At 72.7% G+C, this 56,640-nt stretch carries 49 protein-coding genes and 2 pseudogenes (1 of these 51 only partly in view); 33 read left to right on the forward strand and 18 right to left on the reverse strand.

Features of this window, described 5'->3' with window-relative positions; all coding sequences use genetic code 11:
- Nucleotides 1-75 precede the first annotated feature (75 nt).
- Nucleotides 76-300 (reverse strand): hypothetical protein, encoded by a 225-nt coding sequence (locus ABT095_RS31485; protein WP_350532969.1) that lies wholly within the window; start codon nucleotides 298-300, stop codon nucleotides 76-78.
- 126 nt (nucleotides 301-426) lie between these two features.
- On the opposite strand from ABT095_RS31485, the gene ABT095_RS31490 reads away from it, so the two are divergent.
- The 5 genes from ABT095_RS31490 (at nucleotide 427) to ABT095_RS31510 (ending at nucleotide 5,598) form a co-directional block, all read left to right on the forward strand.
- Nucleotides 427-951: a PadR family transcriptional regulator gene (locus tag ABT095_RS31490; RefSeq protein WP_350532970.1), complete on the forward strand. Its 525-nt coding sequence runs from the start codon at nucleotides 427-429 to the stop codon at nucleotides 949-951.
- 23 nt (nucleotides 952-974) lie between these two features.
- Nucleotides 975-1,715 (forward strand): ABC transporter ATP-binding protein, encoded by a 741-nt coding sequence (locus ABT095_RS31495; RefSeq protein ID WP_350533015.1) that lies wholly within the window; start codon nucleotides 975-977, stop codon nucleotides 1,713-1,715.
- On the forward strand, nucleotides 1,712-4,021 hold the full coding sequence (locus ABT095_RS31500; RefSeq protein WP_350532971.1) for an FtsX-like permease family protein: 2,310 nt from the start codon (nucleotides 1,712-1,714) through the stop codon (nucleotides 4,019-4,021). Before ABT095_RS31495 ends, ABT095_RS31500 begins: the two co-directional genes overlap by 4 nt.
- Nucleotides 4,022-4,163: 142 nt before the next feature.
- Nucleotides 4,164-4,355 (forward strand): ferredoxin, encoded by a 192-nt coding sequence (locus tag ABT095_RS31505; RefSeq protein ID WP_350532972.1) that lies wholly within the window; start codon nucleotides 4,164-4,166, stop codon nucleotides 4,353-4,355.
- Nucleotides 4,356-4,404: 49 nt separating this feature from the next.
- On the forward strand, nucleotides 4,405-5,598 hold the full coding sequence (locus tag ABT095_RS31510) for a cytochrome P450 (RefSeq protein WP_350532973.1): 1,194 nt from the start codon (nucleotides 4,405-4,407) through the stop codon (nucleotides 5,596-5,598).
- Here ABT095_RS31510 and ABT095_RS31515 read toward each other — a convergent pair.
- Nucleotides 5,482-6,756, reverse strand: a complete 1,275-nt coding sequence (locus ABT095_RS31515) for an MFS transporter (RefSeq protein ID WP_350532974.1) — start codon at nucleotides 6,754-6,756, stop codon at nucleotides 5,482-5,484. The genes ABT095_RS31510 and ABT095_RS31515 overlap by 117 nt on opposite strands.
- A complete protein-coding gene (locus tag ABT095_RS31520) occupies nucleotides 6,756-7,373 on the reverse strand; it encodes a helix-turn-helix domain-containing protein (protein ID WP_350532975.1) in 618 nt (205 codons plus the stop codon). The genes ABT095_RS31515 and ABT095_RS31520 overlap by 1 nt, the downstream gene beginning before the upstream one ends.
- 167 nt (nucleotides 7,374-7,540) lie before the next feature.
- On the opposite strand from ABT095_RS31520, the gene ABT095_RS31525 reads away from it, so the two are divergent.
- Complete coding sequence (locus ABT095_RS31525) at nucleotides 7,541-9,073, forward strand: helix-turn-helix domain-containing protein (RefSeq protein WP_350532976.1); 1,533 nt, start codon at nucleotides 7,541-7,543, stop codon at nucleotides 9,071-9,073.
- A 68-nt stretch (nucleotides 9,074-9,141) separates the two neighbouring features.
- Here ABT095_RS31525 and ABT095_RS31530 read toward each other — a convergent pair whose 3' ends face one another.
- Together ABT095_RS31530 and ABT095_RS31535 are read right to left on the reverse strand one after the other, a co-directional pair.
- Nucleotides 9,142-9,942, reverse strand: coding sequence for a hypothetical protein (locus ABT095_RS31530; protein WP_350532977.1), 801 nt, complete (start codon nucleotides 9,940-9,942; stop codon nucleotides 9,142-9,144).
- 147 nt (nucleotides 9,943-10,089) lie between these two features.
- Nucleotides 10,090-12,390 (reverse strand): Dyp-type peroxidase, encoded by a 2,301-nt coding sequence (locus ABT095_RS31535; protein ID WP_350532978.1) that lies wholly within the window; start codon nucleotides 12,388-12,390, stop codon nucleotides 10,090-10,092.
- Between the two features lie 250 nt (nucleotides 12,391-12,640).
- Here ABT095_RS31535 and ABT095_RS31540 point away from each other — a divergent pair, with 250 nt between their 5' ends.
- The gene (locus tag ABT095_RS31540; protein ID WP_350532979.1) at nucleotides 12,641-14,539 is read left to right on the forward strand and encodes a galactose oxidase early set domain-containing protein; all 1,899 of its coding nucleotides are present in this window, start codon (nucleotides 12,641-12,643) and stop codon (nucleotides 14,537-14,539) included.
- Between the two features lie 61 nt (nucleotides 14,540-14,600).
- Here ABT095_RS31540 and ABT095_RS31545 read toward each other — a convergent pair whose 3' ends face one another.
- A complete protein-coding gene (locus ABT095_RS31545; RefSeq protein ID WP_350532980.1) occupies nucleotides 14,601-15,134 on the reverse strand; it encodes a DoxX family membrane protein in 534 nt (177 codons plus the stop codon).
- 303 nt (nucleotides 15,135-15,437) lie between these two features.
- Here ABT095_RS31545 and ABT095_RS31550 point away from each other — a divergent pair, with 303 nt between their 5' ends.
- The 3 genes from ABT095_RS31550 (at nucleotide 15,438) to ABT095_RS31560 (ending at nucleotide 20,175) form a co-directional block, all read left to right on the forward strand.
- Nucleotides 15,438-16,382, forward strand: coding sequence for an RluA family pseudouridine synthase (locus ABT095_RS31550; protein WP_350532981.1), 945 nt, complete (start codon nucleotides 15,438-15,440; stop codon nucleotides 16,380-16,382).
- 90 nt (nucleotides 16,383-16,472) lie between these two features.
- Nucleotides 16,473-19,280, forward strand: a complete 2,808-nt coding sequence (locus ABT095_RS31555) for a penicillin acylase family protein (protein WP_350532982.1) — start codon at nucleotides 16,473-16,475, stop codon at nucleotides 19,278-19,280.
- A gap of 112 nt (nucleotides 19,281-19,392) precedes the next feature.
- Nucleotides 19,393-20,175 (forward strand): SGNH/GDSL hydrolase family protein, encoded by a 783-nt coding sequence (locus ABT095_RS31560; protein ID WP_350532983.1) that lies wholly within the window; start codon nucleotides 19,393-19,395, stop codon nucleotides 20,173-20,175.
- A gap of 38 nt (nucleotides 20,176-20,213) precedes the next feature.
- On the opposite strand, the gene ABT095_RS31565 is transcribed toward ABT095_RS31560, so the two are convergent.
- Complete coding sequence (locus tag ABT095_RS31565) at nucleotides 20,214-21,908, reverse strand: penicillin-binding transpeptidase domain-containing protein (RefSeq protein WP_350532984.1); 1,695 nt, start codon at nucleotides 21,906-21,908, stop codon at nucleotides 20,214-20,216.
- A 102-nt stretch (nucleotides 21,909-22,010) separates the two neighbouring features.
- Entirely contained in the window at nucleotides 22,011-23,201 is a 1,191-nt protein-coding gene (locus ABT095_RS31570) for an erythromycin esterase family protein (protein ID WP_350532985.1), read from the reverse strand.
- Nucleotides 23,202-23,259: 58 nt separating this feature from the next.
- Between ABT095_RS31570 and ABT095_RS31575 the strand changes: the two genes are divergently transcribed.
- Nucleotides 23,260-23,976 carry a TioE family transcriptional regulator gene (locus ABT095_RS31575; protein ID WP_350532986.1) on the forward strand — a complete coding sequence of 239 codons (717 nt, stop codon included), beginning with the start codon at nucleotides 23,260-23,262 and terminating at the stop codon, nucleotides 23,974-23,976.
- Nucleotides 23,977-24,026: 50 nt separating this feature from the next.
- A complete protein-coding gene (locus ABT095_RS31580) occupies nucleotides 24,027-24,593 on the forward strand; it encodes a chloramphenicol phosphotransferase CPT family protein (protein WP_350532987.1) in 567 nt (188 codons plus the stop codon).
- A gap of 2 nt (nucleotides 24,594-24,595) precedes the next feature.
- On the opposite strand, the gene ABT095_RS31585 is transcribed toward ABT095_RS31580, so the two are convergent.
- Both ABT095_RS31585 and ABT095_RS31590 read right to left on the reverse strand, forming a co-directional pair.
- Nucleotides 24,596-24,991, reverse strand: a complete 396-nt coding sequence (locus ABT095_RS31585) for an Imm50 family immunity protein (RefSeq protein ID WP_350532988.1) — start codon at nucleotides 24,989-24,991, stop codon at nucleotides 24,596-24,598.
- On the reverse strand, nucleotides 24,978-25,493 hold the full coding sequence (locus ABT095_RS31590) for an Imm50 family immunity protein (RefSeq protein WP_350532989.1): 516 nt from the start codon (nucleotides 25,491-25,493) through the stop codon (nucleotides 24,978-24,980). The genes ABT095_RS31585 and ABT095_RS31590 overlap by 14 nt, the downstream gene beginning before the upstream one ends.
- A gap of 177 nt (nucleotides 25,494-25,670) precedes the next feature.
- Here ABT095_RS31590 and ABT095_RS31595 point away from each other — a divergent pair, with 177 nt between their 5' ends.
- On the forward strand, nucleotides 25,671-26,141 hold the full coding sequence (locus ABT095_RS31595; RefSeq protein WP_350532990.1) for a DUF4231 domain-containing protein: 471 nt from the start codon (nucleotides 25,671-25,673) through the stop codon (nucleotides 26,139-26,141).
- A gap of 57 nt (nucleotides 26,142-26,198) precedes the next feature.
- Nucleotides 26,199-27,161: an SMP-30/gluconolactonase/LRE family protein gene (locus ABT095_RS31600; protein WP_350532991.1), complete on the forward strand. Its 963-nt coding sequence runs from the start codon at nucleotides 26,199-26,201 to the stop codon at nucleotides 27,159-27,161.
- 60 nt (nucleotides 27,162-27,221) lie between these two features.
- Here ABT095_RS31600 and ABT095_RS31605 read toward each other — a convergent pair whose 3' ends face one another.
- Complete coding sequence (locus tag ABT095_RS31605) at nucleotides 27,222-28,118, reverse strand: AurF N-oxygenase family protein (RefSeq protein WP_350532992.1); 897 nt, start codon at nucleotides 28,116-28,118, stop codon at nucleotides 27,222-27,224.
- 134 nt (nucleotides 28,119-28,252) lie between these two features.
- On the reverse strand, nucleotides 28,253-28,786 hold the full coding sequence (locus ABT095_RS31610; RefSeq protein WP_350532993.1) for a gamma carbonic anhydrase family protein: 534 nt from the start codon (nucleotides 28,784-28,786) through the stop codon (nucleotides 28,253-28,255).
- A gap of 128 nt (nucleotides 28,787-28,914) precedes the next feature.
- On the opposite strand from ABT095_RS31610, the gene ABT095_RS31615 reads away from it, so the two are divergent.
- Nucleotides 28,915-30,423: a M1 family metallopeptidase gene (locus tag ABT095_RS31615; protein WP_350532994.1), complete on the forward strand. Its 1,509-nt coding sequence runs from the start codon at nucleotides 28,915-28,917 to the stop codon at nucleotides 30,421-30,423.
- On the opposite strand, the gene ABT095_RS31620 is transcribed toward ABT095_RS31615, so the two are convergent.
- A complete protein-coding gene (locus ABT095_RS31620; protein ID WP_350532995.1) occupies nucleotides 30,396-31,211 on the reverse strand; it encodes a hypothetical protein in 816 nt (271 codons plus the stop codon). The genes ABT095_RS31615 and ABT095_RS31620 overlap by 28 nt on opposite strands.
- A 91-nt stretch (nucleotides 31,212-31,302) precedes the next feature.
- Between ABT095_RS31620 and ABT095_RS31625 the strand changes: the two genes are divergently transcribed.
- On the forward strand, nucleotides 31,303-31,839 hold the full coding sequence (locus ABT095_RS31625; protein ID WP_350532996.1) for a GNAT family N-acetyltransferase: 537 nt from the start codon (nucleotides 31,303-31,305) through the stop codon (nucleotides 31,837-31,839).
- Nucleotides 31,840-31,846: 7 nt separating this feature from the next.
- Here ABT095_RS31625 and ABT095_RS31630 read toward each other — a convergent pair whose 3' ends face one another.
- From ABT095_RS31630 to ABT095_RS31645, 4 genes are all read right to left on the reverse strand, one after another.
- Nucleotides 31,847-32,335, reverse strand: a complete 489-nt coding sequence (locus ABT095_RS31630; RefSeq protein ID WP_350532997.1) for a GNAT family N-acetyltransferase — start codon at nucleotides 32,333-32,335, stop codon at nucleotides 31,847-31,849.
- Nucleotides 32,336-32,339: 4 nt separating this feature from the next.
- Entirely contained in the window at nucleotides 32,340-33,251 is a 912-nt protein-coding gene (locus ABT095_RS31635; RefSeq protein ID WP_350532998.1) for a bifunctional helix-turn-helix transcriptional regulator/GNAT family N-acetyltransferase, read from the reverse strand.
- 44 nt (nucleotides 33,252-33,295) lie between these two features.
- Nucleotides 33,296-34,036: a transglycosylase family protein gene (locus tag ABT095_RS31640; protein ID WP_350532999.1), complete on the reverse strand. Its 741-nt coding sequence runs from the start codon at nucleotides 34,034-34,036 to the stop codon at nucleotides 33,296-33,298.
- Between the two features lie 404 nt (nucleotides 34,037-34,440).
- Nucleotides 34,441-35,655: an MFS transporter gene (locus ABT095_RS31645; RefSeq protein WP_350533000.1), complete on the reverse strand. Its 1,215-nt coding sequence runs from the start codon at nucleotides 35,653-35,655 to the stop codon at nucleotides 34,441-34,443.
- A 175-nt stretch (nucleotides 35,656-35,830) separates the two neighbouring features.
- Here ABT095_RS31645 and ABT095_RS31650 point away from each other — a divergent pair, with 175 nt between their 5' ends.
- The 10 genes and pseudogenes from ABT095_RS31650 to ABT095_RS31695 all read left to right on the forward strand — a co-directional run bounded on the left by ABT095_RS31650 (nucleotide 35,831) and on the right by ABT095_RS31695 (nucleotide 48,175).
- The gene (locus tag ABT095_RS31650) at nucleotides 35,831-36,754 is read left to right on the forward strand and encodes an ROK family protein (RefSeq protein ID WP_350533001.1); all 924 of its coding nucleotides are present in this window, start codon (nucleotides 35,831-35,833) and stop codon (nucleotides 36,752-36,754) included.
- Nucleotides 36,755-36,837: 83 nt separating this feature from the next.
- On the forward strand, nucleotides 36,838-37,305 hold the full coding sequence (locus ABT095_RS31655) for a VOC family protein (protein ID WP_350533002.1): 468 nt from the start codon (nucleotides 36,838-36,840) through the stop codon (nucleotides 37,303-37,305).
- A gap of 250 nt (nucleotides 37,306-37,555) precedes the next feature.
- Nucleotides 37,556-41,242, forward strand: a complete 3,687-nt coding sequence (locus ABT095_RS31660) for a SpoIIE family protein phosphatase (RefSeq protein ID WP_350533016.1) — start codon at nucleotides 37,556-37,558, stop codon at nucleotides 41,240-41,242.
- Between the two features lie 21 nt (nucleotides 41,243-41,263).
- A complete protein-coding gene (locus ABT095_RS31665) occupies nucleotides 41,264-43,384 on the forward strand; it encodes an MMPL family transporter (RefSeq protein ID WP_350533003.1) in 2,121 nt (706 codons plus the stop codon).
- 42 nt (nucleotides 43,385-43,426) lie between these two features.
- Nucleotides 43,427-43,640 (forward strand): annotated as a pseudogene (locus tag ABT095_RS31670) (IS630 family transposase); the annotation flags it as partial.
- Between the two features lie 6 nt (nucleotides 43,641-43,646).
- Nucleotides 43,647-44,153, forward strand: coding sequence for a GNAT family N-acetyltransferase (locus ABT095_RS31675; RefSeq protein WP_350533017.1), 507 nt, complete (start codon nucleotides 43,647-43,649; stop codon nucleotides 44,151-44,153).
- Between the two features lie 244 nt (nucleotides 44,154-44,397).
- Complete coding sequence (locus tag ABT095_RS31680) at nucleotides 44,398-44,790, forward strand: SseB family protein (RefSeq protein WP_350533004.1); 393 nt, start codon at nucleotides 44,398-44,400, stop codon at nucleotides 44,788-44,790.
- Nucleotides 44,790-45,401: a hypothetical protein gene (locus tag ABT095_RS31685; protein ID WP_350533005.1), complete on the forward strand. Its 612-nt coding sequence runs from the start codon at nucleotides 44,790-44,792 to the stop codon at nucleotides 45,399-45,401. Before ABT095_RS31680 ends, ABT095_RS31685 begins: the two co-directional genes overlap by 1 nt.
- Entirely contained in the window at nucleotides 45,401-47,716 is a 2,316-nt protein-coding gene (locus tag ABT095_RS31690) for a putative T7SS-secreted protein (RefSeq protein ID WP_350533006.1), read from the forward strand. The genes ABT095_RS31685 and ABT095_RS31690 overlap by 1 nt, the downstream gene beginning before the upstream one ends.
- 15 nt (nucleotides 47,717-47,731) lie before the next feature.
- On the forward strand, nucleotides 47,732-48,175 hold the full coding sequence (locus tag ABT095_RS31695; RefSeq protein ID WP_350533007.1) for a hypothetical protein: 444 nt from the start codon (nucleotides 47,732-47,734) through the stop codon (nucleotides 48,173-48,175).
- A 63-nt stretch (nucleotides 48,176-48,238) separates the two neighbouring features.
- Here ABT095_RS31695 and ABT095_RS31700 read toward each other — a convergent pair whose 3' ends face one another.
- Nucleotides 48,239-50,770, reverse strand: coding sequence for a hypothetical protein (locus ABT095_RS31700; RefSeq protein WP_350533008.1), 2,532 nt, complete (start codon nucleotides 50,768-50,770; stop codon nucleotides 48,239-48,241).
- 376 nt (nucleotides 50,771-51,146) lie between these two features.
- Here ABT095_RS31700 and ABT095_RS31705 point away from each other — a divergent pair, with 376 nt between their 5' ends.
- From ABT095_RS31705 to ABT095_RS31735, 7 genes and pseudogenes are all read left to right on the forward strand, one after another.
- Complete coding sequence (locus ABT095_RS31705; RefSeq protein ID WP_502885073.1) at nucleotides 51,147-52,685, forward strand: sensor histidine kinase; 1,539 nt, start codon at nucleotides 51,147-51,149, stop codon at nucleotides 52,683-52,685.
- On the forward strand, nucleotides 52,682-53,089 hold the full coding sequence (locus ABT095_RS31710) for a roadblock/LC7 domain-containing protein (protein ID WP_350533010.1): 408 nt from the start codon (nucleotides 52,682-52,684) through the stop codon (nucleotides 53,087-53,089). Before ABT095_RS31705 ends, ABT095_RS31710 begins: the two co-directional genes overlap by 4 nt.
- Nucleotides 53,086-53,439 (forward strand): DUF742 domain-containing protein, encoded by a 354-nt coding sequence (locus tag ABT095_RS31715; RefSeq protein WP_350533011.1) that lies wholly within the window; start codon nucleotides 53,086-53,088, stop codon nucleotides 53,437-53,439. Before ABT095_RS31710 ends, ABT095_RS31715 begins: the two co-directional genes overlap by 4 nt.
- Entirely contained in the window at nucleotides 53,420-54,037 is a 618-nt protein-coding gene (locus ABT095_RS31720; protein WP_350533012.1) for a GTP-binding protein, read from the forward strand. The genes ABT095_RS31715 and ABT095_RS31720 overlap by 20 nt, the downstream gene beginning before the upstream one ends.
- A 55-nt stretch (nucleotides 54,038-54,092) precedes the next feature.
- On the forward strand, nucleotides 54,093-55,493 hold the full coding sequence (locus ABT095_RS31725; RefSeq protein ID WP_350533013.1) for a cytochrome P450: 1,401 nt from the start codon (nucleotides 54,093-54,095) through the stop codon (nucleotides 55,491-55,493).
- 118 nt (nucleotides 55,494-55,611) lie between these two features.
- Entirely contained in the window at nucleotides 55,612-56,247 is a 636-nt protein-coding gene (locus ABT095_RS38925) for a transposase (protein WP_502885074.1), read from the forward strand.
- A 360-nt stretch (nucleotides 56,248-56,607) separates the two neighbouring features.
- Nucleotides 56,608-56,640 (forward strand): annotated as a pseudogene (locus ABT095_RS31735) (MMPL family transporter); its annotated part runs 294 nt beyond the window's last position; the annotation flags it as partial.

Consider the following 56,640-nt stretch of genomic DNA (forward strand, 5'->3'; position numbering starts at 1 on the left):
GGCAGCGGCGGACGGCTCTGGTAGTGCCCCCGGCAGATCAGCGCGTCGGGCACCCGGCCGCTCAGGATGCGGGGGTCAGTGGAACGGCTGCTCCGGGTGGCCTCCGGCGAGGTCGTGCGGGGCGTCGGGGGCGCCCGGGGTGTCGAGCAGGCCGAGCAGACCGCCCGAGTTGAGGACGCTGGGGGCGGACGGAACGAGGCCACCGCCGAGCCCGGACGCCGCGTGGGCGCTGGGGGCGGTGAGCGAGGCCACGACCCCGGCGGCGAGGGACGCGACGGCGAGCATGCTGCGCTTCTTCATGCCCTGCCCAACGCCCGTGCCCGGCGGAGGTCACGCAGCATCTGACCGGCCCGGCGAAACCACAGCTCAGCGCCTTGCCATCGGCACTATGCACCCCAGGTCTACACTGTGTGTATAGTCAGCGGCATGTCACTGGGTCACACGATTCTCGGGCTCCTGGAGTCCCAGCCCCGCCACGGCTACGACATCAAGCGCGCCTACGACGAGCGGTTCGGCCACAGCCGGGCGCTGCCGTACGGGCAGGTCTACGCGACGCTGTCCCGGCTGCTCAAGAACGGCCTGGTCGAGGTCGCGGGCACCGAGCCCGGGGAGGGGCCGGACCGCAAGCGGTACGTCATCACCGATGCCGGGATCACCGACGTCGCACAGTGGCTGGCCCGCCCGGAGGACCCGGAGCCGTACCTGCAGAACACCCTGTACACCAAGGTCGTGCTGGCCCTGCTGACCGGCCGCCCGGCCGTCGAGGTGCTGGACACCCAGCGGGCCGAGCACCTGCGCCGGATGCGCGAGCTGACCCGCCGCAAGTCCTCCGGCGACCTCGTCGACCAGCTGGTCTGCGACCACGCACTGTTCCACCTCGAGGCGGACCTGCGCTGGCTGGAGCTCACCGCCGCCCGGCTCGACGAGCTGGCCCGGGAGGTGCACTCCTGATGATCGAAGTGATGACCGAGGAGATGACCGGGGAGCCGACCGGGGAGCCGACCGGGGAGCCGACCGTGCCCGAGGGCGCGCTGCTCACCGCCCGGGGCCTGCACAAGCGCTTCGGCCCCACCACCGCGCTCCGCGGCGCCTCACTGCACGTGATGCCCGGCGAGCTGGTCTCCGTGATGGGGGCCTCCGGCTCCGGCAAGTCCACCCTGCTGCACTGCCTGGCCGGGATAGTCCGGCCGGACGACGGGTCCGTGACCTTCCGCGGCGAGGAGCTGACCACCCTCTCGGACAGCCGCCGCAGCGCACTGCGCCGCACCGACTTCGGTTTCGTCTTCCAGTTCGGCCAGCTGGTGCCCGAGCTGTCCTGCCTGGAGAACGTCGCCCTCCCGCTGCGGCTCGGCGGCGCCCGCCGCCGCGCCGCCGAGCGGGTGGCGCTGGAGTGGCTCGACCGCCTGGAGGTCGCCGAGCTCGCCCGGCGGCGGCCCGACGAGATGTCCGGCGGCCAGGGCCAGCGGGTGGCCATCGCCCGGGCGATGGCCACCGGGCCGGCCGTCCTCTTCGCCGACGAGCCGACCGGGGCGCTCGACTCGCTGCAGAGCGAGAAGGTGATGTCGCTGCTCACCGCCGCCGCCCGGGAGCACGGCACGGCCGTCGTGCTGGTCACCCACGACCTGCGGGTGGCTGCGTACGCCGACCGCGAGGTCACCGTCCGGGACGGCCGCACGGTGCACGCCTCCTCCGCCCTGGCGGGGGCGTGGCGGTGAGCACTCCACGACGCTGGGCGGACGAACTCGCCCTCGGCACCAGGCTGGCCTTCACCGGCGGCCGGGCCGCGCTGGCCCGCACCCTGCTGACAGCCGTCGGCGTGGGCCTCGGGGTGGCGATGCTGCTGCTCGCCTCCTCCGTCCCGGTGCTCAAGCACCACCGGGACGACCGCATCCACGCCCTGCGTGACCTGCTCAACGCCTCGGCCGACGCCCCGCGCACGCCGCACAGCCTGCTGATGACCGACCTCGGCACCACCTACCACGGCCGCGAGGTGCGCGGCCGGGCCGTCCAGCCCGACGGACCTGGCGCGGTGCTGCCGCCGGGCCTGAGCCACTACCCCGCCCCGGGCGAGCTGGCCGTCTCCCCCGCGCTGGCCGAGCTGCTCACGAGCCCGGACGGGCGGCTGCTCGCCGAGCGGATCGGCCCGCACCCGGTCACGGCGCGGATCGCCCCGGCCGGGCTGGTCGGGCCGGGCGACTACTCCTTCTACCTGGGCAGCGACCGGCTCGCCCAGGACCCGGCCGCCGTACGACTCGACCACTTCGGCGAGCAGGACCCCCCGAAGCCGCTGGAGCCCGTCCTGCTGCTGCTCAGCATCGTGGGCGTGGTGATCCTGCTGACCCCGGTCGGAGTGTTCGTCGCGGCGGCCGCCCGGTTCGGCGGCGAGGCCCGCGACCGCAGGCTGGCCGCGCTGCGGCTGGTGGGCGCCGACCGGGCCGCCATCCGCCGGATCGCGGCGGGCGAGAGCCTGGCCGGGGCGCTGCTCGGGCTCGCCGTCGGCGGGGTGTTCTTCCTGGCCGGTGGTCAGTTGCTCGAGCTGGTCACCGTCGAGGGGCTGAGCGTCTTCGCCTCGGACCTGACCCCGCAGCCCGCGCTCGCCGCGCTCGCGCTCGCCGCGGTGCCGCTGCTGGCCGTCACCGTGACGCTGGCCGCCATGCGGCGGATCAACGCCGAGCCGCTGGCGGTGACCCGGGCCGGCGCGGCCCGCCGTCAGCGGTGGTTCGCCGTACGCCTGGCACTGCCCCTGCTCGGCGGCTTCCTGCTGTACCGCAACCAGGCCGATCTGGCCGACCTCGGGCGGGCCTCCGGGCTCGCCCCGCTGATCGCGGGGCTCCTGCTGCTCCTCCTGGGGACCACGGCCCTGCTGCCCGCCGTGCTCGGCACCACCGCCCGCCTGCTCGGCCGGGCCGGGCCGGTCTCCTGGCAGCTCGCGGTGCGGCGCATCCAGTGGGCGCCGCAGGCCGCCTCCCGGCCGATCGGCGGCATCGTGGTGGCCGTCTCCGGCGCGATCGCCCTGCAGGCCCTGCTCGGCGGCATCGCCACCGATCTCACCCCGCTGCGCCCGGCCGCCACCGGAGCGCCCGTGCTCAGCGCCACCTCCTTGGCCGGCGGGGCGTCGGCCGCCTCCTACGCCTCGCGGCTGCGCGGCACGCCGGGCGTGCTCGACGCCACGGGCTACCAGGAGTTCTACGTCCAGGACGGCGGGACCACCAGCCTGGCCGTGCGGGTCTCCGACTGCGCGGGGCTCCGGATCTTCGCCAAGGTGCCGGACTGCCGGGACGGCGACCTGTTCACCTCGCCGGACGCCCTGGCCCGGCTCGGCACGCGCCCGGCGCTCTCGGCGCTGTGGCCGGGCGGCGCCATGCCCGCCTGGCGGCCGCCGGTGCCGCGCGGCAGCGCCGACGCGCTCGCGCACCCGGTCCTGCCCACGCTCCTCGACCGGGGGCCCGCGCTCTACGCGACCTGGGGTGCGCTGCCGCCCGAGGTGGTGCGGCAGCAGGACGCCCGGGTGCTGGTCCACGTCGACCGGCGCGCCCCGGACGCCGTCGAGCAGATCCGCACCACGATGGCCGGGATCGACCCCCACATCCACTTCTACGACCCGGCGGCAGCCTTCACCGACAAGACCTTCCTCGGCATCCGGCGGGCGCTGACCGCCGGTGTGGCCGCCACCCTGACACTGATCGCCGCCAGCATGCTGGTCGGCCTGGTGGCTCAGCTGCGGGAGCGGCGGCGCAGCCTCGCGGTGCTGGCCGCCTTCGGCACCCGGCGGCGCACGCTCGGGGCGGCACTGCTCTGGCAGGTCCTGCTGCCGGTGGTGCTCGGCCTGGCGCTGGCGGTCGGGGCGGGGGCGGGGCTGGCCTCGGTGCTGCTGCGCTCCGCCGGGCTGCCGGTGGTGCTCGACTGGGGGCAGGCGGGGGTCATGGCGGCGGCCGGGCTGGGGGCGGTGCTGGCGCTGACGGCGCTCAGCCTGCCGGTGCTGCGGCGGGCCACCCGGGCGGCCGGGCTCCGCCACGAGTAGCGGGGGTCGGGAACCGGCCATTCTGGCACCGACGGTGGATCACCTCTTCGTGTGCGACTGAGCGCGGGTTAGGTTGGGCAGGCATCACTTGGTTGCCCCAGGCAACCTGACTCGCGCTCACGCCTCTTGGAAGGTGGCCACGATGCCGGTCAGTGTCGACAAGGACCGCTGCTGCAGCTCGGGGCAGTGCGTCCTCACCGCCCCCACCGTGTTCGACCAGAGCGACGAGGACGGCCTCGTCGTGGTCCTCCAGGCGGAGCCGCCCGCCCACCTCGCCCCCGAGGTCCGGCTCGCCGCCACCCTCTGCCCCGGTCGAGCCATCACCGTCTCCTGACCCCCAGGACGCCCTGGAGCCCCGGAAGACCTCCGAAGGAGCCCGTGCCATGCCCCCGAACGACAAGGTCCTCGTCCTCCCGGCCCCGGCCGACCGCTGTCCCTTCGATCCGCCCTCCGCCTACCAACAGGCCGCCGCCGACGGCCCGGTGACCCGCACCGAGCTGTGGGACGGCTCGCTCTGCTGGCTGGTCACCGGCCACGAGGAGGTCCGCAGCATCCTCGGCGACCAGCGCTTCAGCGCCGAACCGCACCGCCCCGGCTTCCCCTTCCTCACCCCGGGCCGGCGCCAGCTCGTGGTCGACAACCCGGTCTTCCTGCGCATGGACGACCCCGGCCACGCCCGGCTGCGGCGGATGCTGACCACCGACTTCCTGGTCAAGCGGATCGAGGAGCAGCGCCCGGCGATCCAGCGGGTCGTGGACGACACCCTGGACCGGATGCTGGCCGAGGGCGCCCCGGCCGATCTGGTCACCGAATTCGCCTTCCCCATCCCCTCGCTGGTGATCTGCCAGCTGCTCGGAGTGCCGTACGCGGACCACGAGTACTTCCAGCAGCTGAGCCGGACCCTGCTGGACACCACCGCGACCGAGGACGCGGTCTTCGGCGCCCAGCAGCAGTTGCGCACCTTCCTGACCGAACTGGCCGACCACAAGCGGCGTGTGCCCGAGGACGACATCCTCAGCCGGCTGGCCGCCCGGGAGGACCTGACCCCGGCCGAGACCGTCTCCTCCGCCCTGCTGCTGCTCGTCGCCGGTCACGAGACCACCGCCAACATGACCTCGCTCTCCACCCTCGCCCTGCTGCGCGCCCCCGAGCAGGCGGCCCGGCTTCGCTCGGGCGAGACCTCGGCATACACGGCCGTGGAGGAGCTGCTGCGCTACCTCTCGATCGTCCAGATCGGCGTGCCCCGGACGGCGACCCAGGACCTCACCCTGGGCGGCACCCGGATCCGGGCGGGCGAGGGTGTGCTCTGCATGCTCTCCACCGCCAACCGGGACGCCGCCGTCTTCCCCGGTGGCGACGAGCTCGACCTCGACCGCGACGCCCGCCGCCACCTGGCCTTCGGCTTCGGCGTCCACCAGTGCCTGGGCCAGCCGCTGGCCCGCGCCGAACTGCAGATCGCCCTACGCACGCTGTTCGTCCGGCTGCCGGGCCTGCGGCTGGCCGTGGACGAGGCCGAGCTGACCTTCCGCACGGCGATGGTGATCCACGGCCTCGACTCGCTGCCCGTCGTCTGGTGACTCCTGCCGGGCTGTGGCGGGGAGGGTCGCGAGCAGCATCAGGAGGGCGATGACGAACAGCACCGTCCGGTAGCCGGTGAGGGTGAGCAGCCCGGCGCCGGCCGCGATCGCGACGGTCTGCGGCACGGTCAGGGCGAGATTCAGTGCCGCATCCGTCCGGCCCATCAGCCCTGCCGGGGTGCGGAGTTGAACGCAGGTCAGGATGCCGACACTGATCCACGGCAGGGCGGCGCCGATCAGCACCGAGCCGGTCAGCACGGCCGAGGTGGACGGGACGGCCTGCAGCAGGAATCCGGCCCCGGCGGCGGTCAGGCCGAGGGCGACCAGCCTGTGCTCGGCGCACCGGCGCAGCAGGGCGGGCGCCGTGACTCCGGCCAGGACGGCGCCCGCGCCCTGGCCGGAGATCAGCACGCCGAGGAACGCGTCCGGCCGGTGCAGTCCTTCGCTGACCACGTCGAACAGGACGGTCTCCGAGAGTCCGAAGGCGGTGACCGCCAGCACGCCTGCCAGCATCAACCGCCGGAGCGCGACGGTGTTCCGAAGGTGGCGGGCTCCCGCGAGCAGTTCGGCGCGCCGATTCCGGCCGGGCCGCTGTTCGCGCAGCCGCAGAGCGCGCAGCGTGGCGGTGGCCACCAGGAAGGTCAGCACGTCGCCGAGGATCACCGGCACCGGGCCCACGGCGGCGAGCAGTCCGGCGCCGAGCAGTGGCGTGACCAGCCGAAGCCCGGACTTGGCGGTCTGCACCGCACTGTTGGCCGTGCCGAGGAGCTCCGGTGCGAGCACCGCCTGTTGCAGCGAGGTCTGCGCCGGGCCGATCACGGCGGCGGAGAGGCCGTAGCCGAACATCACCGCGTAGACCAGCCACACCTGGCCCGCGTCGTGCACCAGGAGCAGCGGCAGCACCAGCGCGGCGGTGCCGAGGTTGGCGGCGATCAGCAGGGGCCGCCGCCGCACCCGGTCGGCAAGCCAGCCGCCGAGCGGGGCGGCCAGGTTGCCCAGGGTGAACGCGAAGAACGCCAGACCGGCGGCCGAGGCGCTGCCGGTGAGCTGCTTGACCCAGATGCCGAGGGCGAGCCAGAGCGCCGAGTCGCCGAGGGTGGAGAGGATCTGGCCGGCGATCAGCAGCCGGGCGTCGCGGTTCGCGCGCAACCCGCCCATCAGCCGGCCGCCTCGACCGGGTAGCTGAACAGCACCAGCTCCACCGGCAGGCTTCCGGCCGGCCTGCGCTCCGGGTCGGACAGCCGGCCCCGGTAGCGGTCGAGCACTTCGCAGAGGTCGGCGATCAGCTGCTCGCCCTCCTCCGGGGTGACGTGGGCCAGGTTCTGGCTCCCGCTGGTGACGCGCCGCCAGTGCTCGGGGAACTGCGGCCGCCGGGAGCTCGCCGCCGCGGCCCGGCCCAGCCAGGTCTCCCACAGCACCTGCCCCAGGGCCTCGGCCGCCCGGTTCGTCTCCGCGTCGCCGCCCAGGTCGTCCACCCGGAAGCCGAGGTGCTTGAGCCGCCACGGCCGTCGGCGGCCGGGTGCGTCCCCGGCCTCCTCCACGAAGTCGTACTTGGCCAGCGTGCGCAGGTGGAAGGCGCAGTTGGTCGGCGACTCCCCGACCAGCTCGGCGGCCTCCGTGGCGGTCAGCGGCTCGTGCCGGCCGAGCGCCTCGAGCAGGGCCAGCCTGGTCGGGTGGGCCATCGCACGCATCGCCCTGGGGTCGGTCAGCCGCCGGGGCGGGCGGTCGGCGGCTGACGGGCGATCAGGATCGGCCGGAGCCTCTTCGAAAGACATGTTTCGAAACACTACGCTCGACAGTCTCTTCCCGACAAGACCCGGTCGGCGACACACCACCAGCCGCATACATCTCAACCGACGTGCCCGACCGTTGACCTGCAACGTCACAGAGAGCCCACATCACCGCCACATCACTCATCTCACATGTGAGATACAGTCCTCCGGTGACCGACGACTACCTTCTGCGCATCGGCAAGCTCATCCGCGACGCCCGGCAGCACCGGGGCCTGACCCAGGCCCAGCTCGGTGAGGCGCTCGGGACCAGCCAGAGCGCCGTCAACCGGATCGAGCAGGGCAGGCAGAACATCAGCCTGGAGATGATCGCCCGGATCGGCGAGGCCCTGGACAGCGAGATCGTCTCGATCGGGTACTCCGGCCCGATGCACCTGCGCGTCACCGGCGGGACCAAGCTCTCCGGCGCCATCGACGTGCGGACCAGCAAGAACGCCTGCGTGGCCCTGCTCTGCGCCTCGCTGCTGACCACCGGCCGCACCACGCTGCGCCAGGTGGCCCGGATCGAGGAGGTCTACCGCCTGCTCGAGGTGCTCTCCAGCATCGGCGTGAAGGTCCGTTGGATCAACGAGGGCAAGGACCTCGAGCTGACCCCGCCGGCCGAGCTGGACCTGGCCTCGATGGACGTCGAGGCGGCCCGCCGCACCCGCAGCGTGCTGATGTTCCTCGGCCCGCTGATGCACCGCGCCGAGCACTTCGAGATCCCGTACGCGGGCGGCTGCGAGCTCGGCACCCGTACCGTCCAGCCGCACCTGCACGCGCTGCAGCAGTACGGCCTCGAGGTCGCCACCACCAACGGCAGCTACCACGCGACCGCCGTCCCCGGGGTCTCCCCGGCCCGCCCGATCGTGCTGACCGAGCGCGGCGACACGGTGACCGAGAACGCGCTGCTCGCCGCTGCCCGGCACGACGGCGTGAGCGTCATCCGCAACGCCAGCCCGAACTACATGGTCCAGGACCTCTGCTTCTTCCTCGAACAGCTGGGCGTGCGGATCGAGGGCATCGGCACCACCACCCTGACGGTGCACGGCCTGCCCACCATCGACCGCGACGTGGACTACTCCCCCGCCGAGGACCCGGTGGAGGCGATGAGCCTGCTGGCCGCCGCCGTGGCCACCTCCTCGGAGCTGACCATCCGCCGGGTGCCGGTGGAGTTCCTGGAGATCGAGCTCGCCGTCCTGGAGCAGATGGGCCTGGACCACGACCGCTCCCCCGAGTACCCGGCCGCCAACGGCCGCACCCGGCTGACCGACCTGACGGTCCGCCCGTCCAAGCTCACCGCGCCCACCGACAAGATCCACCCGATGCCCTTCCCGGGCATCAACATCGACAACATCCCGTTCTTCGCGGTGATCGCGGCCGCCGCGCACGGCACCACCCTGATCCACGACTGGGTGTACGAGAACCGCGCGATCTACCTGACCGAGCTCACCCGCCTGGGCGCCGACGTCAAGCTGCTCGACCCGCACCGCGTGCTCGTCCAGGGCCCCACCACCCGCTGGCGCGCCGCCGAGATGATGTGCCCGCCCGCGCTGCGCCCGGCCGTGGTGATCCTGCTCGCCATGCTCGCCGCCGAGGGCGTCTCCGTGCTGCGCAACGTCTACGTCATCAACCGCGGCTACGAGGACCTCGCCGAGCGCCTCAACTCGATCGGTGCCCGGATCGAGACCTTCCGCGACATCTGATCCGGAGCATTCGAAGGCCCCCGGCGAGAGCTTGAACCCAAGGAGCCGGGGGCCTTCGTCGTACCGCGCTACTCCCAGCGCCAGCCGTTCTTGTCCTCGCAGGTGAGGACGCGGCCGGCCGCGTCGGTGCCGGTACCGCCGTGGGCGCTATTGGGGCAGTACCGCCCCCGGACTATGCAGTTGCCCTTGGAGTCGGTGGTGCAGCCGGCCGCCTGGTGGGTCGTCGGCTCGGGCTGCGGCGGCGCCTCGGTGTGCACCGGGGCCGAGCTGGGCCGGTCGGCCACCGTCGGCGCGGGGGCCGGCGCCGGGGGCGGGGTGGGGCTCGGCGACGGGGTGGGAGCGAGTGCCTGTTCCGCCGCCAGCTCGGCGGTGACGCAGGCGGACACCCACGCCGCCGGGCTGCCGTGCAGGTCGACGTGCGGCATGAGGGTGCCACCCGTCAGGGCGGCCACGCCCTGGCCGGCCGCTCCCTGACAGGCGTTCTGCCCCGGCTCGGCTCCGGCCGCGGGCCTGAGCAGGCGCGCGTACGCCTCTCCCCAGGCCTTGCCGTCGGCCGCGGCGGCCGCCGGATCCGCGGTGGCCGACGGCGAAGGGCTGACGGTCACGACGGCCGGGGCCGGGGCGACGGATGTCGAGGGGCTCGCGGTGGCGGCCACCGGGGCCGCCGTCGGCGCGGCCGGCTTCGGCGAGAAGACCGCCACCAGCCACAGGACCGAGTACAGGCCCAGCACGACGGCGGCGTAGGTCTTCACGCCCTTGGCACGCGGGCTGCGCCACAGGAACAGGAAGCCGAGCGGGGGCAGCAGGAACGCGCCGATGACCTTGAGCCAGGTCAGGCGCGGCTTGACGGGGGTGGTGGAGGGAATCACGCGGGGGATGCTAGCGGCGGCCGCCTCCGAACGGCGGCGGAACGCCCGAACCGAGTCCTCCCCGAAGGCAGTTGGTGATGCGGCGCCCTCGCACCGCGCGGGCGGGCGGCCTCCGGGAAACCCAGGCCCCGGAGGCCGCCGGGCCGGTCAGCCCTGGGTCAGGGAGTTCCAGAGCGAGACCGGGCGGTCGGGGACCGCCACGCGGTCCTCGTGGGCGCTGCCGTCCGCGATCGTGACGATGCGGTACTTGTCGCGGTGGAAGACCCAGTAGGTGCTCAGGCCGTTGATCCGCTGCTGGTCCGGCATCGGGAGGACGGTGGTGATGCGCTCGATGCCGGCGAAGCCGTCCCACTCCGAGATGCGGCGGTCGGCGCGCTCGAGGACGTCGTTGTGGCGCAGGCCGTCGGCGATGGAGATGACGCGGTAGAGCTGTTCGCCGTCCACGGTGTGGAAGGCCCAGTACCAGCTCTTGCCGTTCTGGCGCTGCATGTCCGGCACCGGCAGGACGAAGTCCAGCCGGACCACACCGGCCAGCGAGGCCCAGCGGGTGAGCGGGCCGTCGCCGCGTTCGAGCACGTCGGTGTGGGCACTGCCGTCGGCGATCGAGACCACCCGGTAGAGCTGGCGGTTGTCGACGGTGTGGAAGACCCAGTACCAGCTCTTGCCGTTGACCCGCTGCTGGTCGGGGTAGGGCAGCCAGAGGTCGACCTGGCGGACGTCCGCCAGGGTGTCCCAGTCGGTCACCGGCCGGTCGGGCTGCTCCAGCTTGTCGGTGTGGGCGCTGCCGTCGGCGATCGAGACCACCCGGAACTGCTGCTTGCCGCCGACCGTCCGGAACGCCCAGTACCAGCTCTTGCCGTCCTTGCGCTGCATGTCCGGCACCGGCAGGAAGGCGTCCACCGGCTGCCCGATCTCGGGCTCGCCCTGCAGGGGCAGCCGCCCCTCGCCGAGCGCGCGCAGCACCGTGACCGACGGCGCGAAGGCGTACACCGCACCCTCGGTGCGGACGAACTGCTGCAGGCTCATCGGCACGGCCGGGTCGCCGTCCTGGTTGTACGTGACGGTGCCGGTGGCGCCGACCATCGCGTCCGGCCCGGGCGGCTGCTTGCGGCCCGGCGGGAAGGCAGGGCTGTCGATCCAGGACTGCTGGATGAACTCGAACTGCGTCACCAGGTCGGTCTGGTAGCTGACGAAGAGCAGCCCGCGCGGCGCGTCCGGCCCGCCGGGGCCCTCTGCGGCCGGGTCGAAGGGGTGCCCGTACGGGCTGCCGCGCCGCATGATCCGGCGGCGGTCCATCACCGGGTCCTCCGGGAACGGCGCGTCGCCCGGGCGCTCCTGCAGGCCGTCGCGCGGGTTGGTCTTGCGCAGGTGCGACCAGAGCGGGGTCAGCCTGCCGTCCAGGTCGGTGGCGAAGCTGATGTCGTTGTCATTGGCGGCGACGGTGTTGAACGGGGTGTCGGCGGCCGGGCACTTGGCCACCGGGGTGCCCGAGCGCCACCGGCCGACCAGCCTGGCGGCCAGCCACTCGACGGTGGCGTCCTGCGGCACCACCTTCCTGTCCTTGAGCAGCGGCAGCTGCCGGGCCACCTGCGCCCACCAGCCGGGTACGTCCTGGGCCAGGCGCCGCACCACCTGGAACGAGCCGTTGAAGGTCCAGGGCGGCAGCTGGGTCGGCCCGCCCAGGTCGCCGCGCTCGACCTGCGGGTGGCCGGCCACGAACTCGCCGGCCGGGATCAGCCGGGTGCCCGGGTGGCCCTTGACCCACTCGGGGCGCAGGGGGTCGGGCTCGTCGAAGCCGCGTACGCCGGGCTCGCTGACGCCGTCCTTGAAGCCGAAGTGCTCCTTGCCCCGGCGGGTGCCGGGCAGGGTGGCGCAGTCCTGCTGGAATACCACCTGGACCAGGCACTGGGCGGCCGCCTCGCGCTGCTCGGTGACGGCGGCCCGCAGGTCCTCGACGGTGTCGGCGGCGACGGTGAGCACGGCGTGCACCGCCTCCTCGGTGCCGTGGTTGCCGAACACCCAGCCGCTGGGCGAGTTGGCCGGGGTGTCGTCCCCGTTGATCCTGGCCCGGGCCACCGGGCCCTGCTGGAAGGCGCCGAGCGCGGTGCCGGCCGGCGCGTCGGGGTAGGGCGGGCGGCCGGTCAGCGCGGCCAGGCCCTGGTAGGTGAAGCTGATGCCGAGCCAGGTCGCCTTGAGGCCGCTCGGGTCGCCGCCGGCGCGCTGGCGGGCCTCGCTGAAGGCCTTGTTGAAGGTGGCCACCTGCCGGGTGGTGGCGATCCGGGGGGTGAGGCGCTGCAGCCAGCTGCGCGCCTTGAGCGGGTCCTCGAAGCGGAGGAAGAGCAGGACGGTCTGGTCCTTCTTGAAGCCGGCCAGGATGTCGCCCTGGATCTCCTCGCTCTCGCGCAGCGGGAGGTCGGTGGCAGCGGGATCGGTGGCGGGGGTCGTCATGAGCGCTCCGGGGGTGGCCAAAGGTCCGCAATGACTGCGGAGGGTCACCATCACCATAAGGTACGTATACGGATCCAGCCGCCCCGGCGACCCGTCGAATCCGCCTCCGAGCCACCGTCACCCGTCCGCTGCGCAGCACAGGACAGGGAGTTGACGATCCGACGACACTGGCACCGTCCGTCGGCCCCGCTCGTCACACCGCCGACGATCATCACTCTCCGTGGTTAAACCCCCTCCCTTACGGAGCCCCATGACCCGCATGTCCTCCTCCCGGCTCACCGCGCTGGTCGCCGCCTGCGCGGCCCTCACCTCGCTCGTCCTGGCCGCGCCGAGCCGGGCCGCCGAGCCCGCCCCGGGCGACGGCGCCTACACCACCGCCCAGCTGCGGGCCGAGCTGCGCGAGGGCGAGGTGGCCGCGCTCGGGCGCGACGAGGCCGAGTACCGCGCCTTCACCCGCCTGGTGGCGCGCGGCGTGCGCCCGGGCGGGCCCGGCAACCGGGCCGTCTCGGCGCCGTACGCGCAGTCGGTGCGCACCGCGCGCCTCGCCATGCTGACCAGCACTCAGGCCGAGACCAACAAGGGCTTCGATCCGAAGATCTTCGGCCGGTTCACCAGCTACTTCCCCTCTCCCGAGTACGGCGACCACATCGCCGCGCTGCCCACCGGCAAGGTGCTGCTGTTCTCCTTCGAGCCGGTGGAGAGCGACCCGACCAAGGAGCCCGCGCCCACCCAGATCATCGGCGCCGACAACCGCGGCCGGGCCTACCTCTGGGACCCGGCCAAGGGCACCGGGACCGATGCCTTCAAGTCCGTGCCGCCCCCGGATGTGGTGCTGGACGACGGCACCGGCGTCTCCCGCCCCGCGCCGTTCTTCTGCGCCGGGCACTCCTTCCTGCCCAACGGCATGCTGGGCGTCTTCGGCGGCAACTTCGGGGGCAACTTCGGCACCGGGGCCAAGCTCTCGCTGATCTTCGACCCGGTGAAGGAGACCTGGACCCGCAACCCGGACATGTCGGTCGGCCGCTGGTACCCCTCGGTGGTGACCGGTGAGGACGGGCGGCAGCTGATCATGTCGGGCCACTCGGAGCTGGGCTGGGGCACCCCGACCCCGGTGGTCGAGCGCTTCCCCGCCAAGTCCGCCGCCGTACCGAAGGACCCGGCCGTGGTACCACTGGCGCCGGTGGACCGGTTCGGCGCCACCGCGCCCTACTCGACCGACTATCCGCAGCTCTTCAGCCTGAACGACGGGAAGATCTACGGCTTCGGGCGGACCGCGACCGAGCAGTGGCGCTTCGACCCCAAGCTGGAGACCCGCACCGACCTGCCCGCCCGGCCGGACGCCGCCCAGCGCAACTACGGTTCGGCGGTGGCGCTGCCCGGCGGCTTCCAGGGCCCGGACTCGGTACTGCTGCTCGGCGGCAACCGGGACGATCCGAAGACCTATCTCTTCTCCGGCGGGCAGTGGAGCGAGCAGAAGCCGCGGGCATTCGGCCGCACCCAGGACGACACTCTGATTCTGCCCGACGGCACCCTGTTCACCGTCAACGGCGCCTACGACATCCGCGACTACGGAAACGGGCCGCTCAATCCCAACGGCGACCTCAAGTACCGCCAGACCGAAATGCGCGACGCCCAGGGCAACTGGCGGCTCGGCCCGGTGCAGCGGCTGCCGCGCGGCTACCACTCCAACGCGGTGATCCTCGCGGACGGGCGGATCGCCGTCACCGGCGACGAGTTGCAGCAGATCGCCGACAACCCGGACATCAAGTCGGGCATGAACGGCAGCATCGAGATCTACGAGCCCTGGTACCTGAATTCCGGTGCCCGGCCGACCCTGGACTCGGCGCCCGGCACCCCGCTGCGCTACAACTCCGCCTTCACCGTCACCACCTCCACCCCGGACCGGGTGACCAGGGCGGTGCTGCTCGCACCGATCACCTCGACCCACTCGGTGGACACCAGCCAGCGGCACATCGAGCTCCAGGTCACCGGCCGCAGCGGCGGTCAGCTGACCCTGCAGACCCCGCCGGTGGCCGCCTCGGCGCCGCCCGGGTACTACATGCTCTTCCTGCTGGACGCGGCAGGCGTGCCCAGCGTCGCGAAGTGGGTGAAGCTGGAGGCCAAGGACTCCGGCGGGCAGATCGGCTGACCCGCCCACGCCGACACCCACGGCCCGGAGCTCCGGGCCGTGGGTGTACGCCGGCCGGGCTTCAACCCCGGGTGCCCGCGCCGACCTTCTCACCGCGCTGCTCCGCCCCGGTGGCGGTCTGCGCGGTTAACGCCGTGGTGGCGGCCGTGCCGGGCAGCGCCCCCCGGGGCTGGACGCAGGAGATCAGCCCCGCCGTCAGCAGCACGATGTTCTTCACCACGAACTCACCGGTCATGCTCAGCTCCCAGGGCCGGTAGTGCTGGAAGGCCTGGGCCGGCAGGAAGACCAGCACCGAGAAGGTGCCCAGCATGTGCACCACGAACAGCGGCAGCAGCCGCTGCAGGTGCCGCCCGGTGAGGAACCACAGGCCCATCACGATCTCGAGTGCGCCCAGCGCGGGCACGAACCAGCTCGGGGTCGGGAGGGGCACCGCGTCCTTGACCAGCTGGCCGACCGGCGTGACGTTGAAGAGCTTCAACGCGCCGAACCAGATGTAGACCACGCCGACCGTCCAACGCAGCACCGTCATGGCGCGCAGGCGCACCTGGCGGTGGATGGTCTGCTGCAGTCCCGTCAGAGACTGGATGTTCGCCATGGGCAACCTCCGTAGAGCGTTCGGAATCCGTCGGGCACGCCGGAAATCAGGCGGCAATTCGGATTGTGGACGTCTCGCGGAGGCGGGCCGGATCACGTGACCGAGCGGGTCGGCGATTCCGTCGGATCAATTCGCAGATCGGGGCGACTACACTCAGTCCCGATTCGACAACCGCTTCGGGCACCCGGCGGGCGGCATTCTCCACGCCCAACAGGACATTATTGTAACGGAGTTGCCACGTCCGGAAAAGGTTCGGCCGCATTCCGATCCGTTTCGGCGCCGACGCGGCCGTAGGGTTGGGGCATGAGACGCCGCTCCTCCGTACCCGCCGCACCGCTCCCGCAACGGCACGGGATCGACCCCGTGCGGGTCCGGCTGCCCTGGGAGGGGCCCTGGGCCACCGTCCGTGACCACCTGGCGGACCGCCTGCCGGTGCCCGCCGAGCTGATCGACGCGATGTTCGCCGAGCGGGCCGTGCACGGGGTCGACGGGCCGCTGGCCGTGGACGCTCCCTTCGTGCCGGGCGCCTACCTCTGGTACCACCGGGAGCTCGCGCCGGAGACTCCGGTGCCCTTCCCGCTCACCCTGGTGCACCGGGACGAGCGGATCCTCGTGGTCGACAAGCCGCACTTCCTCGCCATGACCCCGCGCGGCCGGCACATCACCGAGACGGCGCTGGCCCGGCTGCGCCGCGAGCTCGGCCTGCCGCAGCTCAGCCCCGCCCACCGGCTGGACCGGCTCACGGCGGGCCTGGCGCTGTTCGTCGTCCGCCCCGAACTGCGCGGGGCCTACCAGGGGCTGTTCCAGGAGCGCCTGGTCCGCAAGGCCTACCAGGCCGTCGCCCCCTACCGCCCCGATCTCGAGCTGCCCACCGTCGTGCGCAGCCGGATCGTCAAGGAGCGCGGCGAGCTGGCGGCCAAGGAGGTGCCGGGCGAGCCGAACAGCGAGAGCCGGGTGGAGCTGCTCGAGCACCGGGGCGGCCTCGGCCGGTACCGGCTGGAGCCGCACACCGGGCGCACCCACCAGCTGCGGCTGCATCTGGCGAGCCTGGGCGTGCCGATCCTCGGCGACCCGCTCTACCCCGAGGTGCTGCCCGAGCCCGCCCCGGACGACTTCTCCACCCCGCTCCAACTCCTCGCCGCCGAGCTGGACTTCACCGATCCGGTGACGGGTGAGGAGCTGCGGCTGCGCAGCCGGCTGACCCTCTCGGCCTGGCCGGAGCCGGCACACCGGACCCGACAAACATGAGCCATCCTCAGAAATGGCATGCACGCCACTAGCCAACCGGCCAGTAGCAGACCTACCGTCAACTCCCCGTAGTTCGACGGAGGAACCGCCATGCCCCGACGCATCCATGCGCGCATCCGCAGATCCAGACTGACCGCCACCGCCCTCGCGGCGGCCCTGCTGACCACCACCGGCCTCGCCGCCCTCCCGGCCGACGCGGCCACCGCCCGGGCGGCCGCCGCCGACTACTGCGGCGGCCGCTGCTCGGACATCCTGCCGCCCGGCGAGAACGGCAACGCCACCCTGGCCGACATCCTGGGCAACAAGATGTTCGGCACCCGGCCGGCCCACACCGACGACCAGCTCGGCCCCTACGCCGCCCTGGCCTCCGCCTACCCGTCCCTGACGGACACTCAGCTGAACAGCTTCTTCAACAACGCCTCCTTCGGCGTTCCCGCCGACCAGGTGGCCAGCACCAGCTCGCCGCGCTCGGACGTGACCATCGTCCGTGACAAGGCCACCGGCGTGCCGCACATCACCGGCACCACCCGCTCGGGCACCGAGTTCGGCGCGGGCTACGCCGCCGCACAGGACCGGCTCTGGCTGATGGACCTCTTCCGGCACGTCGGCCGCGGCCAGCTCTCCGGCTTCGCGGGCGGCGCCGCCGCCAACCGCGCGCTGGAACAGAGCTTCTGGCAGGCCGCGCCGTACACCGAGGCCGAACTGCAGAGCCAGATCGACGCCATCTCGAACCAGGGCGACCGCGCCCGGCAGGCGCTCGCGGACGCGCAGTCCTACCTGGACGGCATCAACCAGTACATCCGGGAGTCCTACAACGGCCGGTACTTCCCCGGCGAGTACGACCTGACCGGGCACATCAACCCGATCACCAACGCGGGCGGGATCGACCAGTTCAAGCTCACCGACCTGGTCGCCCTGGCCTCCGTGGTCGGCGCCCTGTTCGGCGCCGGTGGCGGTGGCGAACTCGCCTCCGCCCAGGTCAAGCTGGCCGCCGAGGCCCGCTACGGCAAGGACACCGGGGACGCGGTGTGGAAGTCCCTGCGCGAGGCGGACGACCCGGAGGCGGTGCAGACCCTGCACGACGGGCAGCAGTTCCCGTACGCCACCGTGCCGGACGACCCGCAGGGCGTGGCCATGCCCGACCCGGGCTCGGTGGTGCCCGAGAAGCTGGTCTACGACGCCACCGGCTCGGCCTCGCTGAAGACCACCAAGGCCCCCGGCGTGCTGCCCGGCAACCTGCTCACCGCCAAGCACGGCATGTCCAACGCCCTGGTGGTGGGCGGCGCCCACACCGCCGACGGGCATCCGGTGGCCGTGTTCGGCCCGCAGACCGGGTACTTCGCCCCGCAGCTGCTGATGCTCGAGGAGCTGCAGGGCCCGGGCATCAGCGCGCGCGGCGCCGCCTTCGCCGGGCTCAGCTTCTACGTGCAGCTCGGGCGCGGCGCCGACTACGCCTGGAGTGCCACCTCGGCCGGGCAGGACATCACCGACACCTACGCGGTGCCGCTGTGCACCACGGACGGCTCGCCCGTCACCCTGGCCGCCAACTCCTACCTCTGGCACGGTGCTTGCACCCCCTTCGACAAGCTGGTGCGGCAGGACTCCTGGAGCCCGACCACGGCCGACTCCACCCCCGCTGGCTCCTACTCGCTGGTGATGTACCGCTCCGACTACGGCCTGGTGCAGGCGCGCGGCACCGTCGGCGGGCAGCCCGTCGCCTTCACCTCGCTGCGCTCCACCTACCGGCACGAGGCGGACTCGATCATCGGCTTCCAGATGCTCAACGACCCGGGTGCGGTGCACGACCCGGCGGGCTTCCAGCAGGCGGCGCAGAACATCAACTACACCTTCAACTGGTTCTACGCCGACTCCGCCCACATCGCGTACTACAACTCCGGCAACAACCCCGTGCGCGCCCCGGGCGTGGACGCCGGCCTGCCGACCTGGGGTCAACCTGCTTACGAATGGCAGGGGTTGAACCCCGCGAACAACACCGCGCAGTACACCCCGCCGGCCGAGCACCCGCAGTCGGTGGACCAGGACTACTACATCTCCTGGAACAACAAGCAGGCCGCCAAGTTCACCTCGGCCGGCTTCGGCGAGGGCTCGGTGCACCGCGGCAACCTGCTCGACGACCGGGTGAAGGACCTGCTGGCCGGCAGCGCCAAGGTCACCCGCGCCACCCTGACCCAGGCGATGGAGAGCGCGGCCCTGGCCGACCTGCGCGGTGAGGACGTGCTGCCCGACATCCTCCGGGTGATCCGCACCGCCCCCGTCACCGATCCCAAACTGGCCGCCGCCGTCCAGCAGTTGGCCAACTGGCAGTCGGCCGGCTCGCAGCGCCGGGAGACCTCGGCGGGCAGCCACGGCTACGCCGACGCGGACGCCATCCGCACCATGGACGCCTGGTGGCCGCTGCTGGCCGACGGCATCTTCCGCCCGGGCCTGGGCGACCAGCTGTTCGGCGCGCTGACCGGCGCGGTGCAGATCAACGAATCCCCCTCGGGCGGCCAGACCGGGCCGACCAGCGGCGGGGTGAGCGCCAACGAGTCGATCCCGCACAAGGGTTCCTCCTTCCAGTACGGCTGGTGGAGCTATGTCGACAAGGACCTGCGCTCGGTGCTCGGCGACCACGTCGCCGGCCCGCTGGCCCAGCCGTACTGCGGCGGCGGTGACCTCGCGGCCTGCCGCTCGGTGCTCCTCGCCACCCTCGGCCAGGCCCTCGCCCAGGCCCCGGCCCAGGTCTACCCCGGGGACGACGGCGGCTGCTCGGCCGGTGACCAGTGGTGCGCCGACACCATCGTCCAGCGCCCGCTCGGCGGGGTGACCGACAACCGCACCACCTGGCAGAACCGGCCGACCTACCAGCAGGTGGTCTCCTTCCTCAGCCACCGGTGAGGTTCTGCGGCGGCCCGACCTGACACGGTCGGGCCGCCGTGGCCAACATCACCCTGCGCTACCGCCCACCTACGGTGGCGTAGGTCACTTCAAACAGTGAACTATTCAGGTCATGGCTGACCACCAGGAGATATTTGCCCCACGTTCCTACGCCGCCCTCGGCGACAGCTTCACCGAGGGACTCAACGACCCCGGCCCGAACGGCCAGTACGCGGGCTGGGCCGACCGGCTCGCCGCCCTGCTCGCCGAGCGCCGGCCGGACGGCGACTTCCGCTATGCCAACCTCGCCGTGCGCGGCCGTCTGCTCGACCAGATCGTCGCCGAACAGGTTCCCCAGATCAGGGAGTTGCAGCCCGAGCTGGTGACCTTCTGTGCCGGCGGCAACGACATCCTGCGCCCGGGCAGCGACCCGGACGAGGTCGCCGAGCGCTTCGAGGCGGCCGTCCTGCAGCTGCAGCAGCACGCCGGTACGGTGCTCGTCGCCACCGGCTTCGACACCCGCGGCGTGCCGGTGCTCGGCCTGCTGCGCGGCAAGATCGCCACCTACAACGGCCACCTGCGGGCCGTCGCCGACCGCACCGGCTGCGTCGTCGCCGACCTCTGGGCACTCAAGTCGGTCCACGACCGGCGGGCCTGGAGCGAGGACCGGCTGCACCTCTCCCCCGAGGGCCACCAGCGCGTCGCCCTGCTCGCCGCCCGCTCGCTGGGCCTCGAGCTCGACCAGGACCCGGAGGCCCCCTGGCCGGCCCAGGCCGGGCAGACCCCGGCCGATGCCCGCCGGGAGAACCTCCAGTGGGCCCGCGAGTACCTGATCCCCTGGGTCGGCCGCCGCCTGCGCGGCGAGTCCTCCGGCGACCACATGGAGGCCAAGCGGCCGGACCTGCAGCCCCTCTGAGCAGCCTGCCGGGGTGGGCGGGCCCACCCCGGCGGCGCTCAGCCGTCGTTGCCCAGCTTCAGCACCTGCGCGGCCGCCTGCCCGGCGGCGTCGGCGCCGTAGCCCGCGCCGGTCACCTCGACGGCCACCGCCAGGTCGCCGCGGTAGGCGATGAACCAGCTGTTCGACTTCTGTCCGTCCACCTCGGCGGTGCCGGTCTTGGCGCCGACCTGGCCGCCGAGGCCGGCCATCGGCTTGGCGGCCGTGCCCTCCGCGGCGGCCTTGGCCATCATCGTCCGCAGGGAGCGCGCCACCTCCTCGGGCAGGCGGCCCGTCGCGGTGGCCCGGTCGGTGCCCTCCACCAGGAACGGCTGCCGGAAGCCGCCGCTCTGCACGGTGGCCGCCACCGAGGCCATCGCCAGGGTGTTGGCCCGGATCGAGCCCTGTCCGATGTACTCGGCCGCCTGGTCGTCCGTGTCCGCCGGCGTGGGGATCTTGGCATCGAAGGCCGGCAGGCCGGTGTGCCACTCCAGGCCGAGGCCGAACTGCTCCAGGGCGACCTGGGCCAGCGTGCCCGGGGTGAGCTTCGCCAGCCCCTGCTGGATGAAGGCGGTGTTGCAGGACTGCGCGAAGTCGTCCGCCAGGGTGTAGCCGGGGTGATCGCCGCGCTCGTCGTTGTGCCACTGGCGCGGGGAGCTCACCGTGTCCGGGCAGGGCGCCGGGCTGTCCGGGGTGAGGCCCTTCTCGAGCAGCGCGGCCGCCGTCACCACCTTCATGGTGGAGCCCGGCGCGATGGTGGCGCCGAACGCCTGGTTGAACCCGGCCGGCGCACTGGCCACCGCCAGGATCCGCCCGCTGCTCGGCTCGACCGCCACCAGCGAGCCGGCCCGCCCGTCCGACGTCTGCGCGGCCAGCGCCGCCTCGGCGGCCTGCTGAAGCTCCGCGTCCAGGGTCACCTTGAGCTGCGCGCCGGTCGGCTCGCCGAGCACGAACATCGGCTCGTCCGGCCGCCCGGGCCGGGTGAGCACCACCGCCCGGCCCGGCAGCTCGCCGGTGCCGGCGTCACCGCTCTTCACCCCGGCCAGCAGGGACTTGACGGCCGAGGAGCCGTCGAAGTCCTTGCCGTTCCGGTCGACCAGCCGGCCCGCCGGGGCCGGCACCGGCGCGACGGCGATCGTGGCGTCCTCGTCCAGCTTCGGGTGGAGCACCTTCGAGGTCCAGTGCACGGCCGTCCGCCCGTCAGGGGTGCGCACCAGGCCCAGGACGCCGTCGTACTCCCAGGCCTGGTCCGTGCCGTCGAACCGCAGCCGGGCGTGGAAGCCGACCCCGGCCGTGCCCTGGCCCGGCGACGGCACCGGGCCGGTCGCCGTGAAGGCCGTCTCCTTCGCCTTGAGCCCCTGCTGGAACGAGCTCAGCGCCCGGCCGGCCAACTCCTGGCGGTCCGTCAGCGCGGCCGCCGCGGCCATGTCCCCGCGCCCCCAGGCGTCGAGGAACTGCTTGGCCGCGCCGGCCGCCTGCTCGGCGCTCGGCGGCGTGGTGACGGACGGCGCCGGCGCGGCCGCCAGGGGCGACGTGCCCTTCGACCCGCTCATGATCGCGTGCGTGAGGTTGTACGCGCCGTACCCGCCGACGCTCAGCATGCCGACCACCACCACGGCGACCGTCACCCGCAGCGCCCGCCGCCCCCGCCGCACCGGCTCTCCGAGGCTCTCCTCCTCGGACCAGTGCTCGCCCTCGTACCCGTACTCGCCCATTCCCGCCCCCCGTGCCGGCCCGGCCGGCCGCCTCGGCCCGCTGTCGCCGCAGTCATCTTCCCTGCTGGGCCCTCGGGTGTCATGAGTACACGTACTCATGCATCAGCTCTTCGGGAGGCCCCTGACGAACACCAGCGCGTCCAGATCGGCCAGGTGGGCGGGGTCGAGCGGGGCGTAGCCGAACCAGGGCGACTCCCGGGGCGCGGGGAGCGCGTCGCCGAGCGCGGCGGCCAGCTGCCGGGCCTCGACCAGGCAGCTGTCCTGCGGCAGCGCGTGCAGCAGCCCCTCGACGGTGCCCGGCGGCGGGGTGTCCACGCCCTGGTGCCGGATCGTGCCGAGGGCGGTCGCCACGAAGGCGTACTCCGCGCCGAGCCGGGCACTCACCAGCGCGCCGGCGCTCCACCACTCCACCCGGCCCTGCCACATCCGCATGGAGCTCTTCTGCCGTTGCAGGTGGGAGTTGTGGGCGTGCACCAGGGTCGGGCCGTGTGCCGCGAGGGCGAGCAGGTTGTGAGCCATCATCAAGTCCCGCAGGGCGCACAGCTTGGTCATCCGGGCGGGTGAGGGGTCGGTCATCGCGTGGTGGTAGCGCAGCAGACCGGTCGCCACCCGGGCGTACAGGTCCGCCCGCTCCCGGCCGTCCTCGCCCGACGGCGGCGCCTGGGCCTCCAGCAGTGCCGCCAACTCGTCGGCGAGCAAGCGTAGTTGCGCGGCCTCGGCGGAGCGGCCGACGGACCGGGCCGGGTCCAGCATGGCGGCGGGGTCGGTCCACCGCTCGTCCGGGCCGAGCAGTCGGTCGAGGGTCTGTGCCGTGCAGGGGAGCAGCTCCGGGTCGATCCGGGCCGCGAGGTGGGCGTGCAGGGCGGTGAGGGCCTGGCGCGGGCTCGCGGCGGCGGCGATCTCCAACGGGCCGTCGAATCCCGCGAAGCGGACCTGCTCCGGCGCGGGCCGGCCGTCGTTGTGCTCGCGCATCCAGCGCACCAGCTCGCGGTTGGCCGCACTGGCGCCCCAGCCGTGGCTGAACCCCTTCGCCATGACCTCGTCCAGCGTGCCGGTGCCGGTGGTGACGTACGCGTCCACCAGCAGGCCGGCCAGGCAGTCGCTCTCGATCGCGATGGCGCGGTAGCCCTCCTGCTCCACGAGCTGCCGGAACAGCTCGTTGCGCAGGTCGAGCAGGGAGTCCTCCCCGTGGGTGGGCTCGCCGAGGGCGAGCAGCCGGGGCCGGGACGGGAGGAGGCGCAGCAGGGCGGTGGCTTCGACGGGACGGGCGGTGTGCTTGATGTCGGTCGTCATACCTTCAACGCTATCGTTGAACCCTCGGTTGAAACTTTGCCGCGATATCCTCGACCTCATGGGCCATAACCTTCAAAGTGGCAGGCTCCGCCCGGTCGACCTGGCGCGGGAGCACGGCCTGTCCACCCAGGCGGTGCGCAACTACGAGGAGGCCGGCATCCTCCCGGCAGCCGGTCGCACCGCGCACGGCTACCGCACCTACACCCCGCTGCACGCGGCCGCCCTGCGCGCCTTCCTCGCCCTGGTGCCGGGCCACGGCCACCAGGCGGCGGCCGCGATCATGCGGGCCGTGAACCAGGGCGCCGCCGAGGAGGCCTTCCGGCTGATCGACGAGAGCCACGCCGGGCTCCTGGACGACCGGCGGACTCTGCGGGCCGTCGAGGGCGCCCTGCGCGACCTGGGGCCCGCCGTCGAGGGAGCCGGGACGGCTGACCCCTCCTTCATCGGACCGCTCGCCGCGAAGCTCGGCATCCGACCCGCGACCCTGCGCAAGTGGGAGCGCGCCGGGCTGCTGCACCCGCTCCGCGACCCGGCGACCGGCTACCGCGTCTACCTCGGGGCCGATGTCCGGGATGCCCGTCTCACCCGTCAACTCCGCCGCGGCGGCTACCTCCTGGAGCAGATCGCCCCACTGATCGCCCACGTCCGCACGGCCGGCGGCCTGGCGCCGCTGGAGACCGCCCTGCACGACTGGCACCACCGCCTCGCCACCCGCAGCCGCGCGATGCTGGCCGGCGCCGCCGCGTTCGAGGCCTACCTCCAACGGCTCGGCTGAGCCGGGAAATCCGGTGGCGGCCAGATCACCGCCCTGGAGATCATTCACCCATGTCGGACGACCAGCGCCAGGGTGGGCGGATCATCTTTCTGAACGGCACCTCGAGCTCCGGAAAATCGAGCATCGCCAGGGAGCTCCTCGAGATCCTGGACGACTCCTACTTCCACCTGCCGGTGGACGCCTTCCACGGGATGCGCTCCGACCGGGACATCCCCGACGAGCACCTGCAGGCCGAGCTCGACCGGACCGCCAGGGGCTTCCACCGCGCCGTCGCCGGCATGGCCGCGGCCGGCAATCACGTCGTGGTGGACCACCTGCTGACCGATCCTTGGCGCCTTCTCGACTGCCTCGACGTCCTCCCCGCCGAGAGCGTCCTGCTCGTCGGTCTTCACTGCCCCTTGCCGGAGCTGGCGCGGCGGGAACAGCTCCGGGGCGACCGGCCACCGGGCCTGGCCGCGCGGCAGTCCGCCCAAGTCCACGCGCACGGCGTCTACGACCTCGAATGCGACACCAGCAGGAGCTCCCCGAGGGAGATCGCCCTGCGGATCAAGCAGGCTCTGGCTCGACGCCCGTCCCCGACCGCGTTCGAACAGCTGAAGCTCGCCCTTCGCCCCTGAGGTCACTCGGCTCGGCTCGACAGCCGCCCGACCGGGGGCAGGGCCCGGATCTCGGCGGCCTGGAAGGACACGTGCTTGTCCTGACCGGCGAGCACGACGGCCCTCCCGGTGAGGGTGGCAGTCGTGGTGGGCCGGCCGGACCAGGCGGTCACCTCGAAGTCCGTCACCCCGGTGCAGACCAGGACGAATTCGACCGAGTTGTGGCCGTGCTCCCGCCACAGCTCGGCGGCTGCGGCCGGGACTGCGAAGGCGAAGAACCTCAGCGTGACGGAGGCCTCGCGCTCGTCGACCAGGACGGACTGCAGGGAGTAGTCCGTCAGGGGTGGCGGGGGCGAGCCGAAGACATTGCGGATCGTCCCGGGGTAGGCCAGCTCGGCGGACCAGTCAGGCTCGTTCATAGAAGACCTTCGCCGTCGTGGGTGGCAGCTGTCCGCCGTGCCGCCGCCGGTCGAGGGGGCTGTCGAACCACCGCCTCGCCGTGTACGGATCCCCGTCGCCGGAGCGGTAGGCGTTGAGGCGGCCCGCCCTGACGGCGTGCGCGGCGAACTCCAGGCCGAACTCCGGCCCGCTCACGGCCACCTCGACCCGGCGCACCTGAGTCCACGGCAGCGGACGGACCGCCACATCGATCACGGTGCGGTCGGGCACTCCCCGCATCCGCAGACCCTCCACCGCCATGAACTCCAGCTGGGCCTCGAACCGGTCGCAGCCGGCCTCGGTCCAGTCCGGCGGCGCGAGGTCGGGGAACTGCGGGAACTCGACCCGCAGCGTCACGCCCGAGCCGTACGGACTCAGGTGCACCGACCGCAGCACCAGCCGCTCCAGCGGCGGCAGCTCGCGGTGGACGCCGACGAACCGCTCGGAGTGGACCAGAAGCTGCGGCCAGGTGCCGGCTCTCATCCCTCGGGCCCTCCCGTCTCGGCGCTGGGCTGGGATGTTACCGCCCCGGCCTGCCCGACCGGTTCAACGCCGCCGTGCGGCGCCCCGGCGAGCACGCGGGATCGAGCCCTCGCCGACGAACGGGAGCGGCACCGGGGCTGACCCACCGTCGGCCGCCTGGCGGTAGGGTCTGGGCGCATGAGTGATGCTTCGGACTACTGGTGGGCGCGGCTGCGCGGCCCGGGCGGGGGCGAGGTGCCGCCGAGCGTGGTGGAGCGGATCAGCTGGTACGAGCTACGCCTGCACCGGCACCGGATCGGGCACCAGGTCTCCGAGGTGGTGATCCTGCTGCTCGGCGCGGCCATCCCGGCCGCCGTGGCGGCCGGGGCGCCGGGGGCGGTCACCGGGGTGCTCGGCGCCCTGGTGGTGGTCGGCACCGGGGTGCGGCAGCTGTTCCGCTTCAGCGACAACTGGATACGCACCGGCCGCTACCTGATCGCCCTCCAGGGCGAGGTGGTCAGCTGGAGCACCGGTGACGGCCCGTACCGGGACCAGGCCTCGGCCGGCGCCCTGCTGGCGGCCCGGGTGGAGGCGCTGGTCCGCGCCGAGAACGCGGACTGGGTCGGCATGCTCTCCGACACCTCCCGCAATTCCCCTGCCTCGGCTTAGAGTTGGCCCGGGCCGCGGCCCGCGGCTCGTGCCTGGATCGTCGTACGGGGGAAATGCATGTCGAAGAAGAAGCAGTTGTTCTTAGCCGTGGTCACGGCCGCCGCACTCGCGGCGGGCCTGCCCGGCGTGGCGGGCGCCGTCGCCCCGCCGCTGTCCAGCGTGCGGGTGGTCGCGCACTTCGACCAGTCTGCCCTGCAGATGCCGGAGAACATCGCACTGGAGCCGGACGGCTCGGTGGACCTCTCGCTCTCCTACTCCGACCAGATCGCCCGGGTCGACACCGCCGGGCACACCAAGGTGCTGGCCACCCTGCCGCCGCCCGCCGACGGCGGGGTGAACACGCCGTTCTCCGGTCAGCAGCTGATCACCGGGCTGGTCCGCGGCTCCGACGGCTCGCTGTACACCGCGTACAGCACCGGCACCGCCGACCTGACCGGCATCTGGCGGCTCACCCCGTCCGGCAGCCTCACCCGGGTCGCCCCGCTGCCGGTCAACACCTTCGCCAACGGGCTGGCCCTGGACGAGACGGCCGGCGTCATGTACGCCACCGACTCGGCGCTCAGCCTGATCTGGCGCATCCCGCTGCGCGGTGGCGGGGCCGCGACCGTCTGGGCCGACGGACCGGAGCTGAAGGGCACCGCCCCCGAGTGGTTCGGCGCCAACGGCCTCAAGCTGCACAACGGGGCCCTGTGGGCGGCCAGCATGGACCAGGGGCTCCTGCTGCGCTACCCGATCGACTGCCACGGCAAGGCCGGTGCCCCGCAGGTCCGGGCCACCGGTCTGGTCGGGATCGACGACTTCGGCTTCGTCGGCCGCACGGACACCGTGCTGGCCGCCGTCAACAGGTCCGCCGAGGTCGCCCTGGTCCGCCCCGACGGCACCCACACGGTCGTGCTGACCGCCGCCGACGGCCTCCAGAACCCGACCTCGGTCGCCGTCCGGGGCAGCACGGTGTACGTCACCAGCGCCGCGTACGGCGGCACCGACCCGGCGCTGATCACCGCCCGGCTGGACCGGTAGCGGAGCGGTCGGTGGGGCCGGCTCTCCAGCGGCCCCACCGACGGTCCCTCCCGGCCGGGGTCAGATCACGCCGATCCGGCGCAGCATCCAGCGGTTGGCGCCGCCGACCAGCCCCGCCTTGTCGAGCACGCCGATCACCTTGGCGGCCATCTCCCGCTTGGTGGCCCGCCAGTGCGGGTTGGCCCGGGCCACCCGGCGCCCCTCGACCGGGTCGATGCCGACGGCGGCGTACACCTGCGGGTGGATCAGGCTCTTGGTGGAGCGGAAGATGACCAGGCCGAGCAGCAGCTGCTCGAAGCGGCGGCGCACCGGGCCGAGATCCCGCCGCAGCATCTCCTCGCGGGCGTAGGTGATGTGCCGGGACTCCTCGATCACGTGGATCCGGGAGACCTGGCGGACCAGCGGCTGCAGCGACTCGTCGGCCATCATCTCGCGCTGGAACGAGTCCAGGATCTCCTCGACGTACATGGTGCCGCCGAAGGTCTGGCTGTGGGTGGAGACCGCCTTGAAGACGCGGCCCAGCTCATGCGAGACCTTGCCGGGGCCGTACGCCGGGACGCCCATCCAGGAGATCATCTTGGCGAACATCACCGAGTGGCGGCACTCGTCGGCGATCTCGGTGAGCGCGTACTGGACGTGCGCCGTGGTCGGGTCCCGGTCGAAGGCGTGCCGCAGCAGCATCTGCATCAGGATCTCCTCGAACCAGATGCCCACACTGGCGACGCTCGCCACCTCGTGCTTGCTGAGCTCGATCCGCTGCGCCTCCGTCAGGCCCTCCCACAGCTCGGTGCCGTAGAGCGAGACCCGGTGCGGCGGCAGGTAGTAGGCGCCCTCGACCGGCTCGGCGGCCCAGTCGATCTCCTTGAGCGGGTCGAAGGAGAGCTTCGCGCTGGAAGCCAGCAGCCGCTCGGCCGTCTTCTTCCGGTCTCTGGCCCGCTCCTCGGTGGTGGTGGTCATCTGCCCTGCCCCTCTGCCTCGCCGCCGGGCCCGCTGCGGCCCACTACTCCATGAAGCTAGGGACTATTAGACATCGAGTCAATAGTACTGGCAGTCCCTGCCGCGAGAAGCCTCCCGGGGCAGGGCGCGGCGGGTCAGTTCTCGTTCTCGTACACCTCGGCGTGCGCCGCGGCCAGCAGCAGGTACCCCTCCCCGTTGAGCTTGATCCCGGCCCGCTCCTCCGCCGTCAGCTCCCGCCGCACCTTGCCCGGCACCCCGGCCACCAGCGAGCCGGGCGGGATCTGCGCCCCCTGCGGCACCACGGCCCCGGCCGCGACCAGCGAGCCGCTGCCGACCCGGGCGCCGTTGAGCACCACGGCGCCCATCCCCACCAGCACGTCGTCCTCGACCACGCACCCGTGCAGCACCGCGTTGTATCCGACCGTCACCCGCTCCCCCACCCGCAGCGGGAAGCCCGGGTCGGCGTGCAGCGTGCAGTTGTCCTGCACGTTGCTGCCGGCCCCCACCGAGATCCGTTCGGCGTCACCGCGCAGCACCGCGCCGTACCAGACGCTCGCCCCGGCGGCCAGCGTCACGGCCCCGACCACCACCGCGTTCGGCGCCACGAAAACGCCTTCCGCCACCTCGGGCACCATCGGTCCGACCGCGGTGATCAACGGCTCTGCCATCAGCTACTCCTTCGATCCGATTAATCAGCATGAACATCTCATAAAGCGGCATGGAATCGCGCCCGCCGGGACAACCATCCCGCGAGACTCCGACCACCCGTCAGTCACCCCCGTACCGGAGGACCTTCGTGCGCAAGAGGATCATCGCCGCCGCCGCGAGCGCCGTACTGCTGCTGCTCGCCGTCCCGGCCTCGGCCGCCGCCCCGGCCCCGACCCCGGGCGCCCCAGGCGTCGGCGACCCCTACTACCCCACTTACGGCAACGGCGGCTACCACGTCTCGCACTACGACCTCAGGCTCAAGTACCAGCCCACCACCGACTTCCTGGAGGGCACCGCCACCCTGCTCGCCACCACCACCCAGGCGCTCTCCCGCTTCAACCTCGACTTCGCGCTCGACGTGCAGGAGGTGCGGGTCAACGGCCGCCTTGCCGAGTTCGCCTTCAGTGGCGAGCAGGAGCTCGAGGTCACCCCGGCCAGGCCGCTCGCCAAGGGCGAGGCCGTCACCGTGGTGGTCCGCTACTCCGGCACCCCCTCGAAGGTGAAGCGCTACGGCTTCGACGCCTGGCTGCGCACCCCCGACGGCGGCGTGGCGGCCGACGAGCCGGAGATGGCCTGGTGGTGGTTCCCCAGCAACGACCACCCGCTGGACAAGGCCACCTTCGACGTCTCCGTCCTGGTGCCCGACGGCACCCAGGCGATCAGCAACGGCGAGCTCGTCTCCACCAGCTCCAAGCTGGGCTGGACGCGCTACAACTGGCGCGAGAACAAGCCCCAGGCCACCTACCTGGCCACTCTGGCGGTCGGCCGGTTCGACCTCTCCACCGGCACCGCCACCGCCGCCGGCATCCCGGTGGTCAACGCCTACAGCAAGGACCTGGGCGACAACGACGGCGCCGCCCGCGCCAGCGTCGAGCGCACCGGCGAGCTGGTCGACTGGCTGAGCGGCGTCTTCGGCCCGTACCCCTTCTCCACCGTCGGCGGATACGTGCCGAACGTGCCGACCAGGTACGCGCTGGAGACCCAGACCCGGGTCTTCTACAGCCCCAAGCAGTTCGCCAAGGGCTCCAACACCTCCGTCGTGGTCCACGAGCTGGCCCACCAGTGGTACGGCGACAGCGTCTCGCTCGAGAGCTGGCGCGACATCTGGCTGAACGAAGGCTTCGCCACCTACGCCCAGTGGCTCTGGTCCGAGCACGAAGGCGAGGGCACCGCCCAGGAACTGGCCGACTACGTGTACGCCTCGCACCCGGCCGACGACCCGTTCTGGCAGGTCGAGCCGGGCGACCCGGGCGCCGACGACCCGTTCGCGGCCGCCGTCTACGACCGCGGCGCGGTGGCGGTCCAGCAGCTGCGGGGCGCCGTCGGGGACGAGAAGTTCTTCAAGATCCTCAAGGCCTGGCCGACCGAGCACCGCTACGGCAACGGCACCATCGCGCAGTTCCAGGCCCTGGCCGAGCGCATCTCGGGCCAGAAGCTCGGCCCGCTCTTCCAGACCTGGCTCTACACCAAGGGCAAGCCCGCCCTGCCCGGCCAGGCGAAGCTCGCCGTGGCCCAGCCCCGCTCCTGGGCCCAGATCGAGGAGAGCAACCGGGCGGAGCACGGTGGCGCTCAGCGCTGGTCGGCCGCGTCCCAGTAGCCCGGGGCCAGCGGCGCCCGGCCGGTGAGGTCCGCCCGGACCTCACCGGCCAGTTTGCGCGTGTCCCGCCGGTTGACCATCGCGCCCACCCCGGCGCCGACCAGCAGCGGGGTGAGCGAGGGCAGGCGGCGCAGCGAGCTGTGCACCAGCCGCCTGCGCACCTTCTGCCGCACCTCGGCGCCCAGCGCCACGGCCGCCAGGCTCGCCGGGGCGATCAGCGCGTTGCGGTCGATGCCCCGGCGCTCGGCCCAGGCGGTGACGTAGGCGGTGGCCCGCTGGGTGCGGGTGCCCTGCGGGGCCTGGCCGTAGACCTCGTGCAGTTCGGCGATCAGCTTGATCTCGACGGCCGCCACGGCCAGCGCCTCGGCGGCGATCTCCACCGGCATCGCGGGCGGCACCGGCAGCATCGCGGCCGCGCCGATGCTCGCTCCCACCGCGCCCGAGGCCCGGCAGGCGCCGAGCACCAGCCGGTCGGCCAGCTCCTCGGGGGTGGCGGCGTCCGGGTGCTGGGCCCGCAGGGTGGCCAGGTCGCGCACCGGGATGCGCGGGGCCGCCTCCACCAGCCGGTCCGCCATCGCCTTGCCGCCGCGCCCGGCCGCCGCCCCGCCCTTGACCAGCGCCCCGCTCACCGAGCCCACCAGGGCCTTGGCCCGGCTGCGGCCCCGCCGGTGCCAGACGGCCGCCGGCTCGCCCGCCCCGCGCCGCTCCATCTGCGCCGAGAGCGCCGTCAGCTCCGCCGCGACCTCGTCCGGCTCCGGCGCGTCTTTCCGTCCTCGCGAGAATCCCATCCTCATCGCCTACCCCGCCCATGGGCGGGTCGCACCCGCACCGGCCCGAAATCCGCTCGACCGCCGGGTACCGCGCTCCTACGGTGGCGGCATGACAGAACTGCGCACCGAGCGCCTCCTCCTCCGCCAGTGGCGTGACAGCGACCTCGACGCCTGGGCCGCGATGAACGCCGACCCCGAAGTCCGCCGCTACTTCCCCACCGTGCTCGACCGCGAGCAGAGCGCGGGCTCGCTGGAGCGCTTCCGGGCCGACATCGCCGATCGCGGCTGGGGTTTCTGGGCCGTCGAGGTGGCCGGGAGCGGGCAGTTCGCCGGCTTCACCGGGCTCGACAAGGTGGACGAGGGGCTGCCCTTCGCGGGCGTGGAGATCGGCTGGCGCCTGGCCCGCGAGGCCTGGGGCCTCGGGTACGCCACCGAGGCGGCCCGCGCCGCGCTGGCGTACGGCTTCGAGGAGCTCGCCCTGCCGGAGATCCTGGCCGTCACCGCTGTCGGCAACGAGCGCTCCCGCGCGGTGATGGCCAGGCTGGGCATGACGTACGACCCGGCCGACGACTTCGACGACACCGATCTGCCGGAGGGCCACCCGCTGCGCCCCAGCGTGCTCTACCGCCTCGAGGCGGCCGGCTGACCGCGGGTCAGAGCATCAGGTACATGATGTGCAGGCCGACGTAGCCGAGCTTCGGGTGGCGGAAGCCCTCCCGCAGGGTGCCCACCACCTCGAAGCCGAGCGAGCGGTAGAGGTGGACGGCCGCCGCGTTCGTCTCCACCACGGCGTTGAACTGCATCGCCCGGTACCCGGCCGCCCGCGCCCACTCCACCGTGTACTCGGCCAGCGCCCGGCCCACGCCCTGCCCGGCGTGCGCCGGGTCGACCATGTAGCTCGCACTGGCGATGTGCGAACCGTTGCCCATGTGGTTGCGGTTCATCTTCGCCGTGCCGAGCACCGCTCCGTCCTCGTCCACCGCGACGACCGTGCGGTCCGGTGCGCCGAGCAGCCACCAGTCGCGGGCCTCGTCCCGGCCGAGGTCGGTCGGGTAGGTGAAGGTCTCGCCGGCGGCGACGATCTGACGGAAGAACGGCCAGACGGCGGGCCAGTCCTCGGTGGTGGCTTCCCTGATCAACATCCGGTCAGGATGCCTGCGGTCCCGGCCGGACCGCCACTGGTTTCTCGAACCAGTGGTGGGCGTACGGCTCGTCGTTGAAGGCCGGCACCTCCGCGAACCCCGCCGAGCGGTAGAGCCCGAGGGCGGCGTCCAGTGCCCGGTTGGTGTCCAGGCGCAGCAGCTCGTGGCCGTGCTCGGCGGCGCGGGCCTCCAGCTCGGCCAGGAACCGGCGGGCCAGGCCCAGGCCCCGGCTGCCAGGGGCGACCCACATCCGCTTGATCTCGGCGGGGGCGCCGGCGGGCAGCTTGAGCCCGGCGCAGCCGACGGGCTCGCCGTGCAGGCGGGCGACCAGGAGGAGGCCGTGCGGGGGCCGCAGCCCGGCGGGGTCGGGGAGCTTGCTGCGGGCGGGGTCGAAGCCGGTGTCGAAGCGGGTGCTCAGCTCGGCGTAGTAGGCCGCGAGGCAGTGCCGGGCGTCGGGGTGGTCGGGGTCGACGGCGTCCAGGGTGACGGTCGAGGCGGTCAGCAGGCGCTCGACCTCGGCCATGGCGGTGACCAGCCGCTCGCGCTGGGTGTCGCTCAGGGGCCGCAGCAGCTGCCCGGCCAGGTCGTCGCTGCGGCGGTCCAGTGTCACCCGTTCGGCTCTGCCCTGCTCGGTGAGGCGGGCGGTGCGCAGCCGGCGGTCCTGCGGCTGGGGCTCGACGGTGACCAGGCCGTCCCGCTCGAGCGAGCGCAGCAGCCGGCTGAGGTAGCCGGAGTCGAGCCCGAGCCGCTCGCGCAGCTCCCGGACGTCCCTCCCCTGCTCGCCGATCTCCCAGAGCAGCCGGGCCTCGCCGACGGGGCGGTCGCGGCCCAGATAGTGGTCCTGGAGCACCCCCACCCGCTCGGTGACGGTGCGGTTGAACCGGCGGACCTGCTCGACGTACGACGAAGGCTCCATTCTCTGACCTTAGTCAGAGAATGGAGCCGGAGTCGAGCCCGGGCTCAGATGCTCAGCACCTGGCCGGGCAGGATCAGGTCGATGTCGCCGCCGATCACCTTGACGTTGTTGCCGTACAGGGTGTTGAGGTTGACGCCGTGGGCGGCCGCGATGGCGCTCAGGGTGTCACCGCTCTTGACGGTGTAGGTGCCACCGGTGCTCTTCTGGGCGCCGGTGTTCTTCTGCACCGGGGCGGCCGGGGCAGCCGGGGCGGTCTTCTCGACCGGCTTGCGCTCGGCGCTGCGCGAGGCGGCCGCGGAGTCGTTCTTCGGCGCGGCCTTGGTGGTCTCGTCCGCCGACTTGGCGGACTTCGTGGACTTGGCGCTCGAGGAGGTGTCGACCTGGGCGGCGGCGCCGCCCTTGGTCAGGCCGGCCTTGACGGAGCAGACCGGCCAGGCGCCGGGGCCCTGGTCGGCCAGCACCTTCTCGGCGACGGCGATCTGCTGCCCCTTGGTCGCCTGGTCGGCGGAGGCGGCGTACTGGGTGCCGCCGTACGCGGCCCAGGTGCTGTTGGTGAACTGCAGGCCGCCGTAGAAGCCGTTGCCCGAGTTGATGCTCCAGTTGCCGGTGCTCTCGCACTGGGCGACGGCGTCCCAGGTGGAGGCGGACGCGGCAGAGGCCGAAGTGGCCGTGACGAGGCCCGCAACCGGGAGAGCGGCCACAGCGCCGCCCATCAGGACCATCCGCAGGCGGTTGCGCTTGGCGGAGGTGGTGGTGGCAGCGGTGGTCTCGTTACGGAAGGTCATACAGATCCTCTCGGAAGCCCCGGGCGGACAGCACGAAGAAGGCCCACGGGTGGGTGTCCTCCGGGTGTCGCACGCAGCGGGCGGCCGCTCACGTGTCCTACGTGGCGTGCCGCCCCGGTCACCTTCACCGCGTCTGCCCGGCCGCCTCGGGGGCGGGGGCTGCGGGGGTGAACCCGGGTGGTGCGCTGTGCACTGGTTACGAAGCTACGAGCCATCCGGGGCCGAGGACAAGCATTTCGGCGAAATGCCAGTTCAGAGCGGTGTTACCGAAGGTAGGGCCGCCACCGGACCCCTCATTTCAAGGGCCGGGCGGGGCTCCCGAAGATCGTTCCGGGCCCGGTTGTGCCCCCCGTCACCGCTCGCGGGCGGTGACGCCGGGCACACTGTCGACCCAGCGCGAGCTTTCAGGCACGGACGGTCGGATTCCCGGCGGCCTCGACGGCCCCGGGGGTGGCCCCGCTCACAACCGGCCCCGCCGGAGCCCGGTCCACCGCCCAGGAGACGGCCGCGATCACGAATCCGACGGCCGCCAGCGCGGCTCCGACCACCGTCGGGGAGACCCAGCCCAGGCCCGCGCTCAGTGCCACCCCGCCGAGGAAGGCCCCCTGCGCGTTGGCCACGTTGAACGCCGCCTGCACCGTCGCCGAGGCCAGGGTCGGCGCCTGCCGGGCCTTCTGCAGCACCAGCGTCTGCACGGTCGGGACGGTGGCGAAGCCGAACAGGCCGACCAGCACCACCGTGAGCGCCGCCGACCACCGCGCGTGCGCCGTCACCGAGAACAGCGCCAGGGCGAGCGCCATCAGGGCGAAGGCCGCGCAGATCGCGGGCCGCAGCGCCCGGTCGGCCGCGTAGCCGCCCAGCGCGTTCCCCAGCGTCATCCCGACCCCGAACAGGGCGAGCACCAGCGTCACCGAGCCCTCGCCGAAGCCGGCCACCTCGGTGAGCAGCGGCGCGATGTAGCTGTAGCAGGCGAACAGCCCGGCGCAGCCGAACACCACCGTGGCCAGCGCCAGCCAGAGCTGCCCGCTCCGGAACGCCGCCAGCTCGGTGCGCAGCCCCGCCTGCGGGTGGCTGGGCAGCGGCGGCACCAGCCGGGCGATGGCCAGCGTGCCGAGCGCCCCGATCCCAACCACCACGAGCATCGCGGCCCGCCAGCCCAGGTGCTGGCCCAGCAGGGTCGCGGCCGGGACGCCCACGATGTTGGCGATGGTCAGGCCGGAGAACATCGCCGACACCGCCCGCGCCCGCAGGTGCGGCGCCACCAGCTCGGCGGCGGCCACCGCCCCCGCGCCGAAGAACGCCCCGTGCGGCAGCCCGGTCACCAGCCGGGCCCCGATCAGCCAGCCGAAGCCGGGCGCCAGCGCGCAGAACAGGTTCCCCGCCGTGAACAGCCCGGCGAGCCCGATCAGCACCGCCTTGCGCGGCAGCCGCGCCGTGGCGGCGGTGAGCAGCGGGGCGCCGACCACCACGCCGATCGCGTAGGTGGAGATCACCCAGCCCACCTGGGGGATGGACACGTGCAGGTCCTCGGCGATCTGCGGGACCAGGCCCATCGCGGCGAACTCGGTGGTGCCGATCGCGAAGGCGGTGACGGCGAGGGCGACGAGCGCCAGCGGCATGAGAGGGGTACTCCGAGGACGTAGAGGGCCGGGCGCGGTCGCCGCTCGGGGAGGGTGCCGCGTGATTCTACCGGCGCGCCGGGGTGGGGCTATGGCACGCATTCGGGGCTGCTCCGGATGCCAGAATCGGCACAGATCCCGGACGAACGGCCGGGTGGACGGGAGGGGAACAGACGTGGCTACTGGTCCGGTCGCGGCGGTCGACATCGGCGGCACCAAGATCGCGGTGGGTCTGGTGGCCTCGGACGGCACGCTGCTCGCCACCACCCGCCGCCCCACCCCGGCGGACGCCGACGGCGAGACGGTGCTTAAGGCCCTGCTCGACGGCCTGGACGAGCTGGCCGGCCACCCGCAGTGGGCGGGCGCCCGGGCCGTGGGCATCGGCAGCGCCGGGCCGGTGGACACCGCCGAGGGCACGGTGAGCCCGGTGAACATCCCCGGCTGGCGGGGCTTCCCCGTGGTCCGCCGGGTGGCCGGGCACCTGGGCGGGCGGCTGCCGGTGGTGCTCACCGGCGACGGCATCGCGATCGCCGCCGCCGAGCACCGCTTCGGGGCGGCGCGGCCGTACGACAACGCCCTGTGCATGGTGGTGTCCACCGGGGTGGGCGGCGGGCTGGTGCTGGGCGGCGCCCTGCACTCGGGGCGGACCGGCAACGCCGGGCACATCGGGCACATCTCGGTGGACCTCAACGGCGAGCTCTGCCCGTGCGGCGCCCGGGGCTGCCTGGAGCGGCTGGCCAGCGGGCCCGCCATCGCCCGCCACGCCCTCGCCCTGGGCTGGCGGCCCGGCGGGGCGGACGACTCCGCCGCGGCGGTCGCGGTGGCGGCGCGGGCGGGTGACGCGGCCGCCCTGGCCGCCTACGACCGGGCCGGCCAGGCCCTCGCGGCGGGCATCGCCGCCACCGCCACCCTGGTCGAGCTCGACGCCGTCGTCATCGGCGGCGGCGTCGCCCAGGCCGGCGAGCTCCTCTTCTCCCCCCTCCGCCGCCACCTCAGCACCTACGCCGCCCTCCCCTTCACCCACCACCTCGCCGTCCACCAGGCCCACCTCGGCCCGGACGCCGGGCTGATCGGCGCGGCCGCTGCGGCAATGGGTTAGCTCCCCGCGCCTCGGAGCCCGGTCGCGGGACCGATCAGGAATCGAGAAGCCCCGGCCGCCGCGCCGCCCCTAGTTTGGTCGTCATGGCAGCCGGCGCTTCCGCCGCGGCCGACACCTCCACCGACCAAGGGGCAACCATGAAGGCACACGTCAGCTCGATCCTCCTCGGTGTCCGGGACATGGACCGCGCCAAGCGGTTCTACACCGAGGGGCTCGGTTGGACGGTCAAGAACGACTACGGGGTCTCGGTGTTCTTCGAGTCGGACGGCGCCTCGCCGGTCGGGTTCTACGGTCGCGAGGGCCTGGCCGACCTGGTGGGCACGGAGGCCGCGGGCAGCGGCTTCAGCGGACTGGTGCTGACGTACGTCGTCCGCAGCCCGACGCGGGTCGACGAGGTCATGGCGGAGGCCGCCAAGGCCGGTGCCACCGTCCTCAAGCCCGCCGGCGCCCTGCCGTGGGGCGGGTACGGCGGCACCTTCGCCGACCCGGACGGCTACGTCTGGAGCCTCGGCTACAGCGCCCAGGGCGCCGACCAGCCCTACGCCGAGTAGCACCGCCCTCCCTTACCCGGCAGAACACCCGGACCCCGTGGGACGATGACAGGGCCAGGGCCTGTCTTCTGGATCACGCCGGATCAGCGGGCGGCGTTGGGTGACGCGCGGGCGGCGCCGAGGAGGGAGTCCATGCGGAGCATCGGCGACCGACGAGAAGCCGTCGAGGTGCGTGCCCCGGCGGCGACCGCCCGGCGCGATCCAGAAGGCAGGCCCTAATCCCCGATCTCCCCCGGGCGGTTGCGTGACCATGCAGGGCGACGAACAGCAGGGCAGCGGCGGGGACCGCGACGGCCTCCTCGCGGTGCCGATCGCGACCGCGCTGATCGCCGAGGACGGCCGCATCCTCCACTGGAGCGCCGACGCCGAATCCCTCCTCGGCTACTCCGCCGAGGAGGCGGTCGGCTCCTACGCCGCGCAGATCCTGGTCACCGAGGAGCAGCGCCCCGAGGTGCTCGAGCTCTTCGACAGCATCATCTCCGGCCGCGCCTGGTCCGGCGTCTTCCCGGTGCTGCACCGCTCCGGCCACTACGTGAACCTGGAGTTCCGCACCCACCCCATCGCCGGCCCCGACGGCCGCCCGCTCGTCCTCGCGGTCGCCTCGGACGTCACCGCCCTGCGCCGGCTCCAGGCGGACCTCACCGTGCTGGACGGCTTCTTCACCCAGTCCCCGGTGGGGATGGCCGTCTACGACCCGGAACTGCGCTTCGTCCGGCTCAACGGCGCGCTCGCCGCCGTCAACGGGATGCCCGTGGACGAGCACCTGGGCCGCCGGGTCTCCGAGATCCTGCCCGGCATCAACACCTCCGAGGTGGAGGCCGTGATGCGCCACGTGCTGTCCACCGGGCGGGCGGTGATCGACACCCGCTCGCACGGCCGCACCCCGGGCGACCCCGACCACGACCGTGCCTGGTCCGCCTCCTACTTCCGGCTGGACCGGCCGGACGGCGAGGTGCTGGGCGTGAGTTCGACCATCGTGGACGTCACCGAGCACTACCTCGCCGAGGCCCGCGCCGCCCGCGCGACCGAGCGCCTCTCGCTGCTGGTGGACGCCACCGCCTCCATCGGCACCACCCTCGATCTTCGCCGCACCGCACGGGAGTTGGCCGAGGCGATGGTGCCGAGGGTGTGCGACGTGAGCGGGGTGTACGCATTGGAGCGGCTGGTCTCCGGCAAGCCCGACGACGCGTCGGGGGACCGCTGGGTGCGCCGGCTCGCGCTGTCCACCGTCGATCCGGAGTACCCGGTCGAGCACCTGCCCACCGAGGCCGTCTACCGGATCCCGCCGGACACCGCGTACGCGGAGGCGATGGCCGCCGGCCGCACCGTCGTCGCCCCCTCCTGGGAGCTGCCGCTGCTGGGGCCGGGGATTCCCGAGGAGCGGATGCCGGCCTACCGGGGCGAACGCTCCCGTTCGGTGCGGATCGCGCCGCTGGTGGCGCGCGGGGCGGTGCTCGGGATGGTGGTGTACTCCCGGCGCGGCGACCGCGAGTCCTTCGGCGAGGCCGACATCACGCTCGGCGACGAGCTGGTCTCCCGGGCCGCCGTGGCGATCGACAACGCCCGGCTCTACCAGCGCCAGCACGACATCGTGCTGGCCCGCGCCCAGGCGCTGCGCGAGGCCAAGGCCGCCCAGGAGCGCCTGGCGCTGGTCAACGCGGCCTCCACCGACATCGGCACCACCCTCGATCTCGCCCAGACAGCAAGGGAGTTGGCCCTGGTGGCCACCCCCCGGCTGGCGGACACCGTGGTGGTCGAGGTGCTGGACGCGCTGATGCGCGGCGAGGACAGCCAGCCACCGGGGCGGGCCGACCGCTCGGCCGTCCTGCGCCGGATGGCCTTCCACACCACCCCGTCCTCCGCCATGCAGCCGGTCGACGAGGTCGGCAGCGTGCACCACTTCCACCCGTCGACCCCGTACGCCTGGGCTCTTGCCCACCGCCGGCCGCTGCTGATCTCGCACTTGGACGACTCCGCCCAGACCTGGTTCGCCGACGACCCGGCCCGCGCCGCGGCCGCCGCACGCGAAGGGGTGCGCTCGATCATGGTGGTGCCGCTGATCGCGCGCGGCTCGGCCGTCGGGGTGGCCTCCTTCTACCGCAACGTCACCGAGGCCCCGTACACCGAGGAGGACCTGGGCCTGGCCGCCGAGTTGGCGGCCCGGGCGGCCGTCTCGATCGACAACGCGCTGCTCTACACCCGGGAGCGGGACGCCGCCCGGCTGCGGCAGGTGGCCCTGGAGGAGGCGCACACCGCCCAGCAGCGCCTGGCCCTGCTCAACGAGGCCAGCACCCGGATCGGCACCACGCTCGATCTGCAGCGCACCGCCCAGGAGTTGGTCGAGGTGGTGATCCCGCGCTTCGCCGACTTCGTCACCGTCGACCTGCTGGAGACGGTGATGGACGGCGAGGAGCCCGGGCCGATACCGCAGGACGGCCCGGCGCTGCTGCGGGCGGTGGCGGTCGGCGAGATCAACTCCGACATCGTCATGGCGGGGGCCGCGGACGCGGTCGGTGAGCCGACCCGCTCGGCCAAGCTGTATGCGGAGAGCCTGCGTTCGGGCCGCTCGATCCTGGTCGCCGAGGTGGACGAAGCCGCCCTGCACCGGATCGTCGCCTCCCCCGACCGGGTCGAGCCGAGCCTGGAAGCCGGGGTGCACAGCTACATCATGGTGCCGCTGCTCGCGCGCGGTGTGGTGCTGGGCGGCGCGGAGTTCATCCGCACCGCCAACCCCGAGCCGTTCAACGCGGCGGACGTCGCGCTGGCCGAGGAGCTGGCGGCCCGGGCCGCGGTCTGCATCGACAACGCCCGGCTCTACCGCCGCGAGCGCGACACCGCCGTCACCCTGCAGCGCAGCCTGCTGCCGCAGGAGGTGCACCGCTCGCTCGGCCTCGAGATCGCCTACCGGTACCTGCCCAGCAGCGTGGTCAGCGAAGTCGGCGGCGACTGGTTCGACGTGGTGCCGCTCTCCGGCGGGCGGGTCGCCCTGATCGTCGGCGACGTGATGGGCCACGGCATCCGGGCCGCCGCCACCATGGGCCAACTCCGCACCGTGGCCCGGACGTTGATCACGATGGACATCGACCCCGTCCGGGTCATGCGCCGCCTGGACGAAGCCGCCTCGGCCGTCGGCGAGGGCCAGTTCGCCACCTGCGTCTGCGTGGTCTACGACCCGCTCGACCGCAGCTGCACCGCCTGCAGCGCGGGCCACCTGCCGCCCGTGGTCGCCACCGCCGACGGCACCGCCCAACTGCTCGAACTGCCCGCCGGCGCGCCGCTGGGCATCGGCGGGGTGCCCTTCGAGAGCGTGCGCTTCTCGCTGCCCGAGGACGGCATCCTGGTGCTCTACACCGACGGCCTGGTCGAGCGCCGGGGCCAGGACCTGGACGAAGGACTGGAGGTGCTGCGCCGCACCGTCGCCGACCGCCGGCCCACGCTGGAGCAGACCTGCGACGCCGTCCTCGACACCCTCGGCGCGCACAGCGGGCCGGACGACATCGCCGTCATCATGGCGCGCGTCCACCCCGTCGAGTCCTACCAGCTCGCCGTCCTGCCCCTGGCCGACGACCTCGCGATGGTCGGCCACGCCCGCCGCTTCACCCGCACCACCCTCGACTCCTGGGGCCTGGGCGGCCTGACCGACCTCGCCGAGCTGCTCACCAGCGAGCTGATCACCAACGCCCTCACCCACGCGGGCGCCCCCACCGAACTGCGGCTGTTCCGCAACCGGGTGCTCACCATCGAGGTGGCCGACGTGGACAGCCACCCGCCCACCCTGCGCCGCGCCCAGGACTCCGACGAGGGCGGACGCGGCATGCACCTGGTCAACGAACTCGCGCACCGCTGGGGCAGCCGCTCCACCACCGACGGCAAGGTGGTCTGGTACGAGCTGGAGATCCCGCCCGGCGGCCCGCGCTCCCACCAGCCACCGCACTGACGGCAGCCTCCGGAGCACGCCATGGGCACACCCAGCACCACCACTCCCGTCAAGGGCCTCGCCGCCCTCCCCTGCGCCAGACGCGGCAAATGGGCGGTGCTGGTGCTCTGGCTGGTGCTGCTCGCCCTGGCCGGTCCGCTGGCCGGCAAGCTGATGGGCGCGGAGGACAACCAGGCCTCCAGCTGGCTGCCGGGCAGCGCCGAATCGACCAAAGTCCTCAACGATCAGCGGGCGTTCCAGCCCGTCGACCTCGCCCAGGCGGTGGTGGTCTACCAGCGTGACACCGGCATCACCACCCTCGACCGGGCCAAGGCCACCGCCGACGCGGCCGCCTTCGCGAACGCCCCGCACGTGCTCGGCCGGGTGACCGGCCCGCAGGAGTCCGCCGACGGCAAGGCGCTGCAGACCGTGGTGCCGGTGGACATCGGCACCGGCGGCTGGAACGACCTCAAACCGGCAGTGGACAGCCTCCGGGCCACCGCCGCCGACCACAGCCTCGGCATGGCCACCCATGTGACCGGCCCGGCCGGGATCGGCGCAGACCAGGCCGAGGCCTTCTCGGGCATCGATGGCACCCTGCTCTACGCCACCGTCAGCGTGGTGATCGTGCTGCTCCTGCTCACCTACCGCTCGCCCGTGCTCTGGCTGCTGCCGCTGCTGTGCGCGGGCACCGCGCTGACCGTCGCGGAGGCCGTCATCTACCTGCTGGCGAAGCACGCCGGGCTGACCGTCAACGCGCAGAGCGCGGGCATCCTGATCGTGCTGGTGCTCGGCGCCGGCACCGACTACGCGCTGCTGCTGACCGCCCGCTACCGCGAGGAGCTGCGCCGCCACCAGGACCGGCACGAGGCGATGGCCTTCGCCCTGCACCGCGCCGGACCCGCGATCGGGGCCAGCTCGGCGACTGTGGTCGCCTCGATGCTCTGCCTCCTGATCGCCGAGATGAACTCCACCCGGGGCCTCGGGCCGGTCTGCGCGATCGGCGTGCTGGTCGCCCTGGCGGCGATGGTAACCCTGCTGCCCGCACTGCTGGTGATCTTCGGGCGCTGGGTGTTCTGGCCCGTCCGCCCCGCCTTCGGCACACCCGAGCCGACCGCCACCGGCCGCTGGGCCCACATCGGCGGCTGGATCGGCCGCCGCCCGCGCAAGGTCTGGGTGGGCACCGCGCTCGCCCTCGCGGCCTGCTGCCTGGGCCTGCTCTCCCTGAACGCCAACGGGCTGAGCACGGCCGGCACCTTCACCGGCACGCCCGACTCGGTGACCGGCCAGCAGGTGCTCCAGCAGCACTTCCCCGGCGGCACCGGCGCACCGCTGACCATCATCAGCACCGCCACCTCCGCCGACGCCGTCCGCACGGCGGCCGGGCAGACCCCCGGCATCGCCGGCACCACCGTGCCGCTGGTCGCCAAGGGCTCCGCCTGGACCCAGGCCACCCTGGCCGACCCGCCCGACAGCGCGGCCGCCAAGGCCACCGTCGACCGGGTCCGCACCGCCGTGCACGCCGTGCCCGACGCCCAGGCCAAGGTCGGCGGCTCGACGGCCGTGGTGCTCGACGCCGGGCGGGCCGCAGCGGCGGACAATCGCGCGATCATCCCGCTGGTGCTCGCCGTGGTGCTGCTGATCCTGGCCGGGCTGCTGCGCGCGGTGGTCGCGCCACTGGTGCTGATCGCCACCGTGGTGCTCTCCTACGCGGCGGCGCTCGGCGTCAGCTCCCTCTTCTTCGCGCACGTCTTCCAGTTCGAGGGCGAGGACAACGCCTTCCCGCTCTTCGTCTTCGTCTTCCTGGTCGCCCTCGGCATCGACTACAACATCTTCCTCACCACCCGCGTCCGCGAGGAGGCCGGGCGGCTGGGCACCCGGGCGGGCGCGGTGGCCGGCCTCGCCGCGACCGGCGGCGTGATCACCTCGGCCGGGCTGATCCTCGCCAGCACCTTCGCCGTGCTCGGCACCCTGCCGGTGGTGGGCTTCGCCGAGATCGGCTTCGCGGTGGCCTTCGGCGTCCTGCTCGACACCCTGGTGGTGCGCTCGGTGCTGGTCACAGCGCTGGCCATGGACCTCGACCGGCACCTGTGGTGGCCCAGCGCGCTCTCCCGGAAATCCACTCCCACCCGCCCCGCCCCTCTGCCGGCCTCCCGCCCATGAGCAGTTACGCAAGCCTGACGACGCCGGACGAAGTCCCGGCGCGCCGACAGCTGCCGGGCTGAACAAGGCAAGCCGGACCGTCTGCCGGCGACCTGCGAGCGCACCCACGGCGTGACCTACCTCCACGGCTGCTACTCGATCGGCGACGACACGCTGTGGGGCGTGAACAGGCGCCGCAAAGGCACTGCGAACACCCTGGCCGCACTGAGGTCGATCCGGGCCGGACAGCGCTCCGGTGTACATGATCTTGGACAATGGGGCCATGCGTATTCGAAAGGTCCGGATCGAAGAACTGCTCCTGCTCCAGGACATCGAGCGGGCGGCCGGACGGTGCTTCCGCGACATCGGCATGCCCGAGATCGCGGACGACGAGCCGCTGCCTCTCGATGAACTCGCTGGATATCAGCGGGCGGGGCTGGCCTGGGTGGCCGTCAACGAGTCCGACACTCCGATGGCCTATCTCATCGCCGACCACGTCGACGGCAACCTGCACATCGAACAGGTATCGGTGCACCCCGACAACGCAGGCCAGGGAATCGGACGGTCGCTACTGGACCACCTTGCCGAGCGAGCGGCAGCCCACAGCATTCCCGCCCTGACCCTCACGACGTTCGCCGACGTGCCGTGGAACGCCCCCTACTACACACGCTGCGGGTTCCAGCCGCTGGACGACACCCTGCTCAGCCCGGGCCTGCTGGACATCCGTACGCGGGAAGCGGCCCATGGCCTGGACAGGTGGCCGCGCCTGTTCATGCACCGGGCTGTGTGACGGTTCCATCAGGGCAGTTGCCCGGTTGGAGCGACACAGGTGCGGACCACCGGCACCAACCCGACGAACTGAGCGGAACGAACCTCGGCCACGAGTCTCGATGTCACCACGAACCGGGCATCCGGCGAATACGCCGAAGCCCTGCGGTCCGGAGCGGTGGACACCCCGCCCCACGGCGCAAGTGATCACAGCGTCCGTTGATCTAGTAGGTTTCTGCTGATCAGCCGACAACAGGGGGGACAGAGTGTCCAATGCGGGGCTGACCCACCAGGTGCGGATGTTCCGCGCTGGTGCCGGTGAGGCGAAGACGGTACTGGCCGTGTTCCGGTCGAGTGCGGTGTACGTGCCGGAGACCGATGACGGGCTGGTGTGGACCGGCGACCAGGGCGGGATCCGATGGATCTACGCCTTCAGCGGCGAGGGACAGCTCGCCGCGTTCGCCCGGGCGCGTGACTACCGAGGCGCGGAGCTGAACTATCGGACGATCTACGGCTCGCGGCTGCTCGATGTCGCGGTGCCGGCGGTGGGCCGGCCCTGCGGGGTGGCGCTGGATGTCGCGGGTTCGCAGCCGATGCTGTTCCCGCCGGTGCGCGGGATCGTGCCTGACGCGGTCGCGCTTGACGGGGAGCGGGACTGATGACGGACTTCCAGGTCGATCCCGAGGCGCTGAAGCAGACGGCGAAGGGCATCAACGACACGATCAAGGAGCTGGAGGCCGTCGGCTTCGCCGAAGGCGCCGGCGCGGGGCGCGGGTTCTCGATGCTCGAACTGACCGGGCTGCAGATCGGCGAGCCGGGCTGCAAGTCGGCGTTCGACGACTTCTGTGAGCGCTGGGCGCTGCAGGTGCGTGCGCTGGTGCAGGAGGGCAATCAGATCGCGGAGCGGTTGCACCTGTCGGCGGGTTACTACCACGAGCAGGAGGAGTACCTCTCCAACTCGATGAAGGTGGTGGTCAACTCGGCGATGGGGAACCCGAACCTCACGGAGGAGCAGATCGACAAGCAGTCCTGGGGCCAGACGCTCGGGGACAACCCCTACACCCAGGTCACCCATGCGGACTTCTCGATGAAGTCCTGGGCGCAGGCGGGGGTCCACTCCGAGGCGGCGTGGAAGAACGCGGAGGCGGACGCGCTGCGGTACAGCCCGGAGGCCCGGGTGCTGGGCGGGGACGAGGCGGACGCCGCGAAGGCCGAGGCCAGGGCCAAGCAGTTCAACGAGCAGTACAAGGCCATGGGCGGGGGTAGCTGATGGGCCTGTGGGGCGAGGCCAAGGCGTTCGCCGGCGAGTTCGTGGACATGCACGCCCATATGGCGGGCGGTCTGCTGGACGCAGTCGGGCTGGACGACTGGGCGCACAAGGTCGACAAGTGGGGCGACGGCATCGCGGACGATCTCGGCGCGGCCGTCGGCGAGCTGAACCTCGGCGAGACCGACGATCCGAAGGAGCTCGTGCACGGCGACGCCAAGGCGCTCGGCGACACCGCCAAGCACCTGCAGAACTTCGCCAGCGCCTTCGAGGACGCCTACAACGGCCTGAGCCGGATGGACGCCGACCACTGGCAGGGCAAGGCCGCTGAGGCGTTCCGCAAGAGGTTCGGCGAGCACCCGGTCGCCTGGCGGATCACGGCCGAGGCCTGCACCGACGCCGCGAAGGCGCTCGACGCGCTGTCGCAGGCCGTCGACTCGGCGCAGAAGCAGGCCCAGCAGGCCATCGACGCCTACAACCACGCCCAGGAACAGACCAAGGACGCCAGGGACCAGTACAAGCACCAGGTCGACTCGTACAACCATGCGGTCGACGACTACAACAACGCGGTCAAGTCCGGGCAGAGCCCCACCCAGCCCACCAGGCCGGGCGACTTCGCCGACCCCGGCACGGAGGGCCGCAGGCATGCCGCCGAGCTGCTGCTGAACGCCCGCAAGGCCAAGCACGGAGCCGCCCAGACCGCCGAGTCTGCCATCAAGGCCGCGACCGGCAAGGCCCCGAAGAAGGCCGGGTTCTGGGCCGAGGTCGGCATGGACCTGCAGGACGCCCCGCAGCTCGCCCTGACCAGCTACGAACACGTCCAGGTCGGCATCGTCAAGGGCGCCGCCGAGATGCTGAAGTTCGGCCGCGGCCTGAACCCGATGGACCCGTACAACCTGACCCACCCGGCCCAGTACTTCGACCACGTCAACCAGACCGCGGCCGGCCTGGTCGAAGCCCGCGACCATCCGATGCAGCTGCTCTCCTCCGTGGTCGGCTCCGGCTGGGGCAGTGACCCGAGCGAGGCCCTCGGCAAGACCATCTTCAACCTCGGCTCCGGCCTCGTCACCGGCGGCGGCAGCGAGGCCGCCGCCGTCGGCGCCCGCATCGGCATCGACGCCGTCGAGAGCGCGGCCAAGAACGAGGCCGTCCACCTCGGTGAGGACGCCGCCGCCAACACTGCCAAGAATGTCGGCGAGCAGGCCGTCGGAGACCTCGCGAAGCCGCCGGTCGAGCCGGTCAAGCCGGTGTCGACCAACCCGGCGGGCCTCCCGGACGATTGGCTGAAGCCGCCCTCGCAGGGGGGCACCAACCCCTTCGCCGCGGAGTACGGCGGGCATCCGGACTTCTACAACCCCCACCCCGAGCCCACGGATCTCCACGCGGGTGAGCAGCCGCACACCGATCTCGATTCTCACTCCCCCGGCGGGGACGCGCCCGGAAACGACGGTGCGGCGCCCGACCACGGCAGCGCGGAGCCCGCGGGCCACGACGGCGGCTCCAGCCACGACGGAACGGGCCACGAGCCCGGGGCTGATCATGTCGGCGGACCCGACCACGCGACAGACGACTCCGCCGCTCATCAGACGTCGGACGATCTGTCCTTCGACCATGCGGATTCCGGTGATCCAGCCTCCGGCCATTCCTCCGACACCGGCGGCCAGCACGGCCACCTGCCGGCCGAAGACTTCAAGAACCTGCCCCTCGATCAGCAGAGGCAGATCGCCGAGGCCGAGGTCTCGGGCGGCGCGAAGACCTTCGGGAGCAATGAAGAGGCGGAGGCGTACGGCGGCAAGCACTGGAACGACAAGGTCCTCGAACTCCCGCAGGAGGAGAAGAACGCCGTCTTCGACTACACCTGCGAGGGCAAGACGGACTCCATCGGTGGCCTGACGTACAAGGACATCAATGGTGAGCTGCGCGCGCAGGGTCCGCTGTCGCCCGGTGTGGCACGCCATGTCGAGGAGCTGGACCGGGCGATGAAGGCCAACCCGATCCCGGAGGACGTCATGGTGACCAGAGGGACCGACCTGGGTCACATCGACATGGATCCCCGCGACATGGTCGGAGAGACATTCGACGAGCATTCCTACACGTCCGTCTCGCTCGGTGGCCCGGCCCCCGGTTTCGAGCAGAGGGACGCGATCCTGCACCTCCGTGCGCCCGAGGGGACGCCGGGGGTGTGGGTGGAGAAGGTCGGAAAATACGGCATGGGTGAGCGGGAGCTGATCCTGGGACGTGGCATGAAGTGGCGGGCGACCCGAGTGATCGAACGCGAAGATGGCAAGTGGGACATCTACGGCGAGATTCTGCCGTAGCGGAAGGGATGACCGATGAGTGGACAGGACTGGACCAGCCCGCGGCTCAGCGAGGACATGGAGCTCTCCGTCGCGCCGGGCGGGCCGGTGCGCTACGCCCGCACGACCGACAAGGCGGTCGAGTACGTTGCGGTGGCCAACGAGGAGAGCGGGGTGCTGGGCTATCTGTGGGCCTGTGACGCGGACGATGCCGCCGGGTGGCAGGATCGGCCGGCTGCGGGCCGCGACGCCTCCAACGCCGGCGGATTCTGGATTCCGAAACTGCGGGAGTTCAAGGCCCGGGGCGTGAGCCCGTCGCAGATGCTGGCCGAGCTCGCCCAGGGCGCTGGGGGCGGGCGCATCGGTCAGGTCGTTCCCGGCTCGCGGGCCCTCGCGAGCGGCCTGGCGGCCCTGAAGGAGATCGCCGGGGACGACAAGCCGAAGCAGCCTCCGGCTTCCCCGGTCACCCGGGGCCGGTGAGTGCCTGAAGCAGCCGATGGCGGCCGTGAACCTCGAGTTCGCGGCCGCCATCGGCGTCCCGGGTCAGTCCAGCACGCCGTGGAAGCCGTTGATCGGGAACTCGACCGCCTCGCTCCGGGGGTTCACCAGGAGGCGGCCGTCGGGGAGCGCCGCGTGGATTTCACGGCCTGTCAGCACCGCGGTGCCGGGCCAGTGCCTCGGCACCAGCTCCGGCGACGTGCAGGCGTCCAGGTAGTCGGCGGAGCGCCCCGGCCGCACGAACAGCTCTGTTCCACCGGCCGCCGTGGTGCAGACGTGGAGCTCCGCGTCCACGAGCGCCTTCACCAGGTCCCGGTCGTTGAGCCGCCTGGCCGCGTACCGTTGCACGGCAGTTCCGGCGTCGGGCAGCTTCGCACTGTACTCGGGGTTGGCCAGACACCGGACGATCACGCCCTGATGGTCGATCCGCCGGCATCCGATCAGCGGAGCGTGGGTCTCGTCCGAGATGTCGAGCTCGTACAGCCACTGCCCGGGCCGGTCCCGGGCCTCCGACCGTACGGGGTCGGGGAGCGGCGTCATCGGGCCGGGCACCGCCTCGAGGGGGCTGTTCGGCGGCTCAGGGGAGAAGTAGAACCCCGGGGTGCCCGAGAGATCGAGACCGGTCGGTGCCTTGGGGTCGACGGTCAGGCAGACCACGCCCTCCGGCAGCACCACGACGATCCGGCCACCGGCGTCGATCAGTACGGACAGCACCGGCGAGCCCAGCCGCACATCGATCCGGGTGCCCGGACGGTCCAGCAGGTAGATCCGGACCAGTCCGTCGGCCCAGCCGGTGGCTGCGAGCAGGCCCTGCGGGCCCTGGTGCACGCTGACCGACACCACCGCGCAGTCCCGCTGGTCGACCGGCTTCTCCAGCGGCGGAGCCCCGGGGAGCCAGACCCGTACGCATCCGTCCAGGCCGCCGCTGACCAGGGTGGGGACGTGGTTGTCGGCGAGCACCGCGCCGCCCAGCGCGGTGACCGGCCCGTTGTGCAGCGGTTCGGCGGCTCCGGTGGGCAGCCACAGCACCCGGCCGCCCACGTCACCGACGGCACCGGCCGGGCCGAGCACGCTCATCTCGGCCTCGAACGCGCCCGGGAGCGCGGGCAGCGTGGCCCCGGCGAGCAGCTGAGCCCGGCCGCCCGCGTCCAGCGCCACCACCGTGCCGTCCGGCAGCGCGGTGAGTGAACGCGGCTGGGCGGGCGCCGGGTCGGCGGGCACGTCGATGAACCGGCCATCCGTGAGATTCCCCGCCCGCATGGCGCCGCTCGCGTCCACGAGCATCACGTACCCGGTGTACGGGCCCTGGGTGAGCGCCCCGGCCCGCAGCCGGGGTGCGGTCCTGGGCAGCCAGTTGCCCCACTCGGCTCGCCAGGCGCCGGGCCGGTCGAGCGCGGCGGCGGCAGCGGGGTCCACGCCGAGCAGGCGGGCGCGCAGCACCGCCGCACGGGTCGCGCCGTCGGGCGCGGTGACCATGGCGGGGCCGGCCGCCCGCCAGTGATCGCCGAACGGCGTACCGATGTGCGAGCCGAGAACGTCGCTCACCACCGCCGGATCCGCGTACGCGACCAGGCGAGGATCCTCGAGCAGGGCCTGCGCACCGCCTGTCCAGGCCGTTTCCATCAGCAGCAGGCCGAGCTCCTTCGTACCGGATTTCGGCAGGTCGGGGCCGCCGTCCGCGCCTCGCGGAAGGCGGTCGGCCAGCGCCCGCACCATGAGCGCTCCGTCCATGGCGGGCCCGCTCGCCGTGATGACGTCACGCAGCTCGCCCGGTGGCAGCCACCAGGTGCCACCGGCGGCCGAGTGGGGCGGCAGCCACTCGGCCGCGGCGCTCACTGCCGGGGCCCCGGCGAGCACGGACCACTCCTCGTACGAGAGCGGCCGGTGCGCCGCCGCGAGGGCGGACATCGCGGCCCGGACGTCCGGCGGCGCTGCCGACCACCAAGCGGCGGCCACACCCTGGGTCGGATCCGTCCCGGCGGGCACCCGGGCGGCGAGCCGGGCCAGCCGGGGGTTGCCGTTCAGCGACTCCGCCGGGAACGGCGAACCGGACCCGAGCTCCCGGTACCAGCGGGCGAACTTCGCCAGGTCCGTCCAGCCGGGCTGGTCGAGGTCCAGCACGGCGGCGCGGGCGAGCATCTCGGGGGCGAAGTCGTCCACCTCCAGCACCGCCCGGACGTGCGGCAGCGCCAGCAGCGGTGTCAGCAGCACCTGGGCGATCCGGGCCGACGCGGCCGCCCGGTTCAGCTCCCAGAGCACCAGCAACCGCGGCCGGTCGTCCGCAGCGACCGCGGCCACCAGCTCCTCCGGGGTGACCGCGAACACCTCGAGCCGCTGGGCGAGCAGCCAGGTCGCCGCCTCCAGACTCAGCCCGGCCAGCGAGAAGGCGACCACCCCGGGCCGCCGGTCGCACGCTGTCGCCAGCCAGCTGACCAGATGCGACTTCCCGCTGCCCGGACTGCCGGCCACCCGGCACAGCCTGGGCGCCTGCGGATCGTCGAGCCAGCTCAGCAGAGCGCGCCCGGCGGGCTGCCGCCCGGCGCGCAGTGGTGGCAGCCAACCATCGGTGTCCTGCATCCCATACCCCCGTTCAAGATCGGCCGACAGTCTAGGGCCCGTGCCCGTTGTGTCCGATCTTGGGCCAGGGGTGAGCCGTGTCACCAGGCCGGTGCGGACCGCGCCGTTGCCGGTCTCTCGACGCCCCCTTCGTGCTCCTGGCACCGACGGCCTTCGACTTACCACTGATCGCCGCGCCGCGCGGGGGTTCTTCGCGCTTGCCTTCTCATGAGTGAACCGGGCCCGTGATGCCGGTGCCATATGCCCGTTGCGACGAAAATCGGGGGCCAGCACCGCTCAAGGTGCAGACAACACAGCACTGTTGAGGCTGCATCAGAACCACATCGCGGCCACTGCCCTGTCCGCCCTTCCGTATTTCGATCGTTTGAGGATGCTGATGCTTCGTGATGGAACGCCACCCGGAGGTCGGCCCTCCGCTCCGGTTCTCGGGTGGCTCCTGCCCACGGTCCTGACCGCGGTCGTCGCGGCGGCGCTGGCCGCCGCCGGTGCCTGGGTGGGACTCGCCTGGTGCGGGGTCGTGAGCACCCTGGCAGTGGCCGCCGTGGCGGCGCGCCGGGGGCAGGCGCTCGCGGAGCTGCGCGAGCGGAGTGCGCAGCAGGACCGGGCGCTGCGCCGTCAGCTGGCCCGGCAGGAGGAGTCCACCGTCCAACTGGCCAGGACCGCCCTGCCCGAGGCGGTCGGCCGACTCCAGCGCGGCGAGTTCATCGAGGACCTACTGAAGGCGTACGAATCCCCCGACCCCGTCCTCGGGCCGGAATTCGGGGCCGCCCGCCAGGCCGTGCTGCGCGCCGTGCTGGAGGCCGTCGAGAACGAGGAGGGGATGCGCGAGTCCGCCCAACGGGCCTTCGTGAACATCGCCCGCCGGGTGCAGGCGATCGTCCACCGCCAGGCCCAGGACCTGCGCGAGATGGAGGACCGGCACGGCAACGACCCCGCCGTCTTCGACGATCTGCTCCGCCTGGACCACGGCAACGCGCTCGTCGGCCGCCTCGCCGACTCGATCGCCGTCCTCGGCGGTGCCCGCCCCGGCCGCCAGTGGAGCCGCGCGGTGCCGCTCTACAGCGTGCTGCGCGGCGGCATGTCCCGGATCCTGGACTACCGACGGGTCGACCTGCATCCGGTCTCCGAGGTCGCCGTGGTCGGCCCCGCCGCCGAGCCGCTGATCCACGCGCTCGCCGAACTGCTCGACAACGCCACCCGATACTCCCCACCGCAGACCCGGGTGCACCTGACCGCCGTCGAGGTGCAGACCGGCATCGCCGTCGAGATCGAGGACGGCGGCCTCAGTCTGAGCGAGGAGGGCCGGGCCCGCGCCGAGCGGATGCTCGAGGACGCCCAGGCCGGCATCGACCTCAACGACCTCGGCGAGACCCCCCGCCTCGGCCTCGCCGTGGTCGGCAGGCTCGCCCGGGCGTACGGCTTCCAGGTCTCCCTGCGGCCCTCCGCGTACGGCGGCGTCCGGGCGGTGCTGATCGTGCCGCAGGAGCTCATCACGACCGCGCCCGCCACCGGCCGGGCGCACGGCATCGGGATCGCCTCCGGTCCCCGGTCCCACCGGGCCGAGGTCCCACCACCGGCCGCCGGACAGCCGTGGCGGTCAGGGGTGACGCCCGCGCACTCCGCGAGGTCGTTCCCCGGCCCGGCCGCGGCGGTGTTCCCGGCGGACGACGAGACGCCGGTGGTGAGCGAGCGGACCCCGAACGGCCTGCCGCAGCGCCGCCGCCACGCCACGCCCTACCGGGCGGAGGCGCCCGAGCCGCCCAGGGCCGCTGGGCCGGCGCCCGAGCCGGCCCCGGCGCCGGTCCAGCCCGGTATGTGGCTGGCCGCGTTCACCGAGGGGGTGAACGGCCATGCGCCGTCCACCGCCGCCGTCGGCCACACCAGCGAAGAGTCGGCCGGGAGGGGCGAGCAGTGATTCAGCAGCGGACCAACATGGACTGGATGCTCAAGGAGCTGGCGGAGAGCGTCCCGCACACCCGCCACGTCGTCGTGCTCTCCGCCGACGGCCTGCGGATGGCCCAGTACGGCACCGACAACGACACCGCCGACCGGCTCGCCGCCGCCTGCGCCGGCCTGCAGAGCCTGGCCGCCGCGGTGGGACACGAGTTCCCGCACGGTGACACCCGGATGCGGCTGGTGGTGATCGAGATGGGCGGCGGCTTCTTCTACCTCATGGCGGCCGGCAGCCACGCCTACCTCGCGGTCCTCGCCGACGAGGGCGTCGACGCCGGGCTGATCGGCCAGCGGATGCGGGACTTGGTGGCCAGAATCGGTGAGCACCTCAGCACGCCTCCGCGCCGGGGCGGGCAGGTCGCGTGAGCACAGCCGACCACGGCTGGGGCGAGGACGGTCCCGAACGGCTCTATGTGATCACACGCGGTCGCAGTGCCGACGGGGACGCCTTCGGCCTGGTCACCCTCATCGTCTCCCGCTCGGAGCCCGAGCCCTCGATGCAGCCGGAACTCGCGGCGATCCTGCGGATCTGTGGTTCGCCGCTGTCCGTGGCCGAGATCTCCGCCTACCTGCGGCTGCCGGTGAGTGTGATCACCGTGCTGCTGGCGGACCTCCTCGCCGAAGGCCGGATCGAGGCCCGCGCGGCCGTTCCGAAGGCGTTCCTTCCCGACCGTGCCCTCTTGGAGGCGGTGATCAGTGGACTTCAGAAGCTCTGAGCCGGTGGTGGGGCCGCAGCGGGCGGACCTGCTCCCGGACTCTGCCGCCATGGCGGTCAAGGTCGTGATCGTGGGCGGCTTCGGGGTCGGCAAGACGACCCTGGTCGGCTCGGTGAGCGAGATCCGCCCGCTGACCACCGAGGAGACGATGACCCAGGCCGGAGTCGGCGTGGACGACATCGTGGGGGTCGAACGCAAGACCTCCACCACGGTCGCGATGGACTTCGGCCGGATCAGCATCAGCGACCGACTGGTGCTGTACGTGTTCGGCACCCCCGGCCAGCAGCGGTTCTGGTTCCTCTGGAGCGGGCTGTTCGAGGGGGCCCTCGGCGCGGTCGTGCTGGTCGACACCCGCCGGCTCGAAGTCAGCTTCGACGTCATCGGGCGGCTGGAAGAACGCGGCGTGCCCTTCGTCGTCGCGGCCAACACCTTCCCCGAGTCGCCGACCTACCCGACCGAGGAACTGCGCGCCGCCCTGGACCTGCCGCCCGAGGTGCCGATCGTCACCTGTGACGCCCGGACCCGCGAATCCAGCCGGGACGTCCTGATGGCCCTGATGCGCTACCTGTACCGGCTCTCACCCCCCGCCACGCAGTGAACCGTCCCTCCGCCGTCCCTCTCCCGTTCCCCCCGACGATGCTCCCGGAGACACCATGACCGCCCCGCACCCTGACGACGCCTCACCCACCCCGCCGCCCGGCTGCCCCGCCCACGGGCTCGACGCCGTCGGCCTCCGGCGGCTCTACGGCCCGGAGGCCGAGGCGGATCCCGCAGGACTGTACGAGAAGTTGCGCGCCGAGCACGGCGAGGTGGCGCCCGTACTGCTGCACGGAGATCTCCCGGCCTGGCTGATCCTCGGTCATTCCGCGAATCTCACCGCCATGCGGACGCCCTCCCGGTTCTCCCGGGACTCCCGCCGCTGGACGGCGTTCCAGCAGGGTCTGGTCGCTCCCGACTCGCCGCTCATGCCGGTGATCGCCTGGCAGCCGCTCTGTGTGTTCGCGGACGGCGAGGAGCACCGGCGCCTGCGCGCAGCCGTCACCGACAGTCTCGGCCGCTTCGACCGGCGCGGTATCCGCCGCCACGTCACCCGCTTCACCGACCAGCTGATCAAGGAGTTCGGCCCCACCGGCCAGGCCGAGCTGGTGGCCCAGTTCGCCGAACACCTCCCGATGCTGGTGATGACCCAGGTGGTCGGCATGCCCGAGGAGTACGGGCCACGACTCGTCGCCGCCGCCCGCGATCTGATGAAGGGCACCGAGACCGCTGTCGCGAGCAACGAGTACGTGGTGGCGACGCTGCGCCGGATGATGGAACGCAAGCGGGTGGCGCCCGGCGCCGATCTGGTCTCCTGGCTGATGCAGCACGAGGCCGGGCTCACCGACGACGAGGTGCTGGAGCACCTGCGGGTGGTGCTGCTCGCGGCGAACGAGACGACCGTCAACCTGATCGCGGACACCCTGAAGATGGTCCTCACCGACCCCCGCTTCCGCGCCCACCTGTCCGGCGGCCACATGACCCTGCCCGACGCCCTGGACCAGGTGCTCTGGGACTCCGCACCGATGTCACTGGTGGCGGGGCGCTGGGCCACCGGCGACACCGAACTCGGCGGCCGGCAGATCAGGACCGGTGACATGCTGCTGCTCGGCCTCGCGGCCGGCAACGTCGACCCGGCCGTCCGCCCCGACCTGGCGAAGCCGTTGCACGGCAACCGCTCCCACCTCGCCTTCGGCGGCGGCCCGCACGAGTGCCCCGGCCAGGACATCGGCCGGGCCATCGCGGAGACCAGCATCGACATCCTGCTGACTCGGCTGCCCGACCTCCATCTCGCCGTTCCTGAGTCGGAGTTGACCTGGACCTCGGCCTGGATCTCCCGGCATCTGGTGGAGCTGCCGGTGCGCTTCACCCCGCGGACGGATCTCGCCCCGGAGCCCGCGTACACCCCGGCCGCCACCCCCGTACCGCCGCCCGCACCCCAGGCCGAGCCCGCCGTCCCCCTCCCCCGGCAGCGCCGCAGCCGGTGGAGCGCACTGACCGGATGGTTCCGCCGCTGACCTCGAAGGCCGCCGAGCAACCCGGACGGCCGGAGGCGTCGAGGCCCCTGGTCTCAGGAAGTCCTGAGAGGCGATCGCCAAAGCGGCCGTGGCGTCAAGGTAGGGCTGTCGGGGCATCCTGTCCGTGCTGTTCACCGGCATCGCCTGGCAGCAGCTGCCGCCGGAGCTGGGCTTCGGCCCGGGGCAGACTTGCCGGCGTCGGCTGTGCCGGTGGACGGAGGCCGGCGTGTTCGACCAGGTACACCGGAGAGTGGAGTTGAGTATCCGTACTCAGGACACGCTCCTGGCCCACCGGGAGGCTAGTGGGCGATGCCTACTGGTAAGCGAGCTTCCACGGGGGAACCATGGACGGCGCGACGGAACTCGAGAACACGGGCCGCTGGATCGCTCGTGCCGCTCGTCGATACGCAGCGTGGCTCGTCGCTATCTGGACGGCCTACGCCGCATACGTGTTGACCGCCCTGAGCAACGTCCCCGATGCAGGACTGGGAATCGTGGTCGTGACCATGGCACTCCCCTTCTACCTCGGGCTGCCCACACTTCTCCTCGTCGCTCTCCTCGCCCCAACGCGGCGGTTCCCCTGGCACCGGCCGGTCGCCACCATCGTCCTCTGCGCACCTGCCTTCTCGGCGGTATCCGCCGGCCCACCGATACTGATCGCCCTACTCCTCTTCCAGATCATCTTCGGGGCGGTCTTGCTTCCGCGTCCACGCCCCGCTTCTGCTGGCCGTCCGTAGTGACTTCGACAGCCTGAACCACTGCACAGGGGTCGGTTGACGGCATGGGGCCATCTTCAACGAGCAGCACCCCGCCAGCCTGCGAGATCACCCCCGTCGCCGCCACCCGACACCCGACACCCGCTCGCGCGGATAGGACCCGATATGCTCACTCGCCTGGGAAGTGCCTCTGACGGCGCGGGCACACGGGCCTGGACAATCCTCATTCTCGCTGGTCAGAGGAACTTGCCGCTTACCTGATCATCTGTTGGACGGGCCGCCCGGGAAGCCTGTTGCTAGAGGGGGACGGGCTGGATGGCGCCGCCAGACGCTCAAGAAGTTACCGAACAGACCCGGCCGGCCAGTGGTCGCCGCCGTTCTAACGGTGAGGCGGACTCCCGGAGGTCGCGTTCGTCTTCCTGGTCGCCCTC

The sequence above is a fragment of the Kitasatospora sp. NPDC002227 genome (assembly GCF_040296285.1).
Lineage (GTDB): Bacteria > Actinomycetota > Actinomycetes > Streptomycetales > Streptomycetaceae > Kitasatospora.

Bases quoted from the DNA above. Each gene is read 5' to 3' on its own strand.
- ABT095_RS31505 (WP_350532972.1), top strand. From the start codon at position 4,164: ATGCCGGTCAGTGTCGACAAGGACCGCTGCTGCAGCTCGGGGCAGTGC.
- ABT095_RS31490 (WP_350532970.1), top strand. From the start codon at position 427: ATGTCACTGGGTCACACGATTCTCGGGCTCCTGGAGTCCCAGCCCCGC.
- ABT095_RS31630 (WP_350532997.1), bottom strand. From the start codon at position 32,335: ATGTTGATCAGGGAAGCCACCACCGAGGACTGGCCCGCCGTCTGGCCG.
- ABT095_RS31540 (WP_350532979.1), top strand. From the start codon at position 12,641: ATGACCCGCATGTCCTCCTCCCGGCTCACCGCGCTGGTCGCCGCCTGC.
- ABT095_RS31495 (WP_350533015.1), top strand. From the start codon at position 975: ATGACCGGGGAGCCGACCGGGGAGCCGACCGGGGAGCCGACCGTGCCC.
- ABT095_RS31510 (WP_350532973.1), top strand. From the start codon at position 4,405: ATGCCCCCGAACGACAAGGTCCTCGTCCTCCCGGCCCCGGCCGACCGC.
- ABT095_RS31695 (WP_350533007.1), top strand. From the start codon at position 47,732: ATGAGTGGACAGGACTGGACCAGCCCGCGGCTCAGCGAGGACATGGAG.
- ABT095_RS31580 (WP_350532987.1), top strand. From the start codon at position 24,027: ATGTCGGACGACCAGCGCCAGGGTGGGCGGATCATCTTTCTGAACGGC.
- ABT095_RS31665 (WP_350533003.1), top strand. From the start codon at position 41,264: ATGGGCACACCCAGCACCACCACTCCCGTCAAGGGCCTCGCCGCCCTC.
- ABT095_RS31645 (WP_350533000.1), bottom strand. From the start codon at position 35,655: ATGCCGCTGGCGCTCGTCGCCCTCGCCGTCACCGCCTTCGCGATCGGC.
- ABT095_RS31660 (WP_350533016.1), top strand. From the start codon at position 37,556: ATGCAGGGCGACGAACAGCAGGGCAGCGGCGGGGACCGCGACGGCCTC.
- ABT095_RS31520 (WP_350532975.1), bottom strand. From the start codon at position 7,373: ATGTCTTTCGAAGAGGCTCCGGCCGATCCTGATCGCCCGTCAGCCGCC.
- ABT095_RS31565 (WP_350532984.1), bottom strand. From the start codon at position 21,908: ATGGGCGAGTACGGGTACGAGGGCGAGCACTGGTCCGAGGAGGAGAGC.
- ABT095_RS31685 (WP_350533005.1), top strand. From the start codon at position 44,790: ATGACGGACTTCCAGGTCGATCCCGAGGCGCTGAAGCAGACGGCGAAG.
- ABT095_RS31515 (WP_350532974.1), bottom strand. From the start codon at position 6,756: ATGGGCGGGTTGCGCGCGAACCGCGACGCCCGGCTGCTGATCGCCGGC.
- ABT095_RS31620 (WP_350532995.1), bottom strand. From the start codon at position 31,211: ATGGGATTCTCGCGAGGACGGAAAGACGCGCCGGAGCCGGACGAGGTC.
- ABT095_RS31550 (WP_350532981.1), top strand. From the start codon at position 15,438: ATGAGACGCCGCTCCTCCGTACCCGCCGCACCGCTCCCGCAACGGCAC.
- ABT095_RS31595 (WP_350532990.1), top strand. From the start codon at position 25,671: ATGAGTGATGCTTCGGACTACTGGTGGGCGCGGCTGCGCGGCCCGGGC.
- ABT095_RS31560 (WP_350532983.1), top strand. From the start codon at position 19,393: ATGGCTGACCACCAGGAGATATTTGCCCCACGTTCCTACGCCGCCCTC.
- ABT095_RS31625 (WP_350532996.1), top strand. From the start codon at position 31,303: ATGACAGAACTGCGCACCGAGCGCCTCCTCCTCCGCCAGTGGCGTGAC.
- ABT095_RS31605 (WP_350532992.1), bottom strand. From the start codon at position 28,118: ATGACCACCACCACCGAGGAGCGGGCCAGAGACCGGAAGAAGACGGCC.
- ABT095_RS31585 (WP_350532988.1), bottom strand. From the start codon at position 24,991: ATGAACGAGCCTGACTGGTCCGCCGAGCTGGCCTACCCCGGGACGATC.
- ABT095_RS31675 (WP_350533017.1), top strand. From the start codon at position 43,647: ATGCGTATTCGAAAGGTCCGGATCGAAGAACTGCTCCTGCTCCAGGAC.
- ABT095_RS31690 (WP_350533006.1), top strand. From the start codon at position 45,401: ATGGGCCTGTGGGGCGAGGCCAAGGCGTTCGCCGGCGAGTTCGTGGAC.
- ABT095_RS31575 (WP_350532986.1), top strand. From the start codon at position 23,260: ATGGGCCATAACCTTCAAAGTGGCAGGCTCCGCCCGGTCGACCTGGCG.
- ABT095_RS31485 (WP_350532969.1), bottom strand. From the start codon at position 300: ATGAAGAAGCGCAGCATGCTCGCCGTCGCGTCCCTCGCCGCCGGGGTC.
- ABT095_RS31725 (WP_350533013.1), top strand. From the start codon at position 54,093: ATGACCGCCCCGCACCCTGACGACGCCTCACCCACCCCGCCGCCCGGC.
- ABT095_RS31600 (WP_350532991.1), top strand. From the start codon at position 26,199: ATGTCGAAGAAGAAGCAGTTGTTCTTAGCCGTGGTCACGGCCGCCGCA.
- ABT095_RS31535 (WP_350532978.1), bottom strand. From the start codon at position 12,390: ATGACGACCCCCGCCACCGATCCCGCTGCCACCGACCTCCCGCTGCGC.
- ABT095_RS31635 (WP_350532998.1), bottom strand. From the start codon at position 33,251: ATGGAGCCTTCGTCGTACGTCGAGCAGGTCCGCCGGTTCAACCGCACC.
- ABT095_RS31700 (WP_350533008.1), bottom strand. From the start codon at position 50,770: ATGCAGGACACCGATGGTTGGCTGCCACCACTGCGCGCCGGGCGGCAG.
- ABT095_RS31610 (WP_350532993.1), bottom strand. From the start codon at position 28,786: ATGGCAGAGCCGTTGATCACCGCGGTCGGACCGATGGTGCCCGAGGTG.
- ABT095_RS31545 (WP_350532980.1), bottom strand. From the start codon at position 15,134: ATGGCGAACATCCAGTCTCTGACGGGACTGCAGCAGACCATCCACCGC.
- ABT095_RS31655 (WP_350533002.1), top strand. From the start codon at position 36,838: ATGGCAGCCGGCGCTTCCGCCGCGGCCGACACCTCCACCGACCAAGGG.
- ABT095_RS31570 (WP_350532985.1), bottom strand. From the start codon at position 23,201: ATGACGACCGACATCAAGCACACCGCCCGTCCCGTCGAAGCCACCGCC.
- ABT095_RS31590 (WP_350532989.1), bottom strand. From the start codon at position 25,493: ATGAGAGCCGGCACCTGGCCGCAGCTTCTGGTCCACTCCGAGCGGTTC.
- ABT095_RS31555 (WP_350532982.1), top strand. From the start codon at position 16,473: ATGCCCCGACGCATCCATGCGCGCATCCGCAGATCCAGACTGACCGCC.
- ABT095_RS31705 (WP_502885073.1), top strand. From the start codon at position 51,147: ATGCTTCGTGATGGAACGCCACCCGGAGGTCGGCCCTCCGCTCCGGTT.
- ABT095_RS31640 (WP_350532999.1), bottom strand. From the start codon at position 34,036: ATGACCTTCCGTAACGAGACCACCGCTGCCACCACCACCTCCGCCAAG.